This window comes from Pseudomonas sp. Fl5BN2 (assembly GCF_009908205.1).
In the GTDB taxonomy this organism is placed as follows: domain Bacteria; phylum Pseudomonadota; class Gammaproteobacteria; order Pseudomonadales; family Pseudomonadaceae; genus Aquipseudomonas.
Genome location: NZ_JAAARL010000029.1, coordinates 1 through 55,824, shown reverse-complemented (window position 1 = coordinate 55,824; position 55,824 = coordinate 1). Strand labels below are relative to the sequence as shown.

54 protein-coding genes and 1 tRNA gene (1 of these 55 only partly in view) are annotated in these 55,824 nt (G+C 60.8%); 19 read left to right on the top strand and 36 right to left on the bottom strand.

Annotation, left to right across the window (positions count from 1 at the left end; translation table 11 throughout):
• Both mprF and GV819_RS29250 read right to left on the bottom strand, forming a co-directional pair.
• A protein-coding gene (gene mprF / locus GV819_RS29255; RefSeq protein ID WP_161759512.1) for a bifunctional lysylphosphatidylglycerol flippase/synthetase MprF crosses the window boundary here: on the bottom strand, positions 1-1,572 show its 5' portion. Its footprint begins 1,077 nt before the window's first position; 1,572 of the gene's 2,649 nt are visible here — the first part of the coding sequence; the start codon lies at positions 1,570-1,572; its stop codon lies beyond the left edge, outside the window.
• Positions 1,573-1,850: 278 nt separating this feature from the next.
• Positions 1,851-1,927 (bottom strand) — tRNA-Met (locus GV819_RS29250).
• A gap of 295 nt (positions 1,928-2,222) precedes the next feature.
• On the opposite strand from GV819_RS29250, the gene dinB reads away from it, so the two are divergent.
• Positions 2,223-3,287: a DNA polymerase IV gene (gene dinB, locus GV819_RS29245; protein ID WP_161759511.1), complete on the top strand. Its 1,065-nt coding sequence runs from the start codon at positions 2,223-2,225 to the stop codon at positions 3,285-3,287.
• A 67-nt stretch (positions 3,288-3,354) separates the two neighbouring features.
• Here the strand turns inward: dinB and GV819_RS29240 are convergent, their stop codons facing one another.
• From GV819_RS29240 to GV819_RS29225, 4 genes are all read right to left on the bottom strand, one after another.
• Positions 3,355-4,308 carry a hypothetical protein gene (locus GV819_RS29240; protein WP_161759510.1) on the bottom strand — a complete coding sequence of 318 codons (954 nt, stop codon included), beginning with the start codon at positions 4,306-4,308 and terminating at the stop codon, positions 3,355-3,357.
• Positions 4,309-4,325: 17 nt separating this feature from the next.
• Positions 4,326-6,041 (bottom strand): proline--tRNA ligase, encoded by a 1,716-nt coding sequence (locus GV819_RS29235; protein ID WP_161759509.1) that lies wholly within the window; start codon positions 6,039-6,041, stop codon positions 4,326-4,328.
• Positions 6,042-6,170: 129 nt separating this feature from the next.
• The gene (locus tag GV819_RS29230) at positions 6,171-7,736 is read right to left on the bottom strand and encodes an AmpG family muropeptide MFS transporter (protein WP_161759508.1); all 1,566 of its coding nucleotides are present in this window, start codon (positions 7,734-7,736) and stop codon (positions 6,171-6,173) included.
• 42 nt (positions 7,737-7,778) lie between these two features.
• On the bottom strand, positions 7,779-8,132 hold the full coding sequence (locus tag GV819_RS29225) for an MGMT family protein (protein WP_161759507.1): 354 nt from the start codon (positions 8,130-8,132) through the stop codon (positions 7,779-7,781).
• A gap of 158 nt (positions 8,133-8,290) precedes the next feature.
• On the opposite strand from GV819_RS29225, the gene GV819_RS29220 reads away from it, so the two are divergent.
• Positions 8,291-9,298 carry a DUF481 domain-containing protein gene (locus GV819_RS29220; protein ID WP_161759506.1) on the top strand — a complete coding sequence of 336 codons (1,008 nt, stop codon included), beginning with the start codon at positions 8,291-8,293 and terminating at the stop codon, positions 9,296-9,298.
• 120 nt (positions 9,299-9,418) lie between these two features.
• On the opposite strand, the gene GV819_RS29215 is transcribed toward GV819_RS29220, so the two are convergent.
• Complete coding sequence (locus GV819_RS29215; protein ID WP_002554837.1) at positions 9,419-9,628, bottom strand: cold-shock protein; 210 nt, start codon at positions 9,626-9,628, stop codon at positions 9,419-9,421.
• A 352-nt stretch (positions 9,629-9,980) separates the two neighbouring features.
• Between GV819_RS29215 and dcd the strand changes: the two genes are divergently transcribed.
• Both dcd and GV819_RS29205 read left to right on the top strand, forming a co-directional pair.
• Positions 9,981-10,547, top strand: a complete 567-nt coding sequence (gene dcd, locus GV819_RS29210; protein WP_161759505.1) for a dCTP deaminase — start codon at positions 9,981-9,983, stop codon at positions 10,545-10,547.
• Between the two features lie 105 nt (positions 10,548-10,652).
• A complete protein-coding gene (locus tag GV819_RS29205; protein WP_161759504.1) occupies positions 10,653-10,865 on the top strand; it encodes a hypothetical protein in 213 nt (70 codons plus the stop codon).
• Between the two features lie 71 nt (positions 10,866-10,936).
• Here the strand turns inward: GV819_RS29205 and GV819_RS29200 are convergent, their stop codons facing one another.
• From GV819_RS29200 to GV819_RS29170, 7 genes are all read right to left on the bottom strand, one after another.
• Positions 10,937-11,701, bottom strand: coding sequence for an ABC transporter ATP-binding protein (locus GV819_RS29200; protein WP_161759503.1), 765 nt, complete (start codon positions 11,699-11,701; stop codon positions 10,937-10,939).
• A gap of 14 nt (positions 11,702-11,715) precedes the next feature.
• Entirely contained in the window at positions 11,716-12,834 is a 1,119-nt protein-coding gene (locus GV819_RS29195) for a succinylglutamate desuccinylase/aspartoacylase family protein (RefSeq protein ID WP_161759502.1), read from the bottom strand.
• Between the two features lie 24 nt (positions 12,835-12,858).
• The gene (locus tag GV819_RS29190; protein ID WP_161759501.1) at positions 12,859-13,569 is read right to left on the bottom strand and encodes an ABC transporter permease; all 711 of its coding nucleotides are present in this window, start codon (positions 13,567-13,569) and stop codon (positions 12,859-12,861) included.
• Positions 13,566-14,294, bottom strand: coding sequence for an ABC transporter permease (locus GV819_RS29185; RefSeq protein ID WP_161759500.1), 729 nt, complete (start codon positions 14,292-14,294; stop codon positions 13,566-13,568). Before GV819_RS29185 ends, GV819_RS29190 begins: the two co-directional genes overlap by 4 nt.
• Positions 14,295-14,350: 56 nt before the next feature.
• Positions 14,351-15,133, bottom strand: coding sequence for a transporter substrate-binding domain-containing protein (locus tag GV819_RS29180; RefSeq protein ID WP_161759499.1), 783 nt, complete (start codon positions 15,131-15,133; stop codon positions 14,351-14,353).
• A 316-nt stretch (positions 15,134-15,449) separates the two neighbouring features.
• Positions 15,450-17,891, bottom strand: a complete 2,442-nt coding sequence (locus GV819_RS29175) for a penicillin acylase family protein (protein ID WP_161759498.1) — start codon at positions 17,889-17,891, stop codon at positions 15,450-15,452.
• 148 nt (positions 17,892-18,039) lie between these two features.
• On the bottom strand, positions 18,040-18,678 hold the full coding sequence (locus tag GV819_RS29170) for a glutathione binding-like protein (RefSeq protein WP_161759497.1): 639 nt from the start codon (positions 18,676-18,678) through the stop codon (positions 18,040-18,042).
• 145 nt (positions 18,679-18,823) lie between these two features.
• Here GV819_RS29170 and GV819_RS29165 point away from each other — a divergent pair, with 145 nt between their 5' ends.
• Positions 18,824-19,372, top strand: coding sequence for a cysteine hydrolase family protein (locus GV819_RS29165; RefSeq protein ID WP_161759496.1), 549 nt, complete (start codon positions 18,824-18,826; stop codon positions 19,370-19,372).
• A gap of 57 nt (positions 19,373-19,429) precedes the next feature.
• On the opposite strand, the gene GV819_RS29160 is transcribed toward GV819_RS29165, so the two are convergent.
• The 4 genes from GV819_RS29160 to GV819_RS29145 all read right to left on the bottom strand — a co-directional run bounded on the left by GV819_RS29160 (position 19,430) and on the right by GV819_RS29145 (position 21,199).
• Entirely contained in the window at positions 19,430-19,663 is a 234-nt protein-coding gene (locus GV819_RS29160) for an SEC-C metal-binding domain-containing protein (RefSeq protein ID WP_161759495.1), read from the bottom strand.
• Between the two features lie 6 nt (positions 19,664-19,669).
• On the bottom strand, positions 19,670-20,155 hold the full coding sequence (locus GV819_RS29155; RefSeq protein WP_161759494.1) for an LEA type 2 family protein: 486 nt from the start codon (positions 20,153-20,155) through the stop codon (positions 19,670-19,672).
• A gap of 65 nt (positions 20,156-20,220) precedes the next feature.
• Positions 20,221-20,697 carry a YchJ family protein gene (locus GV819_RS29150; protein WP_161759493.1) on the bottom strand — a complete coding sequence of 159 codons (477 nt, stop codon included), beginning with the start codon at positions 20,695-20,697 and terminating at the stop codon, positions 20,221-20,223.
• A 4-nt stretch (positions 20,698-20,701) separates the two neighbouring features.
• Positions 20,702-21,199 (bottom strand): DUF6231 family protein, encoded by a 498-nt coding sequence (locus GV819_RS29145; protein WP_161759492.1) that lies wholly within the window; start codon positions 21,197-21,199, stop codon positions 20,702-20,704.
• 190 nt (positions 21,200-21,389) lie between these two features.
• Here GV819_RS29145 and GV819_RS29140 point away from each other — a divergent pair, with 190 nt between their 5' ends.
• From GV819_RS29140 to GV819_RS29130, 3 genes are all read left to right on the top strand, one after another.
• The gene (locus GV819_RS29140; RefSeq protein WP_161759491.1) at positions 21,390-22,046 is read left to right on the top strand and encodes an OmpA family protein; all 657 of its coding nucleotides are present in this window, start codon (positions 21,390-21,392) and stop codon (positions 22,044-22,046) included.
• A gap of 235 nt (positions 22,047-22,281) precedes the next feature.
• Positions 22,282-22,560 (top strand): DUF1145 domain-containing protein, encoded by a 279-nt coding sequence (locus GV819_RS29135; protein WP_161759490.1) that lies wholly within the window; start codon positions 22,282-22,284, stop codon positions 22,558-22,560.
• Positions 22,553-23,311: a collagen-like protein gene (locus tag GV819_RS29130; protein WP_161759489.1), complete on the top strand. Its 759-nt coding sequence runs from the start codon at positions 22,553-22,555 to the stop codon at positions 23,309-23,311. The genes GV819_RS29135 and GV819_RS29130 overlap by 8 nt, the downstream gene beginning before the upstream one ends.
• Before the next feature lie 55 nt (positions 23,312-23,366).
• On the opposite strand, the gene GV819_RS29125 is transcribed toward GV819_RS29130, so the two are convergent.
• Entirely contained in the window at positions 23,367-23,831 is a 465-nt protein-coding gene (locus GV819_RS29125; RefSeq protein WP_161759488.1) for a CopD family protein, read from the bottom strand.
• Positions 23,832-23,929: 98 nt separating this feature from the next.
• On the opposite strand from GV819_RS29125, the gene dinG reads away from it, so the two are divergent.
• From dinG to pdxH, 6 genes are all read left to right on the top strand, one after another.
• Positions 23,930-26,074, top strand: coding sequence for an ATP-dependent DNA helicase DinG (gene dinG / locus GV819_RS29120; RefSeq protein ID WP_161759487.1), 2,145 nt, complete (start codon positions 23,930-23,932; stop codon positions 26,072-26,074).
• Between the two features lie 93 nt (positions 26,075-26,167).
• Positions 26,168-28,561, top strand: coding sequence for a beta-galactosidase (locus GV819_RS29115; RefSeq protein WP_161759486.1), 2,394 nt, complete (start codon positions 26,168-26,170; stop codon positions 28,559-28,561).
• Positions 28,562-28,711: 150 nt separating this feature from the next.
• A complete protein-coding gene (locus GV819_RS29110; protein WP_161759485.1) occupies positions 28,712-29,866 on the top strand; it encodes a serine hydrolase domain-containing protein in 1,155 nt (384 codons plus the stop codon).
• A gap of 97 nt (positions 29,867-29,963) precedes the next feature.
• The gene (locus GV819_RS29105; protein ID WP_161759484.1) at positions 29,964-31,109 is read left to right on the top strand and encodes a serine hydrolase domain-containing protein; all 1,146 of its coding nucleotides are present in this window, start codon (positions 29,964-29,966) and stop codon (positions 31,107-31,109) included.
• Between the two features lie 140 nt (positions 31,110-31,249).
• Positions 31,250-32,494: an OmpA family protein gene (locus GV819_RS29100; protein ID WP_161759483.1), complete on the top strand. Its 1,245-nt coding sequence runs from the start codon at positions 31,250-31,252 to the stop codon at positions 32,492-32,494.
• 23 nt (positions 32,495-32,517) lie between these two features.
• Positions 32,518-33,165, top strand: a complete 648-nt coding sequence (gene pdxH, locus GV819_RS29095; RefSeq protein WP_161759482.1) for a pyridoxamine 5'-phosphate oxidase — start codon at positions 32,518-32,520, stop codon at positions 33,163-33,165.
• A 9-nt stretch (positions 33,166-33,174) separates the two neighbouring features.
• On the opposite strand, the gene GV819_RS29090 is transcribed toward pdxH, so the two are convergent.
• A complete protein-coding gene (locus GV819_RS29090; protein ID WP_161759481.1) occupies positions 33,175-33,411 on the bottom strand; it encodes a hypothetical protein in 237 nt (78 codons plus the stop codon).
• A gap of 174 nt (positions 33,412-33,585) precedes the next feature.
• On the opposite strand from GV819_RS29090, the gene GV819_RS29085 reads away from it, so the two are divergent.
• The gene (locus tag GV819_RS29085) at positions 33,586-34,050 is read left to right on the top strand and encodes a glycine zipper 2TM domain-containing protein (protein ID WP_161759480.1); all 465 of its coding nucleotides are present in this window, start codon (positions 33,586-33,588) and stop codon (positions 34,048-34,050) included.
• A gap of 78 nt (positions 34,051-34,128) precedes the next feature.
• Here the strand turns inward: GV819_RS29085 and nhaA are convergent, their stop codons facing one another.
• Complete coding sequence (gene nhaA / locus GV819_RS29080; RefSeq protein ID WP_161759479.1) at positions 34,129-35,316, bottom strand: Na+/H+ antiporter NhaA; 1,188 nt, start codon at positions 35,314-35,316, stop codon at positions 34,129-34,131.
• Between the two features lie 322 nt (positions 35,317-35,638).
• Here nhaA and GV819_RS29075 point away from each other — a divergent pair, with 322 nt between their 5' ends.
• Positions 35,639-36,733, top strand: coding sequence for a PLP-dependent cysteine synthase family protein (locus GV819_RS29075; RefSeq protein WP_161759478.1), 1,095 nt, complete (start codon positions 35,639-35,641; stop codon positions 36,731-36,733).
• A 140-nt stretch (positions 36,734-36,873) separates the two neighbouring features.
• On the opposite strand, the gene GV819_RS29070 is transcribed toward GV819_RS29075, so the two are convergent.
• The 3 genes from GV819_RS29070 to GV819_RS29060 form a co-directional block, all read right to left on the bottom strand.
• Positions 36,874-38,487 (bottom strand): NAD(P)/FAD-dependent oxidoreductase, encoded by a 1,614-nt coding sequence (locus GV819_RS29070; RefSeq protein WP_161759477.1) that lies wholly within the window; start codon positions 38,485-38,487, stop codon positions 36,874-36,876.
• Between the two features lie 112 nt (positions 38,488-38,599).
• Complete coding sequence (locus GV819_RS29065) at positions 38,600-39,277, bottom strand: COG3650 family protein (protein WP_161759536.1); 678 nt, start codon at positions 39,275-39,277, stop codon at positions 38,600-38,602.
• A gap of 178 nt (positions 39,278-39,455) precedes the next feature.
• Positions 39,456-40,055 carry a short chain dehydrogenase gene (locus GV819_RS29060; RefSeq protein WP_161759476.1) on the bottom strand — a complete coding sequence of 200 codons (600 nt, stop codon included), beginning with the start codon at positions 40,053-40,055 and terminating at the stop codon, positions 39,456-39,458.
• Positions 40,056-40,159: 104 nt separating this feature from the next.
• On the opposite strand from GV819_RS29060, the gene GV819_RS29055 reads away from it, so the two are divergent.
• Positions 40,160-41,068, top strand: coding sequence for a LysR family transcriptional regulator (locus GV819_RS29055; protein WP_161759475.1), 909 nt, complete (start codon positions 40,160-40,162; stop codon positions 41,066-41,068).
• Positions 41,069-41,228: 160 nt separating this feature from the next.
• On the opposite strand, the gene GV819_RS29050 is transcribed toward GV819_RS29055, so the two are convergent.
• From GV819_RS29050 to GV819_RS29010, 9 genes are all read right to left on the bottom strand, one after another.
• Positions 41,229-41,735, bottom strand: a complete 507-nt coding sequence (locus GV819_RS29050; protein ID WP_161759474.1) for a DoxX family protein — start codon at positions 41,733-41,735, stop codon at positions 41,229-41,231.
• A 2-nt stretch (positions 41,736-41,737) separates the two neighbouring features.
• Positions 41,738-42,508: an HvfC/BufC N-terminal domain-containing protein gene (locus GV819_RS29045; RefSeq protein WP_161759473.1), complete on the bottom strand. Its 771-nt coding sequence runs from the start codon at positions 42,506-42,508 to the stop codon at positions 41,738-41,740.
• The gene (bufB, locus tag GV819_RS29040) at positions 42,505-43,395 is read right to left on the bottom strand and encodes an MNIO family bufferin maturase (RefSeq protein WP_161759472.1); all 891 of its coding nucleotides are present in this window, start codon (positions 43,393-43,395) and stop codon (positions 42,505-42,507) included. The genes GV819_RS29045 and bufB overlap by 4 nt, the downstream gene beginning before the upstream one ends.
• A gap of 25 nt (positions 43,396-43,420) precedes the next feature.
• Positions 43,421-43,723, bottom strand: a complete 303-nt coding sequence (locus GV819_RS29035; RefSeq protein ID WP_161759471.1) for a BufA1 family periplasmic bufferin-type metallophore — start codon at positions 43,721-43,723, stop codon at positions 43,421-43,423.
• Positions 43,724-43,898: 175 nt separating this feature from the next.
• Positions 43,899-44,600 carry an ABC transporter ATP-binding protein gene (locus tag GV819_RS29030; RefSeq protein ID WP_161759470.1) on the bottom strand — a complete coding sequence of 234 codons (702 nt, stop codon included), beginning with the start codon at positions 44,598-44,600 and terminating at the stop codon, positions 43,899-43,901.
• A complete protein-coding gene (gene livG / locus GV819_RS29025; protein ID WP_161759469.1) occupies positions 44,601-45,368 on the bottom strand; it encodes a high-affinity branched-chain amino acid ABC transporter ATP-binding protein LivG in 768 nt (255 codons plus the stop codon).
• Entirely contained in the window at positions 45,365-46,621 is a 1,257-nt protein-coding gene (locus GV819_RS29020) for a high-affinity branched-chain amino acid ABC transporter permease LivM (RefSeq protein WP_161759468.1), read from the bottom strand. Before GV819_RS29020 ends, livG begins: the two co-directional genes overlap by 4 nt.
• A complete protein-coding gene (gene livH / locus GV819_RS29015; protein ID WP_161759467.1) occupies positions 46,618-47,541 on the bottom strand; it encodes a high-affinity branched-chain amino acid ABC transporter permease LivH in 924 nt (307 codons plus the stop codon). Before livH ends, GV819_RS29020 begins: the two co-directional genes overlap by 4 nt.
• A 230-nt stretch (positions 47,542-47,771) precedes the next feature.
• The gene (locus GV819_RS29010; protein ID WP_161759466.1) at positions 47,772-48,899 is read right to left on the bottom strand and encodes a branched-chain amino acid ABC transporter substrate-binding protein; all 1,128 of its coding nucleotides are present in this window, start codon (positions 48,897-48,899) and stop codon (positions 47,772-47,774) included.
• 339 nt (positions 48,900-49,238) lie between these two features.
• Between GV819_RS29010 and GV819_RS29005 the strand changes: the two genes are divergently transcribed.
• Positions 49,239-49,544, top strand: coding sequence for a DUF2288 domain-containing protein (locus GV819_RS29005; protein WP_161759465.1), 306 nt, complete (start codon positions 49,239-49,241; stop codon positions 49,542-49,544).
• Positions 49,545-49,831: 287 nt separating this feature from the next.
• Here GV819_RS29005 and GV819_RS29000 read toward each other — a convergent pair whose 3' ends face one another.
• Complete coding sequence (locus GV819_RS29000; protein WP_161759464.1) at positions 49,832-52,015, bottom strand: hypothetical protein; 2,184 nt, start codon at positions 52,013-52,015, stop codon at positions 49,832-49,834.
• 198 nt (positions 52,016-52,213) lie between these two features.
• On the opposite strand from GV819_RS29000, the gene GV819_RS28995 reads away from it, so the two are divergent.
• Positions 52,214-53,110 carry an NAD(P)-dependent oxidoreductase gene (locus GV819_RS28995; RefSeq protein ID WP_161759463.1) on the top strand — a complete coding sequence of 299 codons (897 nt, stop codon included), beginning with the start codon at positions 52,214-52,216 and terminating at the stop codon, positions 53,108-53,110.
• Here the strand turns inward: GV819_RS28995 and GV819_RS28990 are convergent.
• Both GV819_RS28990 and GV819_RS28985 read right to left on the bottom strand, forming a co-directional pair.
• Positions 53,001-55,283 carry a putative bifunctional diguanylate cyclase/phosphodiesterase gene (locus GV819_RS28990; protein ID WP_161759462.1) on the bottom strand — a complete coding sequence of 761 codons (2,283 nt, stop codon included), beginning with the start codon at positions 55,281-55,283 and terminating at the stop codon, positions 53,001-53,003. The genes GV819_RS28995 and GV819_RS28990 overlap by 110 nt on opposite strands.
• Positions 55,284-55,425: 142 nt before the next feature.
• Positions 55,426-55,794, bottom strand: a complete 369-nt coding sequence (locus GV819_RS28985; protein WP_161759461.1) for a YkgJ family cysteine cluster protein — start codon at positions 55,792-55,794, stop codon at positions 55,426-55,428.
• Positions 55,795-55,824 lie beyond the last annotated feature (30 nt).

Genomic DNA, 55,824 nt, shown 5'->3' with positions numbered 1-55,824 from the left:
CAGGCCGCGTGGTGCGTCGGCATCCAGGGTGAACTGCCACCACAACTGGTGACTGTAGGGAACGTCCTGATAGGCGAACAACAGCAGCCAGATGGAGGCGCCGAGCACGCAAACACTGGCCACCAGGTACAGCGGCGAGAAGGGCAACTCGGTCAGGCGGCTAGGGCGATAGAACGAGCGCCGGAAGACCGCCAGCAGGCTGGCAGTCAGGGTCATCAGGCAGGCCTCTTCCCAGTCGAACCCTTTGAGCAGGGAGAGCAGGGCGCCCACCAGCAACAGAATGGTGGTGAGCATCCAGGCGGCCGACAAGCGCCGGCGCAGGCCTTGGGCCAGCAGCAGGCAGAGCACGCCGATCAGGCTGGCGCCAAAGTGCGAGGCGTCTACCAGCCGATGGGGGATCAGGAAGCCGATGTGCTGTAGACGAGTATCGATTTCCGGAGTGGCGCCGGAGAACAGCAGAACCACGCCAGAGAGGAATACCAATACTGCGAGGATCGGTGCGGCCAGGCCGGAAGCCACCCTTAGAGACTGGCGGGTCTGGAACAGGCGCTGGGCTTCATTGATCAGCAGCAAGACGCAGGCCACCAGCATTGGCAGCACCACGTAGATCAGGCGATACAGCAGCAGGGCCGCGGCCAGTGGCGCGGCGCCAAGCTTGTCGGCGAACGCTGCCAGCAGGATGGCTTCGAACACCCCGACACCACCGGGTACGTGACTGAGTACTCCGGCAGCCAGGGCCAGCAGGTATACCAGCATGAAGGCGCCGAAAGGCGGTGCTTCGGGCAGCAGCAGGTAGAGCACAGTGGCGGCTGCGGCGACGTCCAGGGCGGTGATGATCAGTTGCAGGAAGGTCAGGCGTCGCCCTGGCAGGCGCAGGGTACGGCGTCCGACCCGGACCAGCAGGTTGTCACGCAGTGGCTGCTCCGGCAGGCGTCGGCGATAGATGCCAATAGCCAGTACCGCGCCCAGCAGCAACACGGCGATCGCAATGCCCGCCAACAGGCTTTCGGGCAGGCGCAGCGCCGTCGAGGCTGCGGGTAGATTACTCAAGGTCGCCAAGGCGGCCAGAGGCGGTAGTGCGCACCCCAAGGAGAGGCTGGCAAATAGGCTCATGTGGGCGACATCAGAGGCCCCCAACCCGTGGCGTGCATAAAGACGATAGCGCACCGAACCGCCGGATAGCAGCGATAGGCCGATGGCGTTGCCGATGGCGAAGGCAGTGAAGCCACCCAGCGCCAGGGTGCGGCCGGGCAGGTTGACCCCGGCATAGCGGCTGGCGGACCACTCGTAACCCAGCAGAATGATAAAGCCGACGATGGTCGCACCTAGGGCACCAAGCAGCGCAGGCTTGGGCACCTCAAGGATCGAATCGTGCAGGGCGTAGAAATCCAACTCGCTGAGCAGGTGTCGGCAAGCGATCAGGGCAATGGCAAACAGCAGCAGCGTTACAGCCAGGCCGATGGGTTGGCGGTATTTGCTCAACAGGTCCAGCCAGCGCAAGCGAGTGACTGTAATAGGTTGAGTTACTGTAGCGGTGTCGGTGTCTTGTGAATCAGACGTGTTGGCGCGCATCAATCACCTCGTGGATTGTGCGCGACAGGATGGAGGTATCCAGCCAAGTTACCAATCCCTGTAGAAAAAATAATTTCAAATATTAACGCGTCTCACCGTGGCCCGGCGACCCTGCACGATCGACACGGGGTGGTTGCTCGAGACAGAGCATAGCTCGCATCTTGAAGGTGACGAAGTGTTACTAAAGGTTCGCAACACTTTGGCAGATCATTGTTGCGAAAGGACTTTTTCAGCGGATACAAAAAAGGCCACTCTTTCGAGTAGCCTTTTTTGATGTTTGGTTGCGGGAGCCGGATTTGAACCGACGACCTTCGGGTTATGAGCCCGACGAGCTACCAGACTGCTCCATCCCGCGTCTGTGTGGCGGCATTCTACAGCGTTGCGGGACCCTGTCAATCACTAAATTTTAAAAAATGCTTCCGGTTCAATCGCTTAGCGTCTGAAAATGTCCAGTTGATCAGGTGTTGCCCTAGGTAGAACGTGGCTTTCAGCGCTATTGGAGGTTTTTTGAGTAGTGGGCAAATAAATTCGGCTGAACCCCATGGCTACTGATACAGGGATGCAAGGTACTGGTGCTATATACAGGTGTCGGTGGATACTTGCCTTCTGTCTTCATTTTGACTTCTGCCTTTCATGATCTCCTCCTTTATATGATGCAGCGCAAAATCATCCACATTGACTGTGATTGTTTCTACGCGGCCATCGAAATGCGTGATGACCCACAGCTGGCCAGTAAACCGCTGGCGGTGGGTGGGGCCGCGGATCGACGGGGGGTGATTGCTACCTGCAATTATGAGGCACGGGCTTATGGCGTCCGCTCGGCGATGTCGTCACGGCACGCACTGGGCCTTTGTCCGGACCTGGTGATCGTCAAGCCACGAATGGATGCTTATCGCGAGGCGTCGAAAGAGATTCACACGATTTTTCGTGATTACACCGATCTGATCGAGCCGTTGTCCCTGGACGAAGCCTACCTGGATGTCTCCGAAAGCCCGAGTTTTGCTGGCAGCGCCACGCGTATTGCTCAGGACATCCGTCGTCGAGTCTCCAATCAGCTGCATATCACTGTGTCAGCGGGTGTGGCGCCGAACAAGTTCCTGGCCAAGATTGCCAGTGACTGGAAAAAGCCCAACGGGCTGTTCGTGATCACTCCGGACCAGGTGGAGGATTTTGTCTCGGAGCTGCCGGTGAGCAAGTTGCATGGTGTGGGCAAGGTCACGGCGGACAAGCTGGGGCGTCTGGGTATTGTCAGCTGTCTGCAACTACGGGACTGGAACAAGCTGGCTTTGGTGCGCGAGTTCGGTAGTTTTGGCGAGCGCCTGTGGGGGCTGGCCCGGGGTATTGATGATCGGCCGGTGCAGAATGACAGCCGGCGGCAATCCATCAGTGTGGAGAATACCTACGACGTGGACCTTCCGGACCTGGACAGCTGTCTGCAAAAGTTGCCGGAGCTGATGGAAACGCTGGCGGGCCGCATTGCCCGAATCGACAGCAGTTACCGGCCGGGCAAGCCGTTTGTCAAAGTGAAGTTCCACGACTTCACCCAGACCACTTTGGAGCAGGCCGGCGCGGGGCGAGATTTGGAGAGTTATCGGCAGTTGCTGACCCAGGCCTTCAAGCGCGGTGGCAAGCCGGTGCGGCTTCTGGGAATTGGTGTGCGTCTGCAGGATCTGCGCGGTGGGCACGAACAGCTGGAGCTGTTCCAGGGAGTGTAGGGGGCGTTTGTCAGCGAGCCAGGCGCCGCGGTTTGCCCGGGGCGCCACAATCGCTGGTTAAGGAGGATCAGTTCCTGCCTGGATCCGCCACCAGTCGGCCGGCGTTCTTGGTCAGAGACTTGAGAAACTCGTTTTGCAGTTCCGGATCATTGCGCGTCAGCTCGATCAGGCTCTGCTCCAGCTCGCTGGCTTCTTCTTCAAGGCCCAGTTCCGATAGACGTTTGACCCGGTGTACCCATTGGCTCACTTCGTCATCTTCAAGGTCGTCGTAGATCAGTGCGTGAGCTTCCAGCAGTTTGCTCCGCAAGCTGCTGCTGATGCTCAGGGATGAGTCCGAGTGCACCTCGTCCTGAGCGTCCTCGACACTGATCTGCAACTTGCCGATGTGGTTCAGATCCTGTTCGGAGAACGGGTTGTCCAGCAGGTTCAAGCGCAGCACGCCATTGCGATCGGTGCTCAGCTCGTAGGTTTCCTTGCCGGCCTTGACCTGCACCGGACGCTCGCTCCACGGCAGGCTCGAATATTCCAAGCGCTTGTCGCGCTGGACTTCATCAATCGCTGCCAGGTTCTGCTGGGCGCGGCCGTGGGACGGCATGTTCATGAATGGGTTGAGTCCGGAGACGCCGTAGCTGATCCAGTCCTTGGTGACACTGTCCGGCAGGTTGCCCAGGGCGAACACATTGACCACGTTGGCGCCGATGCCGGCCACCAGTGCCACCGCTCCCAGCGGGATCTCGTAGATCTCCCGCCAGGGTTGGTAGGGTGTATAGCGATCGTAGCGGCGGGTGACTTCGAATTCGGTGACTTCGAAGGTCTTCTGCTCGTGGATGCGTACCTGGCGTTGCGGCAGCTCAAGCACCTTAGGCTCACCGACATCGATCTGCAGGCTGTGGTCGAGCAGTTTGCGCTCGACCCGTTCCTCGTGCTCGCTGCGTTGTGACATCTGGTTGGCACAGCCGCTGACCAGCAGGGCGCCGCACAAGGCGGCGCCACCGAGGCTTAAGGTGTTTCGCTTGAACATGTCTTCTCTATCTGGTTTCAGCGACGGATACGAGCTTGGATGAAGGACAGTACGTCGGCCACCGGCAGCGCTTGCGCCTCGGCTTCGGTACGGCTCTTGTATTCCAGGTTGCCTTCGGCGAGGCCGCGGTCGCTGACCACGATCCGGTGGGGAATGCCGATCAGCTCCATGTCCGCGAACTTGATACCCGGGCTGGTCTTCTTGTCGCGATCGTCCAGCAGCACTTCGAAACCGGCGGCGGTGAGTTCCGCGTAGAGTTTGTCGGTGGCTTCGCGAACCTGTTCGGTTTCGTAGCGCAGCGGCACCAGGGCGATTTGGAATGGCGCCAGGGTGTCGCTCCAAATGATCCCGTTCTGGTCGTTGTTCTGCTCGATGGCAGCAGCCACCACGCGGGACACGCCAATGCCGTAGCAACCCATTTCCAGGGTTACCGGCTTGCCGTTCTCGCCCAGCACTTCGCACTTCATCGCCTTGCTGTACTTGTTGCCCAGCTGGAAAATGTGTCCGACTTCGATGCCGCGCTTGATTTCCAGGGTGCCTTTGCCGTCCGGGCTCGGGTCGCCGGCTACCACGTTGCGCAGGTCAGCGACGGTCGGGACGGGCAGGTCACGCTCCCAGTTCACGCCGAAGTAGTGCTTGTCGTCGATATTGGCGCCGACGCCGAAGTCGCTCATCAGCTCCACTGAACGGTCGATGATGATCGGCAGCGGCAGGTTCACCGGGCCCAGGGAACCGGCACCAGCGCCGATGGCGTCACGCAGTTCGGCTTCGGAGGCCATGACCAGCGGGCTGGCTACGCCTGGCTGGTTGGCTGCCTTGATTTCGTTCAGCTCGTGGTCGCCGCGAATGATCAGGGCGATCAGCTTGCCGGCTTCTTCGGCATGCACCACCAGGGTCTTGACGGTCTTTTCGATCGGCAGGTTGTAGCCTTCAACCAACTGAGCAATGGTTTTCGCGTCAGGGGTGTCCACCAGGCGCATTGCTTCGCTCGCAGCCGGGCGCGAGGTCTCACGAGGTACGGCTTCGGCTTTCTCGATGTTGGCTGCGTAGTCGGAGCCGTTGCTGAAGACGATGTCGTCCTCGCCGGAGTCGGCCAGTACGTGGAATTCGTGGGAGCCGGCGCCGCCGATCGAGCCGTTGTCAGCCTCTACCGGCCGGAACTTCAGGCCCAGGCGGCTGAATACGTTGCAGTAGGCCTGGTGCATACGGTCGTAGGTGACTTGCAGCGAAGCCTGGTCGGTATGGAAGGAGTAGGCGTCCTTCATGATGAATTCGCGGCCGCGCATCAAGCCGAAGCGTGGGCGGATTTCATCGCGGAATTTGGTCTGGATCTGGTACAGGTTGATCGGCAGTTGCTTATAACTGCTCAACTCGTTGCGCATCAGATCGGTGATCACCTCTTCATGGGTCGGGCCGGCGCAGAAGTCGCGACCATGACGATCCTTGAAGCGCAGCAACTCGGGGCCGTACTCTTCCCAGCGCCCAGACTCTTGCCACAACTCAGCCGGCTGAGTGCTCGGCATCAACACTTCAAGCGAGCCGGCAGCGTTCATTTCTTCACGAACGATGGCTTCGACCTTGCGCATTACCCGCAGGCCCATCGGGAGCCAGGTGTACAGGCCCGAGGCCAGTTTGCGGATCATGCCGGCGCGCAGCATCAGTTGATGGCTGATCACGACCGCATCGGAAGGCGTTTCTTTCTGTGTGGCGAGCAAAAATTGACTGGTGCGCATGGGAGGCCGTTGTCGGTTGCTGAAGACTAGAAATGACGGAGCATTGTACGGGCGACTTCCGCTGGCGTACAGGATTGCGGCCGGGGGAAGCGGGGGAGGCCGATAAAACGCCGCAACCCCCGGGAATTTCTAGGGTTCTTCGCTGACAGCGGTGCTGTTGGCGGTCGGCTCCGGCTCAGGTTTCGGCCTGGCGCGACGACTTTCCTGGTACCAGTGCAAGGCGATCAGGATCAGGGTTGGAATCCCGAGTATGGCGGTGATGAGGAAGAAGTCGTGATAGCCGAACTTCTCTACCATAACCCCGGAATAACCGCCGATCAGCCGTGGCAGCAGCAGCATGATGGAGCTGAGCAGCGCATATTGGGTGGCCGAGAACTTGAGGTTGGTCAGGCTCGACAGGTAGGCGACGAAGGCCGAGGTGGCCATGCCTGAGCTGAAGTTGTCCAGGGAAATGGTGACAATCAGCATTTCCAGATTGGGCCCCATGTCGGCAAGCATGAGGAACAGCAGGTTGGTGGCTGCGGAAGCTGCGCCACCGATGAAGAGGATTGGCAGGATGCCGAAACGCACAATCAGCAGGCCGCCCATGCCTGCCCCAAGCAAGGTCATGATCAGGCCGAAAATCTTGCTGACACCGGCGATCTGATCCTTGGTGAAACCCTGGTCGATATAGAACACGTTGGCCATTACCCCCATGACCGTGTCCGACATGCGATAGGTGGCAATCAGCCCCAACAGCAGGAAGGCTTGCCAGCGATACCGCAGGATGAAATCGTTGACCGGGGTCAGCACTGGCGCCAGCCCCCTGCGGCCCATGGCGGACAGGCACAAGGCGCTGAGGGTGATATAGAGAATCGCCCGCAGGAATGCCCGGTCCTCCAATAGCAAGTCCAGCAGGCTCATGCCGTTGAAGATCACGCTGGCGAAGTCAGTGTTGTACAACTGGGTGAAGGTAGCGGGCACCGACACCAACAGCACGATCAGCACGAATACTGAGATCAGTTGGTGGGCAAAGCTGTAGCGCCCTGCGGACAGCTGGGTGCGCAGCGGTACCGAGGGTTCACGCATCAGCAGGGTGGTGATCAGGGCCGGGATCATCAGTACCCCGAACAGCACGTAGGTGCCGGTCCAGGCCGAGTGCTTGTAGCTGAAACCGGTTGAGCCGAAGCCTTCGGCAAAGAACAGTGCCCCAGCAGTGGCCAGAAGTACCGCGACCCTATAGCCGGACATGTAACTGGCGGCCAGGGCGGCCTGGCGGCTGTCGTCGGCGATTTCCAGGCGATAGGCGTCGATAGCGATGTCTTGAGTGGCCGAGGCAAAGGCCACGATCACCGCAATAGCGATCAGCCAGGAGAGGTGCTTTTGCGGGTCGCAGAAACCCATGCCGATCAGGCCGAAAATCACCAGGGTCTGTGCCAGTACCAGCCAGGAGCGTCGTCGACCGAGCTTGCCCAGCAGCGGCAGGCGCCATTGATCGAGCAGGGGCGACCATACCCATTTGAAGGCATACGCCAAGCCGATCAGGCTGGCATAGCCGATGGTTTCGCGCGCTACACCGGCCTCGCGCAACCACACCGAAAGAGTCGAGAACACCAGCATGTAAGGCATGCCGGCGGCGAAACCAAGCAGCAACAGCACGAGCGTCGAGGGGCTGGCATAGGCGGCAAGTGCGGCGCGCCAGGTTTTACGGGGCATGGGCTGGAGTCTGCCTCAGGTTGCGGAAACAAAGCGCGCACTCTAACCGCTGTGCTCTACCGGGCGCCAGCCATGGCGCTGAATATCCACGCGATTGTTCAGGATAGAGACACCTTCGTCACGCAGTCTGGCGCGCTGTTCATCGCCTGACGGGCTGCCAGCGGGCAGGCTGATGCGACCGCCGGCGCCCAGTACCCGGTGCCAAGGCAGAACGGTCTCCGCCGGCAGTTGGCTGAGGGTGCGTCCGACCCAGCGGGCGGCTCTTCCGAGACCGGCCATCTGCGCCAGTTGGCCGTAGCTTACGACCTTGCCTGGAGGAACTAGGGCCAGGGTCAGGTAGAGCGCCGTGCGTCGGATTTGCGCGGGGCTTTGTGGGTCTTCGCCGTGTTCGGTCACATTCGCGGTTCCAGATAGTAGAAGGGACGCTGGTCAGTTGTGATGGTGAAGTCTGGATGAGTATTGAACTCACTCTCAATACCCAGGTCAGTCCTGACTAAGGCATGTTCAGCAGGAATAATGCCGTTTTTTTCGCAAGATCGAGTCCGTATTTGCCTATGTTGTCCAGAATTCTGTTGTGTTTCGCAGCGCTCAGCGCTTCCCTGCCGTCACTGGCCGATACCGTCTGGTTAAAGAATGGCGATCGCCTGAGTGGCAAGATCAAAGTCTTCGATGGCGGCAAGTTGTTGCTCCAGACCGACTACGGTGGTGCCATTTCGATCGATTGGAAGCAGGTCAAGACCCTGGAGAGCGACCAGGAACTGTTGGTCAAGCAGGACGCCTATGTGGGAGAAAAGGCCAAGTCGCTGCGGCCGGCGGAGGATGGCAAGGTCGTGTTGGCTAATGGCGAGGCGCCCAAGGCAGTCGAACTGGCGAGTATTCAGCAGATCATGAAGCCCAGGCCGTTGGTGGAGGACATGATCTGGAAGGGTAATGTCGACGTGGCCATGGACTATAAGCGCGCGGAAAAGGATACCGATGACTATGACATCGACTTCAGGACTTCTGCTCGGCATGGTGCCTGGCGTCACCATGCCCTGGGTGAGTACAACCGCGAGTTTCAGGATCATGTGGTGACCACTGACAACTGGCGCGCCGAATACGCCTTGGACCGCTTCATTACTGAGCAGTGGTTCTGGGAGGGTCGTCTGACCTACAAGCGCGACAAGGTTGAGGATCTGGCGCGGCAACGGGTGGTGGGTACGGGTCCTGGTTACCAGTTCTGGGACGATGAGTTGGGTGCGTTCTCCCTGGGCTCACTGTTCAACCGCACAGATTACGAGTACGCCGATGGCGGCGAGGACAACTTCTATTCCCTGGCCATGAAGTGGGACTACAACCGCTATCTGATAGGTAAGCGGGTGGAGTTCTTCACCAATGGCGAGGTGGGTCGGCCGCTGTCTGGAGTGGCTGATTACGCCCTGGATGCAGAAATGGGCCTGCGCTACAAGGTTACCGACTGGGCATCGTTGAATCTCAAGGCGGAGAAAGACCTGATTCGCGGTACCGAAGACAGTGATCTGGACAGGACTCGCTATACGCTGGGTTTTGGCGTGACCTGGTAGGCCGGGGCGGCCCTGGCGCATTCGAGAGGGTGTTCCATCGCGTCAGGGTGAAAACAAAATCTGCGGGCACAAAAAAACCCCGCTGTTGAGGGCGGGGTTTTTTTACTGGATCAGTACAAGTTAGATAACTTGAACTTCTTCAGCTTGCATGCCTTTCTGACCGCGGGTAGCGATGAAAGAAACCTGTTGGCCTTCTTTCAGGCTTTTGAAGCCGTCGGATTGGATAGCTTTGAAGTGTACGAACAGGTCGTCACCGGATTGTGGAGTGATGAAGCCGAAGCCTTTTTCATCGTTGAACCACTTAACGGTACCGGTTTGGCGATTAGACATGGTGTATCTCCTTGGACAAAGTTAACTGCGACTCAGGAAAAGCCCTGGCCGAGACTGAGTGCAAAGAGCAGGAAAAATTCTTGGAGATGGTTGGATCGAAATTCAACATCGTGTAGAGATTCTCAGTGACACAAGCAGCACAGTGGCGCCACCTTAACCCTTTTTCCTGAACGTGCCAATGGTCAGTGCGAAGGTTTCTCGGTTTTCGTGACTGACGGCGAGGCGTCAGTCGGCCAGCCCTTGAAAAATAAGGGGGCAGGCGAGAAAAACGCCCGAGACTTTGAACCCGGCCACGCGCCCCGGTAAGATGCCGGACAGAATTTTTTCACCTCGTTATTTCAGGACACCCGCCATGAGCATCAAATCGGACAAGTGGATTCGCCGCATGGCGCAAGAGCAGGGCATGATTGAGCCCTTCGTAGAGCGCCAGATGCGTGGCGAAGGCCAGGATCGGCTGATCTCCTTCGGGGTGTCGAGCTACGGCTACGACGTGCGTTGCGCTGATGAATTCAAGGTGTTCACCAACATCAACTCGGCCACCGTCGATCCGAAGAACTTTGATGAAAAGAGCTTCGTCGACGTCAAGAGCGACGTCTGCATCATCCCGCCGAACTCCTTCGCCCTGGCCCGCACCGTTGAGTACTTTCGCATTCCGCGCAACGTACTGACCATTTGCCTGGGCAAGAGCACCTATGCCCGTTGCGGCATCATCGTCAACGTGACCCCGCTGGAACCCGAGTGGGAAGGTCATGTGACCCTGGAGTTCTCCAACACCACGACCTTGCCGGCGAAGATCTACGCCAATGAAGGTGTGGCGCAGATGCTGTTCCTGGAGTCGGATGAAGAATGTGAAGTGTCCTACAAGGATCGCGGCGGCAAATACCAGGGGCAGCGTGGCGTGACCTTGCCGCGTACCTGAGTCCGTTTGTCTGACGAATAGCGGGAATTCCTGAGCGGGTAGACACTCTATTGAGTGTCCTTCCGGTACGCGCAAGGCGTATCGGGAACAGCTCAGGAGTGCCCCATGAAGATAGATCCGCGAATCAGCGCCACCTTGGCAAGGCTGGAACCCAATCAGGTTGGCTTGTTGGCCTGGAGCCTGTTGGCGTATCCCTCCGTCAGCATGGCAGGCGGTATTCCCGGTCAGCCTGACCCGGACACTCCTCAGCCGCTTGAACCTACAGAACCTGGCGAGCCGACGTTGCCGGACGAACCGCCTTCCGCGCCTGCCGTCTGAGCTTGGCGAGTACGTTCAAGTGCCCCGTCCGCCCAGTCCCTGTAAGGCCTAACGCACGGGGCAGGCAGCCCTTACTTCAGATTGCCGCTGAGAAACTGCTGCAGGCGTTCGCTTTTCGGGTTACCCAGTACGGCTTCGGGCGCACCTTCCTCCTCCACCAGGCCTTTGTGCAGAAACATCACCTGGCTCGAGACCTTGCGTGCAAAACTCATTTCGTGGGTGACCATGATCATCGTCCGGCCTTCCTCCGCCAGGCCCTGGATCACCTTGAGCACCTCACCCACCAGCTCCGGGTCCAGGGCTGAGGTGGGTTCGTCGAACAGCATGACTTCCGGCTCCATGGCCAGGGCCCGGGCGATGGCAACCCGCTGCTGCTGGCCGCCGGACAGGAACGCCGGGTATTGAGTGGCGACCCGGGCTGGCAGGCCGACCTTGTCGAGGTAGCGCCGGGCACGTTCCTCGGCCTCCTTGGGGCTGACCCCCAGCACCCGGCGCGGGGCCATGGTGATGTTTTCCAGCACGGTCATGTGACTCCACAGATTGAAATGCTGGAATACCATTGCCAGCCGGGTACGAATCCGCTGCAGCTCGGCCGGGTCGGCCACGTGCATGCCGTGGCGATCGCTGACCATGCGGATCTGCTGGCCATCCAGACTCATGGCACCGTCGTCCGGAGTTTCGAGAAAGTTGATGCAACGCAGGAAGGTGCTTTTGCCCGAGCCGCTGGCGCCGATCAGGCTGATCACGTCGCCAGTCTTGGCCTTGAGGGAAACACCCTTGAGCACTTCATTGTCGCCATAGCATTTATGCAGGCCTTCAACGGTCAATTTGTACATGGTGGCTTGCATCCTCAAGGCGAAAGTAGGTAACCGCTGCGATAGGCTTCGTGGCCGGCGACATGGGCGATCACCATGCCGGCGGTGGCCATGCGCCGCAGCGAGCGGGCATACATGAGCCCGGCATTGTTGCAGTGGATAGGGGTGACCCGGTCGTTGATCGGGTCGATGATTTCGGCCACCAACTGACCGGCCTCCAGGTATTCCCCCGGCAGGGCGCTGAACACCAACAGCCCGCCCACCACTGTGGTCACCGGCTCGACCCCGGCCAGAGGCGTGGCTGGGAAGGGCAGGTCGGGCAGTGGCGGCGCCTCGCCGTCGATGGCGCCAAAGCGGGTCAGGTAGTCGATCAGGGCTTGGCAGTCGAGGCTGGCCAAACCGTGATTGACGTCGCCCTGGCCGCGCAGCTCGACGGTCACCGCAAAGCTGCCTGGCGGAATGGCAAAGTGCTCGCCGAAGCGCTGTCGCAGTTGCCACCACAGCAGGCTGAAGCACTCGTCGAACGACCAGGCCGCGGAGTCAGTGGCCAGCAGGCAGGCTTCGGCGCCGATATAGCGGGCCAATGGCTCCACCTGGGGCCAGGCTTCGGGGGTGGTGTACAGGTGCGCCACGGCTTCGAAGTCGCAATGCAGGTCCAGCACCATGTCGGCATCGCAGGCCAGCTGTTGCAGGGTCAGTTGCAGAGACTGCAATTGGGTCTGCGCTCGTTGTCGGGCCAGGGCGTCGACCAGCTGGCGGCGGATCAATTCGAGATTGTGCTGCGGATCGTCATTGAGCAGCCCTTCAATGGCGTCGCCGACCTGCTCGCCGAGGTCGACGAACCCGCGGTTGAAGTTCTGCCCGCTTTCCAGCTGGTAGCGGCCCAGGGGCACGTCCATCAGCACCTGTTCCAGGCCCACCGGGTTGGCCACCGGCACCAGGACGATTTGCTGGCGCAGGCGCCCAGCGGCTTCTAGTTCGGTCAGGCGTTGCTTGAGGTGCCAGGCCACCAGCATGCCGGGCATCTCGTCGGCATGCAGGGAGGATTGGATGTAGATCTTGCCGGTGGCCTGGGGCGGGCCGAAGTGAAAGCTGTGGACCTGGCGCGCGGTGCCCGGCAGCGGGGCGAGCAGGTCGTGGATCTCGTGGCGCATTGACGGTTTTTCCTGCAGCAAGTCCTAGTGGGTCGGCCCGAGGAAGGCCAGCCAGCGGCGTTCAGCGAGGCGGAACAGGCCCACCAGGGTGAAAGTCACGCACAGGTAGATGATGGCGGCGATACCGAACGACTGAAACGTCAGGAAGGTCGCCGAGTTGGCGTCGCGGGCGATTTTCAGGATGTCGGGGATGGTCGCGGTGAACGCCACGGTAGTGGAGTGCAGCATCAGGATCACTTCGTTGCTGTAGTAGGGCAGCGAGCGGCGCAGGGCCGAGGGCATGATCACATAGGCATACAGTTTCCATCCGCTGAGGCCATAGGCCTTGGCCGCCTCGACTTCGCCGTGGGCCATGCTGCGGATTGCCCCGGCGAAAATCTCCGTGGTATAGGCGCAAGTGTTCAGGGCGAAGGCGAGGATGGTGCAGTTCATTGCATCGCGGAAGAACGAGTCCAGCAGCGGTTGCGCACGGACTGCGGCAATGCTGTAGATCCCGGTGTAGCAGATCAGCAACTGGATATAGAGCGGTGTGCCGCGGAATAGGTAGGTATAGAAGCGCACCGGCCAGCGGATGTAGCGCTTGGGCGAAACCCAGGCAATCGACAGCGGGATCGACACCAGAAAACCAATGCAGATCGAGGCGCTGAGCAGCCACATGGTCATGGCCAGCCCGGTCATGTGGTAACCGTCGCTGTAAAGGAAGGGGCGCCAGTATTCCTGCAGGAGTTCGATCATCGCACCGCCTCCCGTGCGCCTGCAGCGTAGCGTCGTTCAAGCCTGCGCAGGATGAAGTTGGAGGCGCTGGTGATCAGCAGATAGATCAACGCGGCGATAACCAGGAAGTAGAACAACTGGTAGGTGCTTTTGCCGGCATCCTGGGCGGCCTTGACCAGGTCGGCCAGGCCAATGATCGACACCAGGGCGGTGGCCTTGAGCATCACCATCCAGTTGTTACCAATGCCCGGCAGGGCGAAGCGCATCATCTGTGGGAAGACCACGAAGCGAAAGCGCTGTCCGCGTTTCAGACCGTAGGCGGTGGCGGCTTCGACCTGGCCTCGCGGTACGGCAAGGATTGCTCCGCGAAAGGTTTCGGTGAAGTAGGCGCCATAGATGAACCCCAGGGTGATCACCCCGGCGCTGAAGGGATTGATCTCGATGTAGTCCCACTCCATGAAATCGGTGAAGGACGTCAGCCAGGTCTGCAGGCTGTAGAAAATCAGCAGCATCAGCACCAGGTCCGGTACTCCGCGGATCAGCGTGGTGTAGAGCTGGGCTGGAATTCGCAGCAGTTTGAGGCTGGAGAGTTTGGCGCTGGCGCCGAGCAGGCCGAGCAAGACGCTGACCAGGAGCGACAACACCGACAGCTTGATGGTCATCCAGGTACCTTCCAGCAGCAGGGGGCCGAAACCCTTCAGGCTGAAGGCGGAAAGCCCTAGGTTGTTTAGAAGTTCTTCGAACATTGATCGGTGACCTGTGGCAGTAAAAAAGGCGCCCATCGAAGATGGGCGCCGGCAGGTTATTTACCGCTGTAGAGGTTCAGGTCACCGAAGTGCTTTTTCTGGATGGTGGCGTAGGTGCCATCATCGTGTAACGCTTTGATACCTTTATCCAAGAGCGCTTTCAGCTCTTTGTTACCTTTTGAGATACCGACCGCAGTCTTGGCTGGCAACAGTGGATCGTCCACTGGCTTGCTGACTTCGTAGTCAGCGCCCTGCGGCGATTTGAGGAAGCCCAGTTCGGCTTGCAACATGTCCTGGATCGAGGCGTCGAGGCGTCCGGAGGTCAGGTCGGCGTACACCTGGTCCTGGTTCTGATAGGCCTGGGTTTTCACCCCGGCCTTGTCCAGCACGGCCTTGGCATAGGCTTCCTGGATGGTGCCCTGCTCGTAGCCGACGGTCTTGCCCTTGAGCGAGGTGATGTCTGTGCTCAGGCCGGAGCCTTTCTTGAACACCAGCGAGGTAGGGCCGGAGAACAGTTCGCTGGAGAAGTCGATGACTTTTTCACGGGCTGGGGTGACGGTCATGGAGGAGATCACACCGTCGAATTTATTGGCCTTGAGGCCTGGGATCATGCCGTCGAAGTCGCTTTCGACCCACTTGCATTTGACCTTCAACTCGGCGCAGATGGCATTGCCCAGATCGATGTCGAAGCCTACCAGGCTGCCATCGGCGGCTTTGGATTCAAAAGGGGCGTAGGACGGATCGACGCCGAAGCGCAGTTCCTTGTACTCCTTGGCCAACGCGGAGCCGGCGGCCATGCACAGAGCCAGTGCAGAAAGGGTCAGCAATGCTTTTTTCATTATTCAATCCCTAAGAACCAATATGAGCGCTTGTGGCGCATGAGTACTGTTACTGGAAGGCATGTGACTTAATGAAAGTAGCAATTTCCGAACCAGAGTCCCGAACAAGTGTTTTAAAAGCGCTCCGAAGCAACGATGCGACGACCGTCGCGCGCTGAAACAGGGCGTGCTTCTCGCGTTGCACGATTAAGGTGCATGCGAGCTGGAAATGGCTTTTGGGGGCAGTGCTGGCGGGGGCGGGGGATGCTGCCAAGAGTGGATCACTCTGGCGCAGGCCCGCTTGCGCAGGGCGTGCAAGCGGGATCTGGGGATGGCCTTACTTGCTGGGAACCAGGGTCAGGCGGGTCTTGCCGTAGCTGCGTTCGAAGTTCTGTGGTTGCATCGGGAAGCTCAAGTACTGGGCCTTGAGCCAGCCGTCGATGCCGTTGGCATAGTTCGGGCTTGCCGGGTTACTGGATTGGCCACTGCTGTTGAGTCCCATTAGTGGCTCGCTCAGCGCGAAGTCGACAACGAAGCGCAGGGCTGGGGTCGTGGTGATGGCAAAGTCCTGTCCCCAGCGATATCCGGCGCTGTTGATGGTGCTCTGGTCGCCACCGGCCTGCAATGGGCCGCGAATCACCTGGCCGCTGCTGTTGATCCAGCGATAGCTGTGCAACTTGCCCCACTGCCAGGTCTTGCGGTCCGTGCCCATCAGTTGCTCACCCGCACTGACGGCGGCCGCCAGGCTACGGGCGAGAATCGCTGGCTTGTCCTCTTTTTGCTCGGTGCGCGAGTCGCCCCAGAACGGACTGTCTTCCCGGCCCAGAAGATGGTCGGCCTGGGCTGAATAGGAAAGGCCCGCATTGGCGACAAAGGCTTGCCAGGCAATGCCGGGCTCTGGGCCGAGCCGTTTGAGGAAGGTCTGCCTGGCGCTTTCCTGGAGGAACAATTCGTAGAGCGCGGCGTCGGCGGAGCCGGCACTGAGTTTGCCGTCGAACGCCATCAGCCGGCTGTAGGCCTCGCGGGCTTTGGCGCGGTCAGCGTCGGGCAGGGCTTGGATGGCGTTTTTCAGCGGCAGGGCCATGCCTGGCGCCTCGAACATCTTTTTCAACTTGGCGGCGAACAGGGTGGTCTGGTCGTATTGCAGGGCAATCAGGCTGCGGCTGTCCTGCTTGCCGCCAGACAGCAACTGCCCGATACGCTCGGCCCTCTCCGGAGCATCCCAGGAGTTGGACAGCTGCATACCGTAACCGCGGGAGATCACCCGCTGATTGGCGGTGGCGATCCAGCCTTGCGCCGGGTCCTGGTCATAAGGATGGAGCATCGGGTCGGCGTAGCCGTCCCAGTCATAGCGTCCGTCCCAGCCGGGAGATGGCAGCAGGCCTTGGCCCTCGCGACGGTTGGGGAAGCGCCCGGTGACCTGCCAACCGATGTTGCTGGCGTCGGCGTAGACCATATTCAGGGCAATGGCACGGATCTCGCGGCTGGCGTCGGAGGCCTTTTCCACAGCCTGTGCCCGTGACAGGTCGAAGAAAGCATCCAGGCTCTTATCATCCTTGAACTCTGGCACTTGCAGCGCCAGACCGTAGCCACTGGCCAGGTCATTGCTGGCGTTGATCCCCAGGGAGCTGTTGAGCAGTGGGCCGTGGCGGGTTTCGTACACGGCTTCGCGAATCGGCCGTTGGCCTTTGACGAAGTAGGTTTCGTTGCGAACGATGGCCGGCTGCCATTTTCCGTTGTTCTGGTAGTACAGCGCGTTGCCCTGGCGCTTGAGCTTCTCCAGGAACAGGTCCTGGTTGTCGCCCATCGCGGAGCTCATGCTCCAGGCCAGCTTGCCGTTGAACCCTTGCAGAATGGCCGGCAAACCGGCAATCGAGGCACCGGCGGCCTGATACTTCGGGGCGCGGATCTGCACGTAGTACCACGCGCTGATCTGGCTGTCGCTGGCCAGCAGGCTGCGACCGCTGCGGGCGTGCTGCGGGGCGACGGCCAGGTTGCTGCCGCCGGTGACACCCAGTGTATTGAGGGCCGACATCTGCTTGGCGGCAAGACTGAGCTCGCTCATGCCTGGCACATTCAATGCCAGCCCCTTGAGTTTGTCGGCCTCGGTCATGGGCAGCGGCTCATCGGGGTAGCTTGGCGTCAGCCAGGGCAGTCTGTCGTTGCTGACCTTTTGCGCCAGTACCAGAGCGTTGATCTCTTCCTGCAGATTGGCGGACTGGCCGAAACTCAGCAGGCAGAAAATCAGTGCCGAATCCTCGGCTTTCCAGTATTCCGGGGTGTAGCCCTTCGACGCCAGATCCGGCGGCAGCTTGTCGCGATAGCGGAACAGGTAAGCGTTGACGCCCCGCGCATAGACTTCGAAGAAGCGCTTGATTCGTGGCGACGAGGCCTTGTACAGCTCGCCGGCGCTTTTCTTCAGGTTCACTGCGCGCATCAGGCGGTCGACATCCAGCACCTCGGCGCCGGACATTTCGGCCAGTCGGCCCTGGGCCAGCAGGCGCAGGGTCACCATCTCACCGATGCGGTCGCTGGCGTGCACATAACCCAAGGTGAACAGCGCGTCGTGGAAGCTGTTGCTTTCGATCAGCGGTACACCGACGGCGCTACGCCGCACCGAAACGTTCTGTGCCAGCCCCTTGAGAGGTTGTACGCCAGAGGTGGGTGGCAGGCTGTTCTGAGTGTTCCAGGACTGGCAACCAGCCAGGCTGAGAGCACCGGCCACTGCCGCGGCAACGCCGAACCGGGGAAGAAAATGTGAGAGGGCTGGCGAGGCCATGGCAAAGCTCCTGCGGGGGGTAGCGTCGATAAAGGCGCTACGTTAGTGAGCAGGCGAGTGCCGCGCAAGCGGGGGCTGGGAGTATTTGTGTGTTGCTGCGCAATTAGCCTTCGCCGGCAAGCCGGCGAAGCTGTTTTGGACGATCGAATCAGGCTGGATTGACTCGCTCCACTAGGGCATAGGCCCGTTCCGTGGCGGGGCGGTTGTGGATGCTGATGAACCAGCGGTGCAGATGAGGGAAGTCCTCGAGTTTCTGGCTCTGTTTCTTGTACGAGGCGATCCATGGATAGATCGCCATGTCAGCAATGCTGTATTGATTGCCGGCGACAAAGGCCCGGTCCGCCAGGCGCCGGTCCAGCACCCCATACAGGCGCGCAGTCTCATCCACGTAACGCTTGATGGCGTAGGGGATCTTTTGCGCAGCGAACTGGCTGAAGTGGTGGTTTTGCCCAGCCATCGGCCCCAGCCCGCCCATCTGCCAAAACAGCCATTGCAGGGTTTCCTGGCGATCCCGCAGCTCCTGAGGCAGGAACTGGCCAGTCTTTTCTGCAAGGTATAGAAGGATCGCCCCGGACTCGAACAGCGACAACGGCGCACCGCCATCCGCCGGTTCATGATCGACGATGGCTGGGATACGGTTGTTGGGGGCAATCTTCAGGAGCTCGGGCTTGAACTGTTCGCCCCGGCCAATGTTGACCGGATACAAGGTGTAGGGCAGGCCGGCTTCTTCCAGGAACAGGGAGATCTTGTGGCCGTTGGGGGTGGTCCAGTAATACAGGTCGATCATGGAGTGCTCCAAGTGGGACGGGTCTTGGTTAAACGACAGCAAACTCCGGCATTAGGTCGTCCTGTCTGCATTCGATGGCTTGCCTGAGACAGTAGGTGATGTTGAAGTCAGTAAAAATCAATGACGGTTCAACCGAGAATCCTCCATGTCCATTTCAGCCAACACGGCGTTGATGCTTATTGATCAGCAGCAAGGCATCCTCCATCCCCGGCTTGGGCCGCGTAACAACCCCCAGGCGGAGGAGTGCATGCTTGAGTTGCTGGCTCACTGGCGTACCCGAGGTTGGCCGGTGATCCACGTGCAGCACCTGTCGCGTTCGACGGAGTCGGTGTTCTGGCCCGGGCAGTCCGGGGTGGAGTTTCAGCCGCGCTTTCGCCCTCGGCCCGGGGAGTGGCTGATTCAGAAACAGGTGCCGGACGCTTTTTGCGCCAATCCGCTGGAGGCGAACTTGCGTGAGGCGGGGATCGGACAGTTGGTGATCGTCGGGGTCGCTACCCACAACTCGGTGGAGTCGACCGCGCGCACCGCTGGCAACCTGGGATTTGCCGTGTGGGTGGTGGCCGACGCTTGCTACACCTTCGACAAACCCGACTTTGCCGGTCGGGCTCGCAGCGCCGAGGAGGTGCATGCCATGTCGCTGGCTAACCTGCACGGCGAGTACGCTACGGTGCTGACCCTGGCGCAGCTCCTGTAGGAGCGGCCAGACGAGGTTGTGCTTGCCGGCGAATGCGCTGGCAAGCTCCTCGTTACTTCAGGCGCCGTGGCACTTCTTGAACTTCTTGCTGCTGCCGCACGGGCATGGATCGTTGCGGCCGACATCTTTCAGCGCGTTGCGCACCGGCTCCTGATGAGCGTGGTTGCAGTGCGGGCCGTGAACATGGCCATGGTCGTGATCGTGCTCATGATGATCATGATGATCATGATGATCATGATGATCATGATCGTGGTTGCAGTCGGGGCCATGGACATGAGGTTGTTGGGTCATTGCGGGTTACTCCGGAATAAAATCGCCGGGAATTATCACGCCATTGCGCTTCAGGTGCACGTCCTTGCCGATGAATAATCCGATTTCCAGTTCACCTTCCAGGCGATAGGGAATGGGCTGTTGAGGCTTGCGCAGCAGTTTCACCACATCACGGATCTGCGGCCAGAGGTTGGTGCGCACCGGCACCTTGAAGAAGCGGCTGCTGTGGGGCGTGACCGTGAACCAGTGCTCATGCTCGCCTTCGCTGAGCAGAAACCGCTGCAGATAGACTCGGTAGGTCAGGCGGCGCACCGTCAGGTCACTGTCATTCGGGTTGTCGACACGCAAGTGCAGGGTGAAGCGTTGTTCCAGCAGGTTGGCCTTGACCACCTCGACCTTGACCAGATGCACCGCGGGGTCGCGCTCCTCATCAGTGAACCAGGACGCGCAGCCCGACAGGCTCAGCACCCCAAGCAGGCAGATTGTCCGTAACGCATTTAGCTCACCGAGCATTGCAACACTCCCTTTGATTCCCCGGTGCCCATCCTGGGCCTGGGGTGACCGCCGCCAGTCACGGCTCAGCGGGTTAAATAGCTGGCGCAGCACTTCTTGAATTTGTGCCCGCTGCTGCAGACGCAGGAGTCATTGCGTCCGGCCTTGACCGCAACCGTGGGGTCGATGAAGTACCAGCGTCCCTGGTTCTGCACGAAGGAGGAGCGTTCGCGGTGGCTGTGTTCGCCCTGGCTGTCGTGCCAGCGGGCGGTGAACGTGACGAAGGCGTGCTCGGGTTGGCCGCCGAAGACCTCGGAGCTTTCCACTTGCAGTCCCAGCCAGGTGCTTTGTGCACTCCAGTCGCTGATGGACTGGCGATCCAGCCCGGCTTGTTGCGCCGGCAATGTGGTTGCCAAAAGGTAATCCACTTGCCCCAGCACATAGGCGCTGTAGCGCGAACGCATCAAGGCTTCGGCGCAGGGGGCGGGGTGGCCGGCATGGTAATGGCCGCAGCAGGCGTCCAGCAGGTTGCCGCTGCCGCAGGGACAGATCGAGGCGCTCATTGTGTTACCACCAATACTTTCCGAAGTTTTCCGGGTTTGCCCAGAAGCGTGAGTTGAGCCAGTCGGGCACTTGTTTGTATTCAAGCAGATCGTAGGTAAACAGAGTCAGCACCTGTTTATCCCGTTGAAAGCGTTCGCTGGCCTGCAAGGCCAGGGAGAAAAAGTCGGTTTCCTGCCATCCGCAGGCATCCATGTCGGCCAGTACCGCAATCCGGCTGGCGTTGAGGTTGCGAATGCCTCCCAGCAGGTTCAGGCCCGCGCGCTTGGGCAGGTGCTCCAGGCAATCCACCGCCACCGCCAGGTCAAAACGCCGGGCAGCCAGCTCCGCGGGCAAGGGCCCCGGCGCTGCTTGAGCCACCTGGGTCGTGGGGTGAGCCTGTTTGAATGCCGCCAGGGCGGGGAAGTCACTGGCACCGATCAGCAACAGCTGTTGCGGTGCATAGCGATCCAGCAGGGCCGCCAGGGCCTGTTGCGGGGTGCGGGTAGAAATGCCGGCGCTCATCTTAGCTCCTCGATCAGAACGCTAAAGACTAGCGTGCCGGCACCTGCGGGCCTAGAGCGGTTCTCCACTAAATCAGCGAAGCGCCCGTGTTTGTTGGCTTTAAGCGCAGCTGGCCCTTTGCTGGCGGAGTTGAAAGGCGCGGTCTTTACTCCGTTAATCGGCTTCGAGCCGATCTTTCAGGAGAAATCAGATGAGCATCATTCGGACGGCAGTACCTTTGGTTCTGTTAACCAGTGTGTTGACTGGTTGTGCAGGTTTGCAGAAAACCGACTGGCCGATCTGCGCCGCGGTCGGTGGCGTCACGGGCGCGGCGCTGGGCGCCACCGAAAGTTCCTCGTGGGCAGGTGGTGGCGCGCTGTTGGTCGGTGGCCTGGCAGGCGCCTACTGCTGGGTGCATGGTGCCAGTCCCAAGTGCCCGGATACTCCGCAAGGCGTACCGGTCGATGCTGATGGCTGCCCATTGCCTCCTCCAGTGGTGGAAGAGGTGGTGGTGGTCAAGGAAGAAACCATCGTCATTCGCGATGTGCACTTCCATTTCGACTCGGCCAAGCTGACCGAAGCCGACAAGACCAAGCTCAACACCATTGTGACCCGCTTGAAGCAGGAAGCCCCGACGGCGCAACTGCGCGTGACCGGTTACACCGACAGTGTCGGTCGCGATGCCTACAACCAGAAACTCTCGGATAAACGTGCTCACTCGGTGGTCGAATACCTGATCAACCACGGTATCCCCCGCAGCAGTTTCGTGTCGGTGGCCGGTGCTGGTGAAAGCAAACCGGTGGCGGACAACAAGACCGCTGAAGGGCGGGCGATGAACCGTCGCACCGAGATTCAGATCAACCGCTGAAGGCCTGGAGCCTGCGCGGCCTTATAGCCGCGCAGGGTAGACTTCGCGTCTGGATACCCTCAAAGCAGTCCTCACTCGAACCTTGGTCATCGGCGCGGTTACGGGCCTGTATCTTGCGATCCTCGTCGATCCGGTCGCTAAACAGGTGCCCTTGGAAGAATTTTCATCCCCCGCTGGCATATCCCCGGGATAAGTCGTTACTGTGCGCGCAAAGAATAATCCACGAGGGGAGCATATGAAGGTCTTATGGGGGCTGGGGAAGTTTCTGATCTTGGTATTTTGGCTGGTGGTGCTGATCAACCTGGCCCGGCCATTGGTCAATCCGTTGCATCTGCTGGTCAATTTGGCGGGCTGTCTATTGTTGGTGACACATTTATTGGAACTGGTGTTGTTCAATGGCAGCCTCAGAGGCCGTGTGCATCCCTGGCGTGACCGTCTGCAAATCCTGCTGGTGGGGATCTTCCATCTGCAAACCCTTCCTGCTCCTGAGATCGTCGAGGTCGACCATGCGTAAGCTCTGCCTGTTGGCCCTGTTCTGCAGTCCCCTCGCCGTGGCCCAGGAGGTCAAGGTCGAAACCAACTCCCTGATGCGTCTGCCCAATACCACCAGCACCTTGCAGTTGGAGCGCCTGGACGTCGCTGACTACGGCACCTTGCTGGTTCCGGCGAATGTCACCGAACTCAAGATTGATAACCTGCATCTGGGGCGTGAGGCGCGGATTGCCATTGTGCCTACCGAGCAAAGCCTGCAACTGATTGTCCGCCGTGCGCAGTTGGACGCCGGCAGCCAGATCACTTCCCGTGGCGCACCCGGCAACTATCAGAAAGCTGCCCGACCCGGACGCAATCTGAACCTGCGTATCGAAGCGCTGACGGCTCAGGAACTCTCCGTGGATGCCCGTGGCGGCGCTGGTGCGCCTGGCTATGTCGGCCTTGATGGTGGCAATGGCCAGGAACCTGGTTGCACTTGGGGCCAGGCTGGTCGCGGTGCCGACGGAGACGGCGGTGGCGATGGTCGCCCAGGCGCGGCGGGGGCCCAGGTGCGATTGGAATTGCCCCGTGATTTTCCGGGCGAGCAGATCAAGGTCTGGGTCGATGGCGGTGCCGGCGGCCTGGCCGGTGCAGGCGGCAAGCCCGGGGCTGGGGGCAAGTCCAAGGGTTGCCTGGTCTACCAGACCGACGGTGGCAAGAACGGACGTCCTGGCGCTCAAGGGCAGCCGGGATCGGCAGGGCAGACGGGATCGTTGACGGTGCAGCGCTTGTAACCCCTTGCAGCGTATCTTGCAGCCACCGGCTCTATAGAGCCGGTGGCTGGTTTCATCAGAAGGTTGGTCGGGCCGCGGCCAGGGCCACCAATAGCAAGCCGATGATCAGGTTGATACCCACCAGCCGGCGGATCTTCCCCAGCGCCGCCGCACCGGCCGGCCAGTCTTGCGCCGCCACCGCCTTGTGCAACTCCGGCAGTTGCAGGGACTGGATGCGAATGAACAGCGCGGTCATCACCAGATACAGCCCCATCATTATCTGGACATAGCGCGGTGCGCTTTCAAAACCGTTGAAGCGCAGGTGCAGCAGGCCAATGCCACTGATCGGCAAGATCACCACGGCAGCCCAGACCCAGACAAAAAAGCGCGGAAACACTTGTGCCCAGAGCTTCAACCGCGCCGGTCCCTCAAGGGCGACCATGGCCGCTGGACGCAGGACCATCCAGGCGAAAAACATGCCACCGACCCAGACCAGGGCGGCCAGCACATGCAGGCTATAAGCGAGGGCGAAAGCGGTCATTCGGGTACTCCGTTCTGCGCGGGATGAATTAGCGGGGTATGATAGCGGCCGATTCGAACCACTGAAAATTTATCCAGCGTTTTGTGCGCCCGAAAACCATGATCAGCAACGAACTCAAAACCACGATCCAGGGCGCCTACTCGCGTTTTCTCGAAGCCAAGAGCCTCAAGCCGCGTTACGGCCAGCGTCTGATGATCGCCGAAGTGGCCAAGGTCCTGGGGGACATCGACACCGACGACGAGGGCCGGCGCAGTGGCGACCCGGCAGTGGTCGCGGTGGAGGCCGGCACTGGTACCGGCAAGACTGTTGCCTACAGCCTGGCGGCGATTCCCACCGCCAAGGCCGCGGGCAAGCGCCTGGTGATTGCCACAGCTACCGTCGCCCTGCAGGAACAGATCGTCTACAAGGACCTTCCGGATCTGATGCGCAACAGCGGGCTGAGTTTCACCTTCTCCTTGGCCAAGGGGCGGGGGCGCTACATGTGCTTGTCCAAGCTCGACATGCTGCTCCAGGAAGGTCATGCGCAGACCGCCACGGCCCAGCTGTTCGAGGAGGAAGGCTTCAAGATCGAAGTGGATGAAGCCAGCCAGAAGCTGTTCACCAGCATGATCGAAAAACTCGCCGGGAATAAATGGGACGGCGACCGTGACAGCTGGCCCACGGCCCTGGAAGACGCCGACTGGGCGCGCCTGACCACCGACCACAGCCAGTGCACCAATCGCCATTGCCCGAACTTCGGCCAGTGCGCCTTCTACAAGGCTCGGGAAGGCATGGGCAAGGTCGACGTGATCGTCACCAACCACGACATGGTCCTGGCCGACCTGGCCCTGGGCGGCGGCGCTGTGCTGCCGGACCCACGCGACACGCTCTACGTGTTTGACGAAGGCCATCACCTGCCGGACAAGGCCATCGGCCATTTTGCCCACTACACCCGGCTGCGTTCTACTGCCGATTGGCTGGAACAGACGGCTAAGAACCTCACCAAGCTGCTGGCCCAGAACCCGTTGCCAGGTGACCTGGGACGGTTGATCGAGCAGGTGCCGGAGCTGGCAAGAGAGATCAAGACCCAGCAGCAGTTCATGTTCACTGCCTGCGAGCAGCTCGCTGATTTCAAGACCGGCGAAGACATGGAAGGCCGCGAGCGGCCACGCCATCGTTTCGTCGGTGGGCTGATTCCCGAGCATATGCGGGAGATGGGCATCGAGCTGAAAAAAGGCTTCTCCCGTCTCACCGACCTGTTTACCCGCCTCACCGAATTGCTCAAGGAAGGCATGGATGGCGAGGTCAACATCGGCATCGCCAGCAACCAGGCCGAAGAGTGGTACCCGTTGTTCGGCAGCCTGCAGGCGCGCGCCTCGGGCAACTGGGAGCTATGGACCGCATTCACCATCGAGGACCCGGAAGACAACCCGCCCATGGCCCGTTGGCTGACCCTGGCCGAGAGTGGTTCGCTGTTCGACATCGAGGTCAACGCGAGCCCGATCCTGGCTGCGGAAATGCTCCGGCGCAATCTGTGGAACGTGGCCTACGGGGCCCTGGTGACTTCGGCGACCCTGACCGCCCTGGGGACTTTCGACCGATTCCGCATGCGCGCCGGCCTGCCGAAAAAGGCCGTGACTGCCGTGGTGCCCAGCCCTTTCCATCACGCCGATGCCGGCGTGCTGCGGGTCCCCGACTTGCGCGCCGATCCCCGTGATGCACCGGCGCACACGGCGGCGATCATTCGCGACCTGCCGGAACTGGTAGAGGGTTCCCGAGGCACCCTGGTGCTGTTCTCCTCGCGCAAGCAGATGCAGGACGTGTTCGACGGCCTGGACCGCGACTGGCGCAAGCAGGTGTTTATCCAGGGCAACCTGTCCAAGCAGGAGACCCTCAACAAGCACAAGGCCCGAGTCGACGGCGGTGATTCCAGTGTGCTGTTTGGCCTGGCGAGTTTTGCCGAAGGGGTGGACTTGCCCGGGGCCTATTGCGAGCACGTGGTGATCGCCAAGATCCCGTTCTCGGTGCCCGATGATCCGGTGGAAGCTGCGCTGGCAGAGTGGATCGAGGCTCGGGGCGGCAATCCGTTCATGGAGATCTCGGTGCCGGATGCTTCCCTCAAGCTGGTCCAGGCCTGTGGTCGCTTGCTGCGCACCGAACAGGACCGCGGAACCATCACCCTGCTGGACCGCCGTCTGGTCACTCAGCGCTATGGCAAGGCGATTCTCAATGCCTTGCCGCCATTTCGCCGCGAAATATCTTAAGCACGGTCCGCATATTTGCGCGCGGTGCTGTCTATTTCATGTCACCGCTTCAGCACCGGCCGCTTGGCGGCCTTTAGGGAGAGCCAGGTTCATATGATTCGCCGTTCGTTGCCCGCTGTATTTGCCCTGTTGTTTGCCGCGCCCGTCCTGGCGGCCCCTGCCGGACAACAGACGCTGTTCAACTTTGTCCGGCCTGCCGCTGTGGTCCAGGTGGTGACACAAGATGCCAGCCTGCCGCAGTCCAATGCAGAGCAAACGGCCGAAGGTGAAGTGCTGCGGCGGATCACCTTCAGCCCCACTGCCAAGCCCAGCCTGAGCCTGACGCCACAGAGCGGGGCCTGGGACTGGTCACAGTCGGGAATGATGACCCTGCGCATCCAGAGTGCGATGAACTGGGCTTTGACCCTCTATGTGACTATCCAGAGCAACGACGGCAAGACCCTGGTCAGTCGCGTCGATCTGCCGGCCGGTCCGGCGCAGACCCTGTTGGTGCCGCTGGTAGCCAGCAGTCCGCTGAGCCAGGGCATGAAAGCCGCACCGCCGATGCCGACGACCGTGGACGGCCAGCGCATTTTGCTGGCCAGCAGCGAAGGGCAACTGGACCGCAGCCAGGTGGTGTCGGTGACCTTGTCCTTGGATAACCCCAAAGCCGCGCAAAGTATCCTCCTCGAACGTTTCGGCGTGCAGGACGGCGAGGGCGTGGTCAAGGCGGTCTATGGCTCGCTGGTGGATGGCTACGGCCAGTCGACCCGAGCCCGCTGGCCGGAAAAAGTCAGCAGCGACGATCAACTCAAGGCGGCCGATGCCAAGGAGCAGCAACAACTCAAGGGCTGGCTGGGCGAGCGCGAGAAGGCCTCCCTGGACAAGTTCGGTGGTTGGGACAAGGGCCCGAGCTTCAAGGCCAGTGGTTTCTTTCGCACGGAAAAACGCGATGGTCGCTGGTTCCTGGTGACCCCTGAAGGGCATCCGTTCTATTCCCTGGGGGTCAACACCGTGGCGCCTGACAACAGTCAGACCTATGTCGCGGATCGTGAGTGGATGTTCGCTGACTTGCCCAAGGACGGCGACCCCCTGACGGCTTATTACGGTGCAGGCGACAACCGTGGCGGCAACGGCGCTGACCAGGGCCGAGGCTATAACGTTGGTCGTTGGTACGACTTCTATCGGGCCAACCTGCAACGGACTTATGGCAAGTCATGCGCGGCGAGCAGTGAGGCTGTGGTCGAGGCCTCGACAACCGAGGCCAAGGCGGCGGAGACGGCCACTGCCCCCTGCGCGGCCCCGGTATTTGATGATAAACGCTGGCTCAGCCATACCCTGGACCGCTTGCAGGCCTGGGGTTTCAACACCCTCGGCAACTGGAGTGCGCCAGCGCTGGGTCTCGCTAACCGGGTGCCCTATACCTTGCCGTTATCGATCGTCGGTGATTACGCCAGCATCAGCACCGGCAGCGATTGGTGGGGCGGCATGCCCGACCCTTTCGATCCGCGTTTTGCCATGGCCACTGAACGCGCTGTAGCCATCGCCGCTCGCGATCATCGCGATGACCCTTGGCTGATTGGCTATTTTGCCGACAACGAGCTGGCCTGGGCCGGTCCCGGGAACGATCCGAAAGCCCGTTATGCCCTGGCCTACGGCACCCTGCGCCTGACCACCGATGTTCCAGCCAAGCGCGCTTTTCTCAAGCAACTGCGGGACAAGTACCGCAACCAGGCGGGCCTGTCGAAAGCCTGGGGAATCGATCTGCCGGCCTGGGAGTTGATGGAGGATCCGGGTTTCGTGCCGCCACTGCCGAACCCTGAGCATCCGGAAATCGAAGCCGACTTCAAGTATTTCCAGAAGGTCTTCGCCGACACCTATTTCAAGACCATCGCCGACTCGTTGAAGTGGCATGCTCCCAACCACTTGCTGTTGGGCGGGCGGTTTGCCGTCAGCAACCCTGAGGCGGTGGCCGCCTGCGCCCAGTATTGCGACGTTTTGAGTTTCAACATGTACACCCTCAAGCCTCAGGATGGTCAGGACTTTGCGTACTTGCGCAGCCTCGACAAGCCGGTACTGGTGACTGAGTTCAACTTCGGCTCCCGGGATCGCGGCCCGTTCTGGGGTGGCGTAACCGAGCTGGCCCGTGAGGAAGACCGTGGCCCGGCCTATGCCAACTTCCTCAAGCAGGCGCTGAGTGAACCATCGATTGTCGGCGTGCACTGGTTCCAGTACCTCGACCAGCCGGTGACCGGGCGCTTGCTGGACGGTGAGAACGGTCACTTCGGTCTGGTGGGCATCACTGATGTGCCGTTCCAGGGCTTTGTCGACAGTGTGCGCAAGAGCAACCTGCAGGCGGTGGACCAGCTGGGTAAGGAAGCGCAAAAGGCCCAGGTCCAGGCCGAACAGGCGGCCGCGACCGAGCATGGCGCTGACGGCGGTGACAAAGGTCACGCCAGCAAGGGCCCAGGCGGTCATTCCGGTGGCCATTCCGGCAACGGTCATTAATCGCCAGATGGCTCTTTCAGTGCTTATTGACCGTTCGGCTGGTCACCGCGCAATGACCAGCCAGAAACTGATCCAGGTCTATGGCTGGCATCGCTGGGGCTAAAATAATTCTCCCTTCACAGGTGTTTCATTGTTGAAGGGAGTCGACACATGGACATTCACGGGTATTGCGTAAAGGAATTCGAGCCGGTCTATCAGGCGTTCGCCGAATTGTTTGACGACCCGCGCGAGCGTGGCGCGGCGGTGTGTATCCAAGTGGCTGGGCAGACCCTGGTGGATCTCTGGGCGGGGACTCGTGATTCGCAGCGGAGCCTGCCTTGGGACAGGGATACGCTGGTCAGTCTGTATTCCTGCGGCAAGCCGTTCGCGGCTGTGGCGGTGTTGCAGTTGGTGGAACGCGGCCTCCTGCATCTGGATCAGCCGATCGCCCGCTACTGGCCGGAATTCGCCGCCTCGGGCAAACAGCAGGTGACCCTGCGTCAGGTGCTATGCCATGTTTCCGGCTTACCAGCGCTGCGCGAGGTATTGCCGGCTGCCACGCTCTACGACTGGGACTTCATGATCGAGTGCATTGCCGCGCATCCACTCTGGTGGGCGCCAGGCAGCACTCTGGGTTATGCACCGATGATCTACGGTTGGGTGCTGGGCGAAACAATCCGACGTGTAGATGGACGTGAGCCCGGTAACTATATCGCTGAGGAGATCTGCACGCCTCTGGGGCTGGATTTTCATGTCGGAGTGGCCGATCAGGACTTTCAACGCATCGCCTACCTGTCACGGGGGGAAGGCTGGGTCGGTGACGCTGCGGCGCAGGATCTGTGGTGGGTGATGGGCAATGAACCGCGCAACGTGGCCACTCTGGCTTTTTCCAATCCCTCGGTGTCGCCAAGCCAGACCTTTCAACCCCGCTGGTGGCGCCTGCAGAATCCGGGGCTTAGCGGGCACGGCAATGCCCATGGCCTGGCGGGTTTCTACAGTGCATTGCTGGGTGATGAACTGCTGGGCGCGCCACTGCGTGAGGAGTTTACCCGACCCCACAGTGGTGGTTGGGACCAGTCATTACGCACTCCGACGCGTTTTGGCCTGGGCTGCATGCTCGATCAGCCAGATCAGGCCAATGCGACCTTCGGCCTGGGGCCAAGGGCTTTTGGACACTTGGGGTTGGGCGGCTCGGTGGGATTTGCCGATCCACAACGTGATCTGGCTTTCGGCTTCGTCACCAATACCATGGGCGGTTTCAGCCTGATGGACCCGCGGGCCCAGCGCTTGTCGCGACTCGCCGGGCAGAGCCTGGCAGCCTGCTGATCCGAGGGTTTGCGAATGGCTGTCGGTTGTTCCCAAATCCCTTCGGGGCTGGAACAATGCGCGCCACGTTGTCGAGCATTGTTGTGGGGGAGTCAGGGTGCAGATTCAGGGTCATTACGAGCTTAAGTTCGAGGCGGTACGCGAGGCCTTTGCGACGCTGTTCGACGATTCCCAGGAGCGCGGCGCGGCGCTGTGCATCCAGATCGGTGGGGAAACCGTCGTCGACCTCTGGTCCGGGACTGCCGACAAGGACGGTGCTGAGGCTTGGCACAGCGACACCATTGCCAACCTGTTCTCTTGCACCAAGACCTTTACCGCAGTCACCGCGTTGCAGTTGGTCGCCGAAGGCAAGCTCAAGCTGGATGCTCCGGTGGCTGATTATTGGCCGGAGTTCGCCGCGGCAGGCAAATCTGCCATTACCTTGCGCCAGTTGCTCTGTCACCAGGCCGGCTTGCCGGCATTGCGCGAGCTGCTGCCGCCGGAGGCCCTGTACAACTGGCAAACCATGGTCGATGCCCTGGCTGCCGAGCAGCCCTGGTGGACACCGGGTGAGGGGCATGGTTACGCCGCCATTACCTATGGCTGGCTGGTGGGTGAGCTGATTCGGCGAGCCGACGGACGCGGTCCGGGGGAGTCCATCGTGGCTCGGGTGGCCAAGCCCTTGGGGCTGGACTTCCATGTCGGCCTGGCGGACGCAGAGTTTTACCGGGTGGCGCATATCGCCCGTGGCAAGGGCAATGTCGGTGATGCAGCAGCCCAGCGCCTGCTGCAAGTGACCATGCGCGAACCCGCGGCCATGACTACCCGGGCTTTTACCAATCCACCGTCTATCATGACCAGCACCAATAAACCCGAATGGCGACGCATGCAGCAGCCAGCGGCCAATGGCCATGGCAACGCCCGTAGCCTTGCAGGGTTCTACAGCGGCTTGCTCGATGGCAGCCTGCTGGAGGCCGACATGCTTGAAGAACTGACCCGCGAGCACAGCCTCGGGATGGACAAGACCCTGTTGACCCAGACGCGTTTCGGCCTGGGCTGCATGCTCGATCAACCCCAGGTGGCCAATGCCACCTTCGGTCTGGGGAGCCGGGCATTCGGGCATCCCGGAGCAGGGGGCTCCATCGGTTTTGCTGACCCTGAGCATGATGTGGCGTTCGGTTTTGTGACAAATACCTTGGGGCCTTATGTATTGATGGACCCTCGGGCGCAGAAGCTGGTGCGGGTTTTGTCGGATTGTCTGTAAAAAGGTTGCTGTTAAGAACTTTTTTGCTTAAACATGCTCGGAAAGCTGCAGGAAGGAACCCTGTGGCTTTTATAATTTCCAAGCGTCTGTTTGTAGCGGTTATTTAGACCGAATTTTTTATCTCATTTTGTGGATATCCCATGTCGTCGAACAAGTCTCTAGCCTTGGCCATTTGCCTGACCGTCACCGGTTGTGCACAAACCCCACAAAATGAAGCGGATGGCGGCCATTGGTGGTCGTTCGGGTCCGATAAGGCCAGTAGCAAGGAAGCCCCGCAAGCGCCTGAGAAACCGGCTACAGCCGAAGCGGCACCGGCCGCACCTGCGAGCAAAGTCGCGGTAGCGGGCAAGTCCGCTGCTCCCGCAGCCGCTGCGGGTAAAACCACAGCCTCTGCCAAGTCGGCCACGCCTGCTGTCAAAGGCGCCGCCAAACCGGCTGCAGTCGCTGCCGCCGAACCTGCCCCAGCTCCTGTAGCTGCTGCTCCTGTTGCTCCTGCTGCCAAGGCCGAGAGCAGCAACTGGTGGTGGCCGTTCTCCTCCAAGGATTCCGCTGACAAGCCTGTAGCCGAAGCCAAGAAGGTTGAGCCTGCTCCGGCACCGGCTCCCGCAGTAGCCAACACCGCGAATGCTGAAACCCACTGGTGGTGGCCGTTTTCCCAGAGCCAGCCAAAGGCATTGAGCAAGGTCAATGTGGCGGACATCCCGATGCCTGATCCGAAGATTACCCAGGCCTGGCTGGACGATTACGAGCCACGCCTGCGTGAAGCCGTGAAGGACAGCAAGCTGCAAGTAGAACGCCGTGAAAACGTGCTGGTGGTCATTGCCCTGGTAGACGGTTCCTTCAACCCGGACCGTCCAGCCATGCTGCTGCCGGTGACCCTGGGCCCGTTCACCCGCGTAGCCAAGGCGGTTGAAGGCGATTCGAAGACCGCCGTGCTGATTCTCGGGCATGCCGACGCCACTGGCCCGACCCTGGCCAACCAGAAGCTGAGCCGTGATCGTGCCCAGTCGATTGCCGCGATCTTCAGCCTCAGCGGCTTGAAGCAGGATCGCCTGATGCTGCGTGGCATGGGCTCGGTGATGCCTCGTGCGGCCAACGACAGCCCTCAAGGTCGTTCGCTGAACCGTCGTGTGGAAATCATGCTGACTCAGCGCAGCACCATGTTGGGCCTGCTGAGCAAGTACAACCAGCCGACGCCGTCCGAGACTGAAATGGTTGCTGTGCAAGACGCCAAGCCGCCGGTTTCTGCCGTCGCCAGCAAAAAGGCTGCGACCCCCGCGAAAAAATCCACCGTAGCCAAGAAACCGGCAGCCAAGAAGGCTCCAGCGAAGAAGGTCGCGGCTCCGGCGAAGAACGCTACAGCCACCGCTCAGGCTAAAAACTGATTCTCAAGGAAAAGGAAGCAGGCATGACTCAGTCTCTGGCTGATATGCGTCGCGATTACACCCGCGACGGTTTGTCCGAGGACCAAGCTCCGGCCGAACCCTTTGCGCTGTTCCACCAATGGTTTGCCGATGCGCTGAAAACCGAGCAGCCGCCCGTGGAAGCCAATGCCATGACCCTGGCGACCGTCGATAGCGACGGTCGTCCCCATTGCCGCATCCTGCTGCTTAAGGGGCTGGATGAGCAGGGTTTCACGTTCTTCACCAACTACGACAGTGCCAAGGGGCAGCAAATGGCCGCGCGGCCATTTGCCGCCATGACCTTCTTCTGGCCAACCCTGGAGCGCCAGGTGCGGATCGAGGGGCGAGTGGTCAAGGTCACTCCTCAGGAGTCCGATGCCTACTTTCAGGTGCGTCCTCTGGGGAGCCGCTTGGGCGCCTGGGCTTCGCCGCAAAGCCGGGTGATTGCCGATCGTGCAGAGTTGCAGGAGTTGCTCAAGGTCACTGAGGCACGCTTCAGCGACAGCCAGCCCAATTGTCCGGAACATTGGGGTGGTTATCGCCTGCTGCCGGAACGCATCGAGTTCTGGCAGGGGCGCTCCAGCCGCTTGCACGACCGTTTGAATTATCGCCTGCAGGCTGATCGGTGGGGCCGGGAGCGCCTGGCCCCCTAAAAGCTCAGGTTACTCGCCGGGATAGCCGGCTGCGGCGGCTTCCAGCCAATGCGGCAGGTCCCGGCGTTTTACTTTCTGGCGTTGGGCCTCGGCCAGCTGTTGCAGCATGAACTGTTTCTTCTGCTCATCAGTTCCGGCCAGGGACAAGGCCAGGTCCCGGTCTACCCAGCGCTTGATGCGTACGTACAGCCACCAATGGAAATACAGACCGGCAGCAGTGGTCGCGATGATGATGAAGTAATCCATGGGAAATCCTTTGTTCGGTGGCGCTCGGTTGGAAATTGGCGTTACCGTATTGAGAGTGCTTGGCGTTTACGCAGTCTGTACTTTGGCTGAATGAAAGCAATTTTATCCGGGCGACGCCGTGACAGGCGTCAAGCTGCGGAGTCTAATCACTATCTGTCCTTTGGAGTTGATCCTATGCGTAAGTCTGTTTTGCTGGTTGCGTCTTTCACCACGATGGCGATGTTGCTTGGCGGCTGTGCCTCTAACCTGACCGGTGACTCTTACTCCCGTGATGAAGCACGTCGTGTGCAAAACGTACGCATGGGCACCATTGAATCCCTGCGTCCGGTGAAAATCGAAGGTACCAAGACCCCGATCGGCGGTGCTGCCGGTGCTGTGATCGGTGGTGTGGGCGGCAGCGCCATTGGCGGTGGCCGTGGCAGCATCGTCACCGCAGTCATCGGTGCGGTAGCCGGCGGCCTCTTGGGTTCGGCCACTGAAGAAGGCCTGACCCGTACCCAGGGCGTGGAAATCACCGTGCGTGAAGACGACGGCAGCATGCGTGCCTATGTTCAGCAGGTTCAGGAAAACGAAGTGTTCCGGATTGGCGATCGTGTGCGCATCATGACCGTCAACGGTACCAGCCGCGTTACTCGTTAATCGGTTCCCGGTAAAACAAAACCCCGGCCAGGCAACTGGTCGGGGTTTTGTGTTTTCAGGCTGCTGGATCGGTGTGGATCAAGACGCCAGTGGGTTGTTCTTGCGGCTGGCGGCGGCGGTGACGGCGTAGCCGATCAGGGCCGCGAACAGCGAGCCGGTGAGAATCCCCATGCGGTCCATGCCGGCGTACTCGCTGCTGCCAGGGACGAAAGCCAGGGAACCGACGAACAGGCTCATGGTGAAGCCGATCCCGCAGAGGATCGCCACGCCGAAGACCTGGCCCCAGTTGGCTCCGGCCGGCAACGCGGCGATACCGCTCTTGACTGCCAGCCAGGTCAGGCCGAACACGCCAACTGTCTTGCCCAGCAACAGGCCGACAGCGATGCCCATCGGTACCAGGTGAGTGAAGCTCTCGATGGTCACGCCGCTCAGCGACAGACCGGCGTTGGCAAAGGCGAACAGCGGCAGGATGCCGAACGACACCCAGGGGTGCAGTGCATGTTCCAGCGTCTGCACCGGCGAAGGCTCGGCGTTGCGGGTGCGCAAGGGAATGCAGAAGGCCAGGGTCACGCCGGCCAGGGTGGCGTGGACCCCGCTCTTGAGCACGCAGACCCAGAGAATCAGGCCGATGATCATGTAAGGTCCAAGCTTCACCACGCCCATCCGGTTCATCGCCACCAGGGCGGCGATGCAGGCGGCCGCCAGCATCAGCGACAGGGTCGACAGGGCGCCGGAGTAGAAGATTGCGATGATCACGATCGCACCCAGGTCATCGATGATCGCCAGGGTCATGAGAAACAGTTTCAGCGACGTCGGCACCCGCTTGCCCAGCAGTGCCAGTACCCCGAGGGCAAAGGCAATGTCGGTGGCGGTAGGAATTGCCCAGCCATTGAGTGCCGGCGGGTTGTCCCGGTTGAGAAACCAGTAGATCAGTGCTGGCACCAACATGCCGCCAATGGCCGCAGCGCCCGGCAGGACGATCTGCGAAGGCTTGGATAACTGGCCCTCCATGACTTCACGCTTGACCTCAAGGCCGATCAGCAGGAAGAACAGCGCCATCAGGCCGTCGTTGATCCACAGCAACAGCGGTTTGGCGATTTTCAAGGCACCAATCTGGGCCACCACCGGGGTTTCCAGCAGGCCGTTGTACAGCCACGACAGCGGTGAATTATTGATGATCAGGGCCAGGATGGCAGCGGCGATCAATAGCAGACCGCTGGCAGCTTCCATGGCAAAGAAACGAGTGAAAGTGCTACGCAGAGGCAAGGTCGCTCTCCATCTAAAACTAAAAAAGGTGGCACACCCTAACCCGTACAGTTAGTTGTTAAAACAAAAGTTATATTCTTTTTTGTTATATGTAGAAGGCAAACGGCCTGCTGAAAAAGCTTCCTTGCAGTTGTGTTTCCAATTGCTTCCCAGCTGTACCTGTCAGGGGCCGAGGATATTTCCTAACATGTCCGTCCGCGGCGGCTCCCGGGCCGTTTTTCTACAGGGAACAGCGCCAGCTTTTCCCGTGCCTGAATCACCTATGCTGGGTGCACTTCATCTTCTTGCGCCGGCATGGCGTTCGATCCGACGAGAATAGAACATGAGCGACAATCGCCAGTGGGCCCGCGAGGCCATCCGCATCATCGAGGCTGACTTCCAGCGCAGTGCCGACACCCACCTGATTCCATTGCCGCTTCCGGGGCAGCCAGGCATCGAGTTGTATTTCAAGGATGAATCCAGCCATCCCACCGGCAGCCTCAAGCACCGCCTGGCCCGTTCGCTGTTTCTCTATGCCCTGTGTAACGGCTGGCTCAAGCCCGGGGCGCCGGTGATCGAAGCCTCCAGTGGCTCCACGGCGATTTCCGAAGCCTATTTCGCCGGTCTTCTGGGGTTGCCGTTCATTGCCGTGATGCCTGCCACCACCTCCCAGGAAAAGATTGCCCAGATCGCTTTCTATGGTGGCAAGAGTCATCTGGTGCAGGACCCGACGCAGATCTATGCCGAGTCCGAGCGCCTGGCCCGGGAGAGCGGGGGGCATTTCATGGATCAGTTCACCTACGCTGAGCGCGCCACCGACTGGCGGGCCAACAACAACATCGCCGAGTCGATCTTCCAGCAGTTGCGTTTCGAGCGTTACCCGGAGCCCAGCTGGTTGATCTCCAGCCCAGGTACCGGGGGCACCACCGCAACGCTGGGACGTTATGTGCGTTATCGCCAGCACTGCACCCGGGTATTGTGTGCCGACGCCGAGCGTTCGGTGTTCTTCGACTACTACCAGAGTGGCGATGCCAGCCTGCGCCTGGATTGCGGCTCGCGGATCGAAGGCATCGGCCGCCCACGGGTCGAGGCTTCGTTCCTGCCCAAGGTGATCGATGCCATGGTCAAGGTTCCGGACGCCTTGTCCCTGGCGGCCATGCACTACCTGGCCCAACGGCTGGGGCGCCGGGTCGGTGGTTCCAGTGGTACTAACCTGATCGGTGCGCTGATGGCCGCGCAGCAGATGGCCGCCGCCGGTGAGAAGGGCTCGATCGTGGCGATTCTCTGTGATGGCGGCGAGCGTTATGCGACCACCTACTACGATGAGCAGTGGCTGCTGGACCAGGGGTATGAGTTGAAAGCCTTGATGGCTGCGGTAGCCGCCACTGTTGAGCGTGGCGATGCGCTACCCGCCAGCGTGCTTCGCGCGGGTATCTGACCCACAGGAGCCGGCTTGCCGGCGAAGAGGCCTGGAGGTCTTGCGGTGTTCTTGAGAGCGCCTTCGCTGGCAAGCCAGCTCCTACACAGGTGTGAGATGTTTCTTGTAGGAGTTGGCTCGGCGGCGAACGACCGGGGTCTTCAGGCCTGGATGCCGAGGATGTCGCGAGCCACCGCTTCAGCGATGCGAACCCCGTCGACTCCGGCGGAGAGAATGCCCCCGGCGTAACCAGCGCCTTCACCGGCCGGATACAACCCTTTCACGTTCAAGCTCTGCATCGAAGCATCACGGGTGATGCGCAGAGGCGATGAGGTGCGGGTCTCGATGCCGGTCAGCACTGCGTCGTGCAGGGAGTAACCCTTGATCTGCCGCTCGAAGGCCGGCAGGGCTTCACGAATGGCCTCGATGGCGAAGTCCGGCAAGGCCAGTGCCAAGTCTCCCAGGTTCACTCCTGGCTTGTAGGACGGTTCGACGCTGCCCAGGGTGCTGCTGGGTTTGCCGGCGATGAAGTCGCCCACCAACTGCGCCGGGGCCTGGTAGTTGCTGCCGCCAAGGACGAAGGCGAGGGACTCCAGGCGCTCCTGCAGTTCGATACCGGCCAGTGGGCCGCCCGGATAATCCACTTCCGGAGTGATGCCTACAACGATGCCTGAGTTGGCATTGCGTTCGTTGCGTGAGTACTGGCTCATGCCATTGGTCACGACCCGATTCGGCTCGGATGTGGCCGCCACCACAGTGCCCCCCGGGCACATGCAGAAGCTGTAGACCGAGCGGCCGTTCTTGGCGTGGTACACCAGCTTGTAGTCGGCGGCGCCGAGTTTCGGGTGGCCGGCGTACTTGCCCAGGCGTGCGCTGTCGATCAGCGATTGCGGGTGCTCGATACGGAAACCCACTGAAAACGGCTTGGCTTCCATGTACACGCCACGGCCGTGGAGCATGCGGAAGGTGTCGCGGGCACTGTGGCCCAGGGCCAGGATCACGTGCCGGGAGTGCAGTTGTTCACCACTGGCCAGCTCCACACCCTGCAATTGCTCATCCTCGATCAACAGGTCGGTGACCCGTTGCTCGAAGCGCACTTCACCGCCCAGGGCGATGATCTGCTGGCGCATGTTCTCCACCACGCCGGTGAGACGGAAGGTGCCGATGTGCGGCTTGCTGACGTAGAGGATCTCGTCCGGCGCACCGGCCTTGACGAACTCGTGGAGGACCTTGCGGCCATGGTGCTGCGGGTCCTTGATCTGGCTGTAGAGCTTGCCATCGGAGAAGGTCCCGGCACCGCCTTCGCCGAACTGCACGTTGGACTCGGGGTTGAGCACGCTTTTACGCCACAGGCCCCAGGTGTCCTTGGTGCGCTCGCGCACTTCCTTGCCGCGCTCGAGGACGATTGGCTTGAAGCCCATCTGCGCCAGCAACAGGCCGGCAAAGATCCCGCAAGGGCCGAAACCCACCACGATCGGCCGCTCGCTAAGATCTGCCGGGGCTTGTCCCACCACCTTGTAGCTGACATCCGGCGCCGGGTTGACGTTACGGTCGTCGGCGAACTTGAGCAGCAACGGTGCTTCGTCGCGCACGCTGAGGTCGATGGTGTAGATGAAGCACAGTTCGGAAGACTTCTTGCGCGCATCGTAGCTGCGTTTGAACAAGGTGAAATCGAGCAGGTCATCGCTGGTGATGCCCAGGCGCTGCACGATAGCGGCGCGCAGGTCTTCATCGGGATGGTCGATCGGCAACTTGAGTTCGGTGATTCGTAACATGACAGGGTCCGGGTAGGCGGTGCGCAACAGTGCGCCGGCTTGCTTTGCACAAACCGGCGATTATAAGCCGCAATCCACCTTGGCCGTCAGGCTAAAACCGCAGTTCGTCGAATCAGTCGTTGCGCGAACCGCCGAAATAGCCGCAACCGCGCTGGACCTGGCCGTCGACCCGCAGCTCGGCGGTGAGGTGCTGGACGCTACCGGTCACGCTATCGACGCAACGCTGTGGAGCAACCCAGAGCTCCACACGCTGGTGGTTGGCCTCACTGGTGAGATTGAAGCGGCCGTCTCCCAGCTGTTCCTCCAGGTAGGGCAGAGCCAGGGTCGGCTGGCCGGCGCGCTCGATCATCATGCCCTTGGCACTGACATCGACGTTCCAGGCCGGGTTCTTGCTGCCGGCCCGGAGAATCAGGCGTTGGAAGTTGGGATCGTTGCAGGCGCTGCCCGAGCGTTCGATGCGATACAGCTGGCGCAGGTCCAGTTGGCCATCGCTGCTGCCACTGGCGGAGAACTTGCCCCGCAGGTCGGCGAACAGCTTGCCTTGCTTATCAGCCAGGGTGGCGGCTTCCTGCAGCACGCTGGTACCGCCGCCATCACTGATCACGTAGCGGCGATCCTCAGTGCAGGGCTTGAACAGCAGCTTGCCATCGGCCGCGCTGAGTTCACCCTGCATCCGGGTCAGCCCGGCCATGGACGGAGCCCGGGGCTGGTCGTTGAACATCGGCAGCATCTGGCAACCGGCAAACAGTGGCAGCAGAGCGAAACAAATCAGGGAACGGGCGGTGCGCATCATGGGGTCTCCAAACGGAAGCCGACACGTTACGCAGCCAGCCCGGTCACCACAACCCCGGATTGACCGGAACGGGTGGAGCGCACTTGCCGACGCAGAAGCCCGAGAGATTGTCGCCGTCGGCAAGGGAGCCTTCGCTGGCAAGCCCACTCCTGCACCCTAGGTTTCTGCAGGGGCTTCAGCCGACGTGATAGGTCTGGCCAGTCTGCAGGCCTTCCACGCTTTTCGCGTAGGCCAGGGCTACATCAGCCGCCGGCACCGGCTTGAAACCACGGAAGTACGGGGCGTACTTGCCCATGGCTTCTTGCAGCACATTGGGGCTCACGGAGTTGACTCGCAGGCCTCGCGGCAGTTCGATGGCGGCGGCCCGCACAAAGCTGTCGATGGCGCCGTTGACCAGGGCTGCCGAGGCGCCGCTGCGGATCGGATCGTGGCTCAGGACGCCGGTGGTAAAGGTGAAGGAGGCGCCGTCGTTGGCGTACTCGCGACCGATCAGTAGCAGATTGACCTGGCCCATCAGCTTGTCTTGCAGGCCCAGGTTGAAGTGCTCGGCGGTCATCTCTGCCAGGGGCGCGAAGGTGACGTTGCCGGCAGCGCAGACCAGCGCATCGAAGCGCCCGGTCTTTTCAAACAGCGCGCGGATTGACTGGCTGTCGCTGATATCCACCTGGAAATCACCGCGGGTACGGCCGATACGGATGACTTCATGACGTTGCGCCAGTTCCCGGTCAACTGCCGAGCCAACAGTGCCGTGGGCACCGATCAAGAGAATCTTCATGGGCTGTTCCTCTAAAGGGGGGGACGAGGTTGCAGTCTAGAGTGGTTTTTTTCATGGATTAACGTGCTAATAGGCAACCTTTGGTTTTCAAGTGGAAACAATCCATGAGCGAGATGGATGACCTGGCGGCGTTTGCGGTGTTGGTCGAGGCCGGCAGCTTTACCCTGGCCGCCCAGCAATTGGGTTGCAGCAAGGGCCAGTTATCCAAGCGCATCAGCGCCCTGGAGGCGAGGTTCGCCGTGGTGCTGCTGCAGCGCACCACCCGTCGCCTGGACCTGACTGCTGCGGGTGCGGCGCTATTGCCCCAGGCCCAGGCCTTGGTGGTTCAGGTCGAGCGGGCGCATCAGGCATTGGCCCGGCTCAAGGACGACATGGCTGGGCCGGTGCGGCTGACGGTGCCGGTGTCGCTTGGAGAAACCTTTTTCGACGGTCTGCTGCTGGAGTTCTCCCGGCATTATCCTGAAGTGCAGATCGAGCTCGACCTGAGCAACGGCTACCGTGACCTGACCCGGGAAGGTTTTGACCTGGCAGTACGCTCGGACGTCGCCAACGATCAGCGCCTGGTAGCCCGGCCATTGCTGGCCTGGCATGAAATGACCTGTGCCAGCCCGGCGTACCTGGAGCAGTACGGCGAACCGCAGACGCCCAAGGCGCTGGCCGAGCACCGCTGCCTGCTCAACAGCCATTACAGCGGGCGCGAGGAGTGGTTGTATCACCAGCGTCACGAACTGCTGCGGGTACGTGTCTCCGGGCCTTTCGCCAGCAACCACTACAACCTGTTGAAGAAGGCCGCCCTGGTGGGTGCGGGTATCGCCCGGTTGCCGTCCTATGTGCTGCACAGCGAATTGGCGGACGGCCGCCTGCGCTGGTTGTTGCGTGATTACCAGACCCGCAGCATGCCGATGTACCTGGTGCACCCTTACCAGGGCGGCCTACCCAAGCGTACCCAGGTACTGGCCGACTACCTGATGGATTGGTTCCGCCGCAGCGGCGAGGCCCTGGATCGCTTGTAGCCCGCGGTGGCTGGTGCTGCTCTGCGCGCCATGTCTTGAGGCTTGGCATTGCCGCGGGCTGGGGCCGGGGTTGGCTAACCCTGAGCTCGCCGCGTTCTCGAATGCGCCCTTGGCGTCTAGCGGCCTGCGGCAGCAGCAACAAGCAGCGTTTCAGCCACAGCTATGGCGCGTGCCGATAGCGACGGGCAAGCAGATGATCGAGGGACAATACGCCCGGGCCACGGGCCAGCAACAGCAGGAAGATCGCCGCCCAGGTGCCGTGGGTCGGGTAGGCATCCGGGTAGACGAACAGCTGGATGGTCAGTGTCATCCCCAGCAGCGCCAGGGCGGAAAAGCGCGTGGCCAGGCCCAAGAGGATCAGCATCGGAAAAAAATGCTCGGCAAAGGCCGCCAGGTGCGCCGCCACTTCCGGCGCCAGCAGGGGCACGTGGTACTCGCTCTTGAACAGGGGAATGGTCGAGTCCGCCAGGTGCGGCCAGCCCAGCTGGAAGGTGCCGTCGACCAGGTCGATGGCCAGCCCCTCGACCTTGGTCTGTCCGGATTTCCAGAACACCGCGGCAATGGAAAAACGCGCGATAAAGGCGATCAGGCTGTAGGGAATACGCTCAAACCCTTGAATGATCCGATTCACCAGTCCGGCAATGGGCGTATGTGTCTGGGTGTTCATGGTCAGGCCTTCTTGTGGGGTTGCAGGTCAATGACGGCGCCGTGGCCGAGCAGCAGGCCCAGGCACTGGCCCAGGTCAAAGTCGGCTTGGGCATCCAGGGCATAAGCGGCGGCGATTTCAAGCGGCCATTGGTTGTGTAGGCTATCGATGAAGGCCATGCAGCCGGCGTCGACTGCGATCACTTCGACCTCCAGGGCGTTGCGCAACACCAGCACGTACTGGCTCTGTTGCAGGTTGAACTGCGGCCATTGGCCGTCGCCCTGATGGGCCGCCCACAGGTTCACCACGGCGTAGCTTGAATGCAGGGTGCGCAATGACGGATGCAGTTGCAGGCGCGATTGGCCAAGGCTCTCCGGCTGGCTCATCGCCGCCAGCAGGCGTGCCGGTTCCAGCGGTTGGGCATCGGCGGCGTGATAGGCCTCGACTCGCAGTCGTTCAAGCCGCGCGACATCGGCCAGATAGGGCAGGGCCGCAGCGGCAGCGAAGCCCTGGATAAAGTCGCCAAAGTCCTGGCCATAGTCATTGAGCAAGGGGCTGCGGGGGGCGAAGTCCTGTACATAGAGCCGTGCCATGGCGTTGAAGAAGTCCTCGCCCACCAGTTGCATCACCACCGGGTAGGACTCTGCCAGGGCGTTGATCAATGAGCCTTGCACGTTGTTGCGGTAGACCGCGAAGCGGCTCGCGGGGTCGGCGCCGTTGCTGCTGCACAGGCCCGGCGGGCAGCTCGGGTCGGCGCTGAGCAGGGCTTTGGCAAATTGCGCCTGGCCGCTCATGGCTGCACCTGGGCACTGAGCAGCAAGGCTTCTGCTTGACAGGCTTCGGCCTGGAGGGTGGCAAAGGTCGGTATCCGGTTATCCCGTTCGATCAGGGTGGCCATGGGCCCGATGCGCTCCAGCACCTGTTGGTACAGGTTCCAGACCGCGCGATCCACCGGGGCGCCGTGATCGTCGATCAACAGGCGATCACCGAGGTTGTCCTGGTCTTCGGCGAATCCCGCCAGATGGATTTCGCCCACCACCTGCAATGGCAATGCCTGCAGGTAGGCCAGGGGATCGCGCTGGTGATTGATGCAGGACACGTAGACATTGCTGACGTCCAGCAGCAGGCCGCAGCCGCTACGCTGGATCACCTCGCGGAGGAAATCGGTCTCGTCCAGGGTCGAGCGCTGAAACTGCAGGTAAGTGGCCGGATTTTCCAGGAGCATCGTTCGGCCCAGGTGGTTCTGCACCTGGTCGATGTGTTCGCAGACCCGGCGCAAGGTCGGCATGTCGTAGGCCAGGGGCAATAGGTCATTGAGAAACACCGGGCCGTGGCTGGACCAGGCCAGGTGTTCGGAAAAGCACTGGGGTTGATAGCGTTTGATCAACACCGCCAGCCGATCCAGGTGTTCGCGGTCCAGGGGACCTTCGCCACCGATGGACAGGCCGACGCCGTGCAGCGATAGCGGATAGCGCTCGCGGATCAAACCCAGGTAATGATGAAAGGGGCCGCCCGCCACCATGTAGTTCTCGGCATGCACCTCGAAAAAGCCGATTTCGGGCCGCTGCTCGAGTACTTCCTTGAAGTGCTCGGTCTTGAGCCCCAGGCCTGCACGGGGCGGCAGGCTCAAGGCACAGGCCTGAGTGTCGTGGCGGGGATGTTGGGACTGGGCGGTGTTCATCATCGACACTCAGGCAGGCGCAGGATCAGGACTTGGCTTTGAAGGCTTCGAGCTGGCCGAAACCTGTGGGTGAGGTGCTGCTGGCGGTTTTATCGCAGGTGCCTTTGGGCACCAGTTTCCAGGAGTTGGCCTGGTCGTTGACCTTGGAGGTCCCGGCGCAGGTAGTGCCGGCGCCTGCGGCGCAATCGTTCTTGCCTTTCATGGCCACGCCGAAGCATTTCTCCATGTCGTCGGCGGCATGGACGGTGGTGGAGACGGCGGCGATGCTCAGGGCGGAACCCAGGGCCAGGACCAGGGCAGTGGCGGACAGGGTGCGAGTAGTGCTCATGATGTTTCTCCAGAGTGGGTCGGTTAAGGAAGCATTCTTGCTTGCTTACCCCTCTAGAGAAGGCTAGGTGGTATTCGTTACAGCGCACGGCAGATATTTTCCCGGAAATAGCGTGGGAGCCGGTCCCGGGATAAAAAAAACGGCCCCGAAGGGCCGTTTTTTCCAACGCGGGTGCTTATCCGCCCAGGTAGGCTTCGCGCACCTTCGGATCGGTCAGCAGCGACTCCCCCGTGCCTTGCATGACGACTCGGCCGTTCTCCAGCACATAGGCGCGGTCGGCGATCTTCAACGCCTGGTTGGCGTTCTGCTCCACCAGGAACACCGTCACGCCATCACGGCGCAACTGCTCGATGATGTCGAAGATCTGCTGGATGATGATCGGCGCCAGGCCCAGGGACGGTTCGTCCAGGAGCAGCAGCTTGGGTTTGCTCATCAACGCACGGCCAATGGCGAGCATCTGCTGCTCACCACCGGACATGGTGCCGCCACGTTGTGAGAAACGCTCCTTGAGCCGTGGAAACAGCCCCAGGACCTTGTCCATCTGCTCTTGATAGTCGCCCTTGTCGGTGAAGAAACCGCCCATGGCGAGGTTCTCCTCCACGGTCAGGCGGGCAAACACTCGGCGGCCTTCCGGTACCACGGCAATGCTCTTGCGCATGATCTGCGCCGAAGTTTGCCCCACCAGCTCTTCACCCAGGTAGCGGATGCTGCCGCTGTGGGCCTGGGGTGAACCGCAGAGGGTCATCAGCAGGGTGGACTTGCCGGCGCCGTTGGCACCGATCAGGGTGACGATCTCGCCTTGGCGGATCTCGACGTTGACGCTGTGTAACGCCTGGATCTTGCCGTAGTAGGTGGAAACGTTTTCGAACTGCAGCATTTACGCTTCCCCCAGGTAGGCTTTGATCACTTCAGGATTGTCGCGGATCTGCTCCGGCGTACCGTCAGCCAGGGGCGTGCCCTGGTTGATCACGACGATATGGTCGGAAATGCTCATGACCAGTTTCATGTCGTGTTCGATCAGCAGCACGGTGACGTTGTGTTCTTCACGCAACATGCTGATCAGCGCTTTCAGGTCCTCGGTTTCCTTGGGGTTCAGGCCGGCGGCCGGTTCGTCGAGCATGAGGATCCGCGGGCGGGTCATCATGCAGCGGGCGATTTCCAGACGGCGCTGCTGACCATAGGCCAGGGTGCCGGCGGGACGGTTGGCGAATTCCCGCAGGTTGACCTTGTCCAGCCAGTAGCCGGCGTACTCCATGGCCTCATGTTCGCTCTTGCGGAACGCCGGGGTCTTGAACAGGCCGGAGAGGAAGTTGGTGTTCAGGTGACGATGCTGGGCGATCAAGAGGTTCTCGAGCGCGGTCATGTCCTTGAACAACCGCACGTTCTGGAAGGTCCGCACCACGCCTTTGCGGGCGATCTTGTGGCCAGGCAGGCCCTGGATCGGCTCGCCGTCCAGGAGGATGCTACCGGCGCTTGGCTGGTAGAAACCGGTCAGGCAGTTGAATACTGTGGTCTTGCCGGCACCGTTCGGGCCGATCAGCGCCACCACTTGTTTTTCCTTGACGGTCAGGGCCACGCCGTTGACCGCCAGCAAGCCGCCGAAGCGCATGCTCAGGTCCGTTACTTTGAGGATCTCACGGCTCATTTGCGCAGCTCCATGTGAGGACGTTGCATGGGCAGCAGACCTTGAGGACGCCAGATCATCATCAGCACCATCATGGCGCCGAACATCAACATGCGGTACTCGCTGAATTCACGCATCATTTCCGGCAACAGGATCATTACCGTGGCGGCGAGAACGACGCCCAGTTGCGAGCCCATGCCACCCAGCACGACGATGGCGAGGATGGTCGCCGACTCGATGAAGGTGAAGGACTCCGGTGTCACCAGTCCTTGGCGCGCGGCGAAGAAGCTGCCGGCGAAACCAGCGAAGCAGGCACCCAGGGTAAATGCCGAAAGCTTGATAATGGTCGGGTTCAACCCCAGCGCCCGGCAGGCGATTTCGTCTTCACGCAGCGCTTCCCAGGCACGCCCCAATGGCATGCGCAGCAAACGGTTGATAACGAACAGTGCGAACAGCGCCAGCAGCACCGCAATCAGGTAAAGGAAGATCACCTTGTTGATAGGGTTGTAGGTCAGGCCGAAGTACCCGTGAAACGTCTGCAAGCCCTCGGCAGCGGTTTTATCGAAGGTCAGCCCGAAAAACGTTGGCTTGGGAATGTTACTGATGCCGTTCGGGCCACCGGTAATGTCGGTCAGGTTACGCAGGAACAGACGGATGATTTCACCGAAGCCCAGGGTCACGATCGCCAGGTAGTCACCGCGCAAACGCAAGACCGGGAAGCCCAGCAGGAAGCCGAAGGTGGCGGCCATCATCCCGGCGATTGGCAGGCAGATCCAGAAGCTCAGACCGTAGTAGTGCGACAGCAGCGCATAGCTGTAGGCGCCGACGGCGTAGAAGCCGACATAACCGAGGTCAAGCAGACCGGCCAGACCGACGACGATGTTCAGGCCGAGGCCGAGCATCACGTAGATCAGGATCAGCGTGGCAATGTCCACTGCACCGCGGGAGCCGAAGAACGGCCAGACCAGGGCACCAATGATCAGCGCAATGATGATCCAGCGTTGGGTGCCTGGCAGGCTCAGGAAGGTACTGGCCCTGGCCGGGATCATCGGCATGCTTGGCGAGGATTTCCACGCTGCGCTGATCTTCTGGTCGAACAGCACCCGCAGGAACATCAGCACCGAGCAGACGGCGATGGTGATCAGCGTGGCGTTGCTGGTGCCATGCACTTCGAGGTTGATGCCGACGATGGTCAGTTTCAGACCGAGTACCGGGTAGGCCACGGCCCACACCAGCAAGGCGCTGAACAACGCCTGTTTGAGATTCCTAGTCATACTTTTTCAACCTCCGGGCGGCCCAGCAGGCCGGTAGGCCGGAACAACAGCACCAAAACCAACAGGCCGAACGCTACAACATCCTTGTACTGGTCACCGAACACGTCGGCGCCAAAGGCTTCGGCCACCCCCAGCACCAGCCCGCCGAGCATCGCGCCCGGGATACTGCCGATGCCGCCCAAGACCGCTGCGGTGAAGGCCTTGAGGCCCACCAGGAAACCGGCGTTGGGGTTGATCACTCCGTATTGCATGCTCAGCAGCACAGCGGCGATGGCCGCCAGTGCAGCGCCGATCACGAAGGTCAGGGCGATGATGTTGTTGGTATTGATCCCCAAGAGGTTGGCCATCTTGATGTCCTCGGCACAGGCGCGGCAGGCGCGACCCAGGCGAGAGCGAGAGATGAACAACGTCAGGCCGAGCATGGCGACCAGGGTCACCACGAATACCACGATCTGCATGTAGGAAATCAGCACTTCATGTGCACCGCCTGGCCCGATGGAGATGTTGCCCGGGATCAGGTTGGGGATGGATTTGTCCTTGGAGTCTTGCGCCAGCAGAACGGTGTTCTGCAGGAAGATCGACATGCCGATGGCAGAGATCAGTGGGATCAGGCGGTTACTGCCACGCAACGGGCGGTAGGCGATCCGTTCGATACTGTAGCCATAGGCACTGGTGACGACGATGCTCGCGATGAAGGCTGCGGTCATCAATAGCGGGACACTGTCGAGTCCCATCATGGCCAGCCCTGCGATGGCGATGAACGCCACATAGGAACCAATCATGTACACCTCGCCGTGGGCGAAGTTGATCATTCCAATGATGCCGTAAACCATCGTATAGCCGATGGCGATCAAGGCATACGTGCTGCCAACGGTGAGACCGTTAACCAGCTGTTGGAAAAAGTGATAGAGGTCAGGCATTACAACGCTCCTAAAAACCTGATACGCATTTCACTGGTGGAGTCATTTTCCCGCCCAGACCCCGTGGATCTGCACCCACTTCGGGCTGGGTTTTGCCAGCGAACCGCTGATGACGGTTTTGAGATTTTCAGGTGGGGAGGCTCCCGGATCACGGGAGCACGGCCCATACATTCGTAAAACAAAGCCCACGGCGAGCCGTGGGCTTTATTGGCAGTCAGTCAGGCCGCGCCTTACTGAGGGGAAACTTCGGTTTTAGGTTTGCCGAAGTGCCACTCGTAGACCACGAATTTGAAGTCTTTCAAGTCACCCTTGGCGTCGAAGCTCAGGTCGCCAGTGGGGGTCTTGAAGGTGCCGGCGTGGATGGCTTCAGCCACCTTGGCCGGGTCTTCGCTCTTGGCGCTGGTGATGGCGCCGGCGATGACTTCAACGGCAGAGTAGGAAGGGAATACGAAAGGACCGCTCGGGTCTTCTTTCTTGGCCTTGAACGCGTCAGCCAGGGCAACGTTGGCCGGGTCCTGGTCGAAGGATTTGGGCAGTGTCACCAGCAGGCCTTCGGAAGCATCCTTGGCGATCTGCGAAATGGAGTCGTTACCCACACCTTCCGGCCCCATGAACTTGGCTTTCAGGCCTTTTTCCTGGGATTGACGCAGGATCAGGCCCAGCTCCGGGTGGTAGCCGCCGTAGTAGATGAAGTCGACGTTGGCCTGCTTGAGCTTGGCGATCAGCGAAGAGAAGTCCTTGTCGCCGGCGTTGATGCCTTCGAACACGGTAACCTTGGTGCCTTTCTTCTCCAGGGTCTGCTTCACGGCGGTGGCGATACCTTCACCGTACTGTTGCTTGTCGTGGAGCACGGCAACCACTTTGGGCTTCACGTGGTCGGCAATGTAGTTACCGGCGGCAGGGCCCTGGGCGCTGTCCAGGCCGATGGTGCGGAACACCATCTTGTAACCACGGGCGGTGATTTCCGGGCTGGTGGCGGCCGGGGTGATCATCACCACGCCTTCGTCTTCGTAGATGTCGGAAGCGGGTTGAGTGGAGCTGGAGCACAGGTGGCCGACCACGAACTTGACGCCATCGTTGACCACTTTGTTGGCGACGGCCACGGCTTGTTTCGGATCACAGGCATCATCGTATTCAACGGCTTCAAGTTTCTTGCCGTTGACGCCGCCCTTGGCGTTGATCTGCTCGATGGCCATTTTCGAGCCACTGAACTGCATGTCGCCGTACTGGGCTACCGGGCCGGTCTTGGGGCCGGCGATACCGATCTTGATGGTGTCAGCTGCGAACGAATGGCTGGCAACTCCGGCCAGGACCATAGCGGCAAACAGTTTGGAAATCTGCTTAGTAGCCTTATTCATAGTGCTCCACTCTTGCTGTTGTAATTTTTATAGTTCCGGCGGCCTTGGTCGCAGAACCGAGTCAGATAACTCTCGTATATCCGTCGGAAATGCCCCTGGCAACTGTACCGGTACAGTGTAGAGCGCCGGTTGTTCGCTTGAAAAGCTGGCTGCTGGGGGCAAAAACGCGGGGTGTCGCTTAATTGAAAGAAAAAGACAGATTTGCGGCGTGGCTTGCGCCCGGTTCGACGTCAGTTCCTGGCGCTTCTGAGCTTCTCGATCGGTGATGCGGTTGCTTCTGGGTTTTTCTGCCAGACCGCCGACGTTATGATTGCGCCGATTTCTTTTCTGGACAGTCCCATGATTCAAGAACCTAGCACCCTCTATGCCAAGCTGCTTGGCGAGACCGCATCTATCAGTTGGAAGGAACTGGAGCCGTTCTTCGCCAAGGGTGCCCTATTGTGGGTCGATACCGACCTGGATCTGATCGAGGCGGCCCAGGCCGTGGCCGAGAATCAGGCGGAAAAAGTGGCGGCCTGGCTGGCCCAGGGAAAGGTCGAGAAACTGTCTGCGACGCGGGCATCCGATCTGCTGGAACGTGATCCGACGCTGTGGGCGGTGGTGGTTTCGCCCTGGATTATGGTCCAGGAAAGGGCACCCAGCTAAGGGTGTGCACCGATAAGGGGCGTGATTTTGTCGGACAAAAGTGTGTAGCCGAGTAACCGTGAATCCAGTGATGGCATCTTGCCGTGGAGAAAGGCCCCACAAGGGTTTCAGCCAAGGTGACGTTCACGGAAGGGGCACAGTTTCAAGCCTGTCCGACGAGCTGCTTAATTGTTTCCTGGTGTGAGCAAATTGACCGTTCGCCGGCAAGCGGAACACCGCCCGGCCGCTCCTGCACGTTAGGGAACTCCCCTACACGTGCAGGAGCCGGCTCGCCGGCGAAGCCCTTCTTAATGGTCGGTCTTGCCCGTGTGGCTATTGAGGGAGATGACCCGGGTCTTGCCGATGCGGTGACGGTAGATTTCCCGCAGGTACTTGATGGCCTTCTTCACGCAATCGCGGGACAGGCGGATGTCGTTGATCGAGACGAACTTGTCCTTGTCGTTGATCAGCTCGCGGTACTTCTTCTCGTACATCGGTTTGATCGCATACCAGTTGGTGTCGAGGATCTTCGCCGGGTTCTCGAACTCATTGAGCAGGTCGTCGATGCGGTCTTCATCGAAATGCTCGCTGACGATGAAGTCCAGGACCGAGTTGTCCAGGGTGTCATCGAAGCGGTACGGGTTACGCGCAAAGCAACGCTTGATAAAGGCCACGATCAGGGTCAGGAAGTCGTCCGACAGGCATGGGCTCTTGGCGATCAAGGTGGTCAGCGACAGGTTGGCCGACGCACCAATCACCAGCGCATAGCGCTTGAGCGTGGTGTTGGGGAACAGGCTGTTGAGGTGGGTCTTGAGCCGGTTCAGGTCCATGTAGGACAGCTTGTAGTCCTTGGGCAACGAGACGATGCAGACCACCGACGAGCAGTTTTTGAAGAAGTGCAGGTCATGCAGGGCCGCGGCGTCGTAGCCTGAGGCCTTGTATTGGTCCAGCGCCGCGCGATATCGCGTCGATTCGATCGGCAGCAGGCTGATGCCCTCGATGGCCTGGGTCACCTTGTTGAAGTGCGGCAGGTCGATGGAGCGGAAGAACAGGTCATCGATGTTCAGGCGCTGCGGCTCTTTCTCGAACACCTTGAACTTGTCGCCGGTCGGCACGGGCGTTTCCGGGACCACGGACTCGGCGTAGGCAATTGCCACAGGGCCTGCCAGGCTCATGAACAGGTCGTTGGCGTCCAGGCGGATGGTTTCGCCGATGTCGATGCCGGCACGCCGGAAGTAGTTCTGGTCGTAGTCGGTGGTCACTGCTTGGGCGGTGAGGATGTTGAAGATCTGCTGGGAGATGTACTGGTTGGCGTGCTTCTCCATGGCGTTGACGTCGATGTTCTGGATGTTGCCGTCATCGCTTTCTTCGGCGTAGCGCATGATGTCGTTGGAAATCAGCATCATCGCGTTCCATGGGCGGATACGCCCCATGACGCTGGCTTCGCTGCTGTCTTCATTGTCGAAGTTGTAGGAGAAGTCCCACTCTTCCGAGAGGTACTTGCACAGCAGGCGCCCGGCGTTGATGTGCAGTGCCTCGGACATTTCACTGCGGTGGTCCGAGATGTTCGGCAGCACGCAGATGCCGCTGGTGAAGATCGGCTCGAAGACGAAGGAGTGACCGCTCTTGCTGTCGTGCTCGTCCATCGGCTTGGTGTCGAACGTCTTGTTCATGTACGAGTACTGCTGGGCCAGGCCGAATTCCGAAGCCATGCCCGAGCCGGTGCCGCCGCCGGCACTGAAGATCGAGAAGTACAGGCGCGATTGGTTGGCCTTGATCCCGCAGGAGTCGATCAGGTACGAGTGGATCATCTTCCAGTCGGGGCTGGAGAAGCGCTGGGTGTCCTTGTTGAGGATGATCTTGGCCAGGTACTGGCCGAGGATCGGCGCGTTACCGGCGCCGCCGGCGTGGACTTCCGAGAGGTCCATGATCTTCATTTTGCTGTAGTCGCGGATGAAGCCGCTTTTTTCACCCTTGCGCGAGAAGCGGATGCGCCCGGCAATGTCCTTGTCCAGGTCGCCGAGCATCACCAGCGGTTCTACCAGGAACACCGGTTTGCTGGCCTTGTTCTGGCCCAGGCGCAGGTTCTGGCGGATCCACTGGCCGGGGCTGTAGCCGCCGCTTTCGTAGGACTTGTCTTCGTTATTGAATTCGTTGAGGTAGAACTTGCGGGCGTTGTACACCAGCTCCGCTACATCCAGGGCGATATTGGAACCACAGCGACCGAGGCCGATCAGGCACACCGACGGGAACTCCTGGTCGCGGCGGTTTTCCTGCTCGGCTTCCAGATGCAGGGGCTGCGGGAACACGCTGTCGCGCAGGCCATCGAGGTTGTCGAGGATGCGGTCAGTGTTGGTTTCGGTGAAGTACAGGTACTGCTGGGTCGACAAGGGGCGTGAACTGGACAATGGCTTCGTATCTGAGGGGCTTGAGGTAGGGGAGGTCAGCGTCATCTCGGAGACTGCGTTGGCAGGATTGTTTTTAGAAGTCATTGTGCGCCATATGCCTGGTCAGGTTGGCTCGCGGACGAGGTGTCGTCGAACCATCACGGAATGGGACCTCGCCGCTGCGTGGAGCGCGAATTTTACCCAAGGCGTCAGGGTGTCGTCTGAGCGTCGCTCGGGGGAATCCTTTCCTGAATCATGATGAATCGGCCAGTATTCGGTGATCTTTAATCAAATGAGGGCAATATGATGTCAGCGTTACCTTCGCTCGGGTTTGCCGGGATCGGCCTGATGGGACTGCCCATGTGCCGGCGTCTACTGGCTGCGGGCTATTCGCTGGTGGTCTGGAACCGTAACCCGGAGAAATGCGCGCCCCTGGTGGCCGCCGGAGCGCGACAAGTCGCCACACCGGCGCGGCTTTGCGAGCACGCGGATCTGGTGCTGCTGTGTCTGGCCAATACCGAGGTGGTGCGCGAGGTGGTGTTCGGGGTCGAGGGTGTTGCCCACGGCGCCCGGGCCGGGCAATTGCTGCTGGACCTGTCCAGCCTGGAACCCACCGCCACTCGGGAAATGGCCGCCGAGTTGGCGCGCCGCAGTGGCATGGGCTGGGTCGATGCTCCGGTTTCCGGCGGCACTCCGGGCGCCGAGTCCGGCAGCCTGGCGATCATGGTGGGCGGTGAAGCGGCGGATCTTGATCGGGTTCGCCCGGTACTGCTGGCCCTGGGGCAACAAGTGACGCATATGGGGGCGGTGGGCGCTGGACAGGTAACCAAGGCCTGCAACCAGATGATCGTTGCCTGCAATGCCCTGGTAATTGCCGAAGTGGTGGCCCTGGCCGAGCGCTCGGGAGTCGATGCGCGATTGCTCGCCGAGGCCCTGGCCGGAGGCTTCGCTGATTCCAAGCCGTTGCAGATCCTCGCCCCACAAATGGCCGAAAGCCGTTTCGAACCGGTTAAGTGGCATGTGCGAACCCTGCTCAAGGACCTGGATGGCGCGGTGAAGTTTTCCCGCGAGCAAGGTTCGGCGACGCCGATCAGCGGGTTAGCTGCACAGTTGATGCGTCTGCATGGTGGGCAGGGCTATCTGGAAAAGGATCCTGCAACCCTGGTTCAGCTCTATCGGGCCCCGGTATCCGCGGACTGACGGCGATAGTGGCATGACGCTGGTCGAGTTCATTGAGCACCTCGCGCAGGTCTTGCAGCGGCACTGGGCGACTGAGCAGGTAGCCCTGCAGGTAGTCGCAGCCGTAGCGTTCGAGAAACTGCTGCTGTTCCAGGGTCTCGACCCCTTCAGTGACCACCTGCAGGTGCAGGGTGTGAGCCATGACGATGATCGCCTGGACGATCTCCATGTCCTGGGTCGACTTGGGGGTGTCCTGGATGAACGAACGATCGATCTTCAGGGTATTCAGGGGCAGGCGCTTGAGATAGGCCAGGGATGAATAGCCGGTGCCGAAGTCATCGATCGACAGTGACACCCCCAGGCCGCGAATCTGCTTGAGCAGTGTCAGGGTGCTGGAGATGTTGCCCATCAGGGCATTTTCCGTGACCTCCAGCTCCAGCCTTTGCGGTGCTACCTGGGCATTGCGCAGGGCGCTCTCGATTTCGCCGGCGAGGTCTTCGCGGGTCAGGTTCAAGGCTGAGCAGTTGACCGCGATTTTCATTTCGTCGCGACCGTTGCGCGACAGAAAGGCCAGGTCCTCGCAGGCCTTGCGCAGTACCCAGTTATCCAGTTCGGCGATCAATCCGTTGGCTTCGGCGATGTTGATGAAGCGATCCGGGGTCAGCAGCCCGTGTTGTGGATGCTGCCAGCGAATCAGCGCTTCGAGCTTGGTGACCCTGGCAGTCTTCAAGTCATAGATCGGTTGGTAGTACAGCAGCAGCCCTTGGTCATCGCGCAGGGCGTTGCGCAGTTCCTCTTCCAGTTGCAGTTCCAGGGTGGCACGGGTCTTCAGGTTGGAGCTGAAGAAGTGCAGGTTGTTGCGCCCGGCATCCTTGGATTGATACAGCGCCAGGTCGGCGTTCTTCAGGAGTTCTTCGCAGGTCTTGCCATCGTCGGGGAAGACGCTGATGCCGATGCTGCTGGTCATCACCATGCGCCGTCCCCCCAACTCAATCGGTTCCTTCATCTTCTGCATGATGCGCTGGGCCATGTGTCGGGCTTCTTCACGGTCATACAGGTTGATGAGGATGCAGAACTCATCGCCGCCCAGGCGTGCCACCACGTCTTCATGGCTGCGGGTGGAGCTCTTGATATGCCCGGCAATGACCTTGAGCAGTTCGTCGCCGGCGTCGTGGCCGAGGCTGTCGTTGATGCGCTTGAAGTGGTCGATATCGAGGAACATCACCGCGAGCATGCCGCCGAAAGTGGTTTTTTCCATCAGCTTTTCTGCAAACAGCTGGTTGAAGCCGCGGCGGTTGATCAGGTTGGTCAGGGCGTCGTAGTGGGCTACCTGCTGCAGCGACACCCGGGCCTGGTCGAGTTGCGAGAGCAGGGCGTTGACCCGGCGCAGGTCGTGCTCCTTGAGTTGCAGCTTCTTGTCCGCCAAGGCCGCGCTGATGCCACTGCCAATGATCAACAGGCTGATTACGCTGAGGGTCAGTCCCAGTTGCAGGTGTCCGTTGGGCACCACTGAAGCGGGCAGGCTGCCGGCGGGCAGTACCAGGGTCATGGACCAGACCCCGGTGAAGTGCATGAGTACGATGGCGCCGCCGAGCACTAGGCTACTGGCGTACTTGAGCAACTGATGGAACATTCCGCTGCCGTCGCTCAGGTATCGGGACAGCAGCAACGCCGCGAGGCTACAGCCGATTGCCACCAGCACCGACAGTCCCATGAGCAACGGCTCGTAGTACAAGCTGGCGCTGGAGCGCATGGCTGCCATGCCCACGTAGTGCATGGTGCAGATGCCCAGCCCGATCCATACCGCAGCGACGCCATAACGCCACCATGGCAATCGGGCATGGCTCAGGGTGTTCATCGCCAACCAGGCGGCGATCAGCGCGATCAGTAGGGACAGCAGGGTCAATGGCAGGTCGTAGTGAATCTCCAGAGGCGCCTCGAACGCCAGCATGGCGATGAAGTGCATGGACCAGATACCGCCAGCCAGGCTGCAGGCGCCCACCCAGCGCCACAAGCGTTGGCTGGCTGGCCGCTCGACGTGGCTGACACGTTCGGCCATATCCAGGGTGGCGAAGCTGGCGGCGCAGGCCACCAGATAAGCCAGCAGCACCAGAACCGGGTTGTGGGTGCAATGGAGAATCACCTGACCGGTGTCTGGAAGCTCGGTAATGAAATGCACACCCAGCCAATCCATAGCACGCCCATCTCTGAGTCATCTGGTGTCGGCGCAGCCACGCGCCAATGAGTGTTTGCAGTATAGAAGGCACCCGGTGGCTGCAATGGGAGGTGGCATTTTGGTTCTAATGATTTTCTTATGAGCCTTATCGCTAGGAGTGCTAAGCGCTTTCCTCGTACCAGGGTTCGATGTCCACAGGCTCCAGGGGCGCCAGGCCAAAGGCGGCGCGAGCGGCGTCGCAGTCGCTGTTGTGCTGGCCGTCGACCCAGGAGGCTTCGAACTCCCGGCACGGACTGGAGCGCTGTTCATAGATCGAGCAACTGACGCCGGTGCCGACCTCGCCTTCCAGGGAAATGCAGCGCGGCGATTTGCAGTCGGTGCCGAGCATCGCTACTCGAGTGGGGCTGATGCTCTGCACCAGATCATCAGGGACCGTGCCACCGGATGAGGCGCATTCGCCCCAGAAAAAAGACACACGAAAGTATGAACAGCAGGCACCGCAATTCAGACACGGACTGGCTTCGGACATGGGCGGATTCGATAGGGGGAGGGATGGGTA

Coding starts and splice junctions, on each gene's coding strand:
- dinB (WP_161759511.1), top strand. CDS start 2,223: ATGATGCAGCGCAAAATCATCCACATTGACTGTGATTGTTTCTACGCG.
- GV819_RS29240 (WP_161759510.1), bottom strand. CDS start 4,308: ATGTTCAAGCGAAACACCTTAAGCCTCGGTGGCGCCGCCTTGTGCGGC.
- GV819_RS29235 (WP_161759509.1), bottom strand. CDS start 6,041: ATGCGCACCAGTCAATTTTTGCTCGCCACACAGAAAGAAACGCCTTCC.
- GV819_RS29230 (WP_161759508.1), bottom strand. CDS start 7,736: ATGCCCCGTAAAACCTGGCGCGCCGCACTTGCCGCCTATGCCAGCCCC.
- GV819_RS29220 (WP_161759506.1), top strand. CDS start 8,291: ATGTTGTCCAGAATTCTGTTGTGTTTCGCAGCGCTCAGCGCTTCCCTG.
- GV819_RS29215 (WP_002554837.1), bottom strand. CDS start 9,628: ATGTCTAATCGCCAAACCGGTACCGTTAAGTGGTTCAACGATGAAAAA.
- dcd (WP_161759505.1), top strand. CDS start 9,981: ATGAGCATCAAATCGGACAAGTGGATTCGCCGCATGGCGCAAGAGCAG.
- GV819_RS29205 (WP_161759504.1), top strand. CDS start 10,653: ATGAAGATAGATCCGCGAATCAGCGCCACCTTGGCAAGGCTGGAACCC.
- GV819_RS29200 (WP_161759503.1), bottom strand. CDS start 11,701: ATGTACAAATTGACCGTTGAAGGCCTGCATAAATGCTATGGCGACAAT.
- GV819_RS29195 (WP_161759502.1), bottom strand. CDS start 12,834: ATGCGCCACGAGATCCACGACCTGCTCGCCCCGCTGCCGGGCACCGCG.
- GV819_RS29190 (WP_161759501.1), bottom strand. CDS start 13,569: ATGATCGAACTCCTGCAGGAATACTGGCGCCCCTTCCTTTACAGCGAC.
- GV819_RS29185 (WP_161759500.1), bottom strand. CDS start 14,294: ATGTTCGAAGAACTTCTAAACAACCTAGGGCTTTCCGCCTTCAGCCTG.
- GV819_RS29180 (WP_161759499.1), bottom strand. CDS start 15,133: ATGAAAAAAGCATTGCTGACCCTTTCTGCACTGGCTCTGTGCATGGCC.
- GV819_RS29175 (WP_161759498.1), bottom strand. CDS start 17,891: ATGGCCTCGCCAGCCCTCTCACATTTTCTTCCCCGGTTCGGCGTTGCC.
- GV819_RS29170 (WP_161759497.1), bottom strand. CDS start 18,678: ATGATCGACCTGTATTACTGGACCACCCCCAACGGCCACAAGATCTCC.
- GV819_RS29165 (WP_161759496.1), top strand. CDS start 18,824: ATGTCCATTTCAGCCAACACGGCGTTGATGCTTATTGATCAGCAGCAA.
- GV819_RS29160 (WP_161759495.1), bottom strand. CDS start 19,663: ATGACCCAACAACCTCATGTCCATGGCCCCGACTGCAACCACGATCAT.
- GV819_RS29155 (WP_161759494.1), bottom strand. CDS start 20,155: ATGCTCGGTGAGCTAAATGCGTTACGGACAATCTGCCTGCTTGGGGTG.
- GV819_RS29150 (WP_161759493.1), bottom strand. CDS start 20,697: ATGAGCGCCTCGATCTGTCCCTGCGGCAGCGGCAACCTGCTGGACGCC.
- GV819_RS29145 (WP_161759492.1), bottom strand. CDS start 21,199: ATGAGCGCCGGCATTTCTACCCGCACCCCGCAACAGGCCCTGGCGGCC.
- GV819_RS29140 (WP_161759491.1), top strand. CDS start 21,390: ATGAGCATCATTCGGACGGCAGTACCTTTGGTTCTGTTAACCAGTGTG.
- GV819_RS29135 (WP_161759490.1), top strand. CDS start 22,282: ATGAAGGTCTTATGGGGGCTGGGGAAGTTTCTGATCTTGGTATTTTGG.
- GV819_RS29130 (WP_161759489.1), top strand. CDS start 22,553: ATGCGTAAGCTCTGCCTGTTGGCCCTGTTCTGCAGTCCCCTCGCCGTG.
- GV819_RS29125 (WP_161759488.1), bottom strand. CDS start 23,831: ATGACCGCTTTCGCCCTCGCTTATAGCCTGCATGTGCTGGCCGCCCTG.
- dinG (WP_161759487.1), top strand. CDS start 23,930: ATGATCAGCAACGAACTCAAAACCACGATCCAGGGCGCCTACTCGCGT.
- GV819_RS29115 (WP_161759486.1), top strand. CDS start 26,168: ATGATTCGCCGTTCGTTGCCCGCTGTATTTGCCCTGTTGTTTGCCGCG.
- GV819_RS29110 (WP_161759485.1), top strand. CDS start 28,712: ATGGACATTCACGGGTATTGCGTAAAGGAATTCGAGCCGGTCTATCAG.
- GV819_RS29100 (WP_161759483.1), top strand. CDS start 31,250: ATGTCGTCGAACAAGTCTCTAGCCTTGGCCATTTGCCTGACCGTCACC.
- pdxH (WP_161759482.1), top strand. CDS start 32,518: ATGACTCAGTCTCTGGCTGATATGCGTCGCGATTACACCCGCGACGGT.
- GV819_RS29090 (WP_161759481.1), bottom strand. CDS start 33,411: ATGGATTACTTCATCATCATCGCGACCACTGCTGCCGGTCTGTATTTC.
- GV819_RS29085 (WP_161759480.1), top strand. CDS start 33,586: ATGCGTAAGTCTGTTTTGCTGGTTGCGTCTTTCACCACGATGGCGATG.
- GV819_RS29075 (WP_161759478.1), top strand. CDS start 35,639: ATGAGCGACAATCGCCAGTGGGCCCGCGAGGCCATCCGCATCATCGAG.
- GV819_RS29070 (WP_161759477.1), bottom strand. CDS start 38,487: ATGTTACGAATCACCGAACTCAAGTTGCCGATCGACCATCCCGATGAA.
- GV819_RS29065 (WP_161759536.1), bottom strand. CDS start 39,277: ATGCGCACCGCCCGTTCCCTGATTTGTTTCGCTCTGCTGCCACTGTTT.
- GV819_RS29060 (WP_161759476.1), bottom strand. CDS start 40,055: ATGAAGATTCTCTTGATCGGTGCCCACGGCACTGTTGGCTCGGCAGTT.
- GV819_RS29055 (WP_161759475.1), top strand. CDS start 40,160: ATGAGCGAGATGGATGACCTGGCGGCGTTTGCGGTGTTGGTCGAGGCC.
- GV819_RS29050 (WP_161759474.1), bottom strand. CDS start 41,735: ATGAACACCCAGACACATACGCCCATTGCCGGACTGGTGAATCGGATC.
- GV819_RS29045 (WP_161759473.1), bottom strand. CDS start 42,508: ATGAGCGGCCAGGCGCAATTTGCCAAAGCCCTGCTCAGCGCCGACCCG.
- bufB (WP_161759472.1), bottom strand. CDS start 43,395: ATGAACACCGCCCAGTCCCAACATCCCCGCCACGACACTCAGGCCTGT.
- GV819_RS29035 (WP_161759471.1), bottom strand. CDS start 43,723: ATGAGCACTACTCGCACCCTGTCCGCCACTGCCCTGGTCCTGGCCCTG.
- GV819_RS29030 (WP_161759470.1), bottom strand. CDS start 44,600: ATGCTGCAGTTCGAAAACGTTTCCACCTACTACGGCAAGATCCAGGCG.
- livG (WP_161759469.1), bottom strand. CDS start 45,368: ATGAGCCGTGAGATCCTCAAAGTAACGGACCTGAGCATGCGCTTCGGC.
- GV819_RS29020 (WP_161759468.1), bottom strand. CDS start 46,621: ATGACTAGGAATCTCAAACAGGCGTTGTTCAGCGCCTTGCTGGTGTGG.
- livH (WP_161759467.1), bottom strand. CDS start 47,541: ATGCCTGACCTCTATCACTTTTTCCAACAGCTGGTTAACGGTCTCACC.
- GV819_RS29010 (WP_161759466.1), bottom strand. CDS start 48,899: ATGAATAAGGCTACTAAGCAGATTTCCAAACTGTTTGCCGCTATGGTC.
- GV819_RS29005 (WP_161759465.1), top strand. CDS start 49,239: ATGATTCAAGAACCTAGCACCCTCTATGCCAAGCTGCTTGGCGAGACC.
- GV819_RS29000 (WP_161759464.1), bottom strand. CDS start 52,015: ATGACTTCTAAAAACAATCCTGCCAACGCAGTCTCCGAGATGACGCTG.
- GV819_RS28995 (WP_161759463.1), top strand. CDS start 52,214: ATGATGTCAGCGTTACCTTCGCTCGGGTTTGCCGGGATCGGCCTGATG.
- GV819_RS28990 (WP_161759462.1), bottom strand. CDS start 55,283: ATGGATTGGCTGGGTGTGCATTTCATTACCGAGCTTCCAGACACCGGT.
- GV819_RS28985 (WP_161759461.1), bottom strand. CDS start 55,794: ATGTCCGAAGCCAGTCCGTGTCTGAATTGCGGTGCCTGCTGTTCATAC.